General features: G+C 49.3%; 47 protein-coding genes (2 of these 47 running past the window's edge). 21 read left to right on the forward strand and 26 right to left on the reverse strand.

Annotated features, from left to right (window positions below; all coding sequences use genetic code 11):
* The 7 genes from DFR42_RS03265 to DFR42_RS03290 all read left to right on the forward strand — a co-directional run.
* Window positions 1–297, forward strand: partial view of a Tn3 family transposase gene (locus tag DFR42_RS03265; protein WP_110253491.1) — the 3' end only. It extends 2,790 nt beyond the left edge of the window; 297 of the gene's 3,087 nt are visible here — the last part of the coding sequence; its start codon lies beyond the left edge, outside the window; its stop codon occupies window positions 295–297.
* Between the two features lie 317 nt (window positions 298–614).
* A complete protein-coding gene (locus tag DFR42_RS03270) occupies window positions 615–2,585 on the forward strand; it encodes an RHS repeat domain-containing protein (RefSeq protein ID WP_110253492.1) in 1,971 nt (656 codons plus the stop codon).
* A 125-nt stretch (window positions 2,586–2,710) separates the two neighbouring features.
* The gene (locus DFR42_RS03275) at window positions 2,711–3,118 is read left to right on the forward strand and encodes a hypothetical protein (protein WP_110253493.1); all 408 of its coding nucleotides are present in this window, start codon (window positions 2,711–2,713) and stop codon (window positions 3,116–3,118) included.
* A gap of 1 nt (window position 3,119) precedes the next feature.
* Entirely contained in the window at window positions 3,120–3,497 is a 378-nt protein-coding gene (locus DFR42_RS29645) for a hypothetical protein (protein ID WP_245936814.1), read from the forward strand.
* Between the two features lie 25 nt (window positions 3,498–3,522).
* Entirely contained in the window at window positions 3,523–3,981 is a 459-nt protein-coding gene (locus tag DFR42_RS29650; RefSeq protein WP_245936815.1) for an ATP-binding protein, read from the forward strand.
* Between the two features lie 484 nt (window positions 3,982–4,465).
* Window positions 4,466–8,515: a Pls/PosA family non-ribosomal peptide synthetase gene (locus DFR42_RS03285; protein WP_110253494.1), complete on the forward strand. Its 4,050-nt coding sequence runs from the start codon at window positions 4,466–4,468 to the stop codon at window positions 8,513–8,515.
* Window positions 8,516–8,721: 206 nt separating this feature from the next.
* Complete coding sequence (locus DFR42_RS03290; protein WP_110253495.1) at window positions 8,722–9,978, forward strand: AI-2E family transporter; 1,257 nt, start codon at window positions 8,722–8,724, stop codon at window positions 9,976–9,978.
* A gap of 50 nt (window positions 9,979–10,028) precedes the next feature.
* Here DFR42_RS03290 and DFR42_RS03295 read toward each other — a convergent pair whose 3' ends face one another.
* A complete protein-coding gene (locus DFR42_RS03295; RefSeq protein ID WP_110253496.1) occupies window positions 10,029–10,529 on the reverse strand; it encodes a winged helix-turn-helix transcriptional regulator in 501 nt (166 codons plus the stop codon).
* Window positions 10,530–10,594: 65 nt separating this feature from the next.
* Between DFR42_RS03295 and DFR42_RS03300 the strand changes: the two genes are divergently transcribed.
* Window positions 10,595–11,083, forward strand: a complete 489-nt coding sequence (locus DFR42_RS03300) for a nuclear transport factor 2 family protein (RefSeq protein ID WP_110253497.1) — start codon at window positions 10,595–10,597, stop codon at window positions 11,081–11,083.
* Window positions 11,084–11,248: 165 nt separating this feature from the next.
* Here DFR42_RS03300 and DFR42_RS03305 read toward each other — a convergent pair whose 3' ends face one another.
* Window positions 11,249–11,476, reverse strand: a complete 228-nt coding sequence (locus DFR42_RS03305) for a hypothetical protein (protein ID WP_110254220.1) — start codon at window positions 11,474–11,476, stop codon at window positions 11,249–11,251.
* A 239-nt stretch (window positions 11,477–11,715) separates the two neighbouring features.
* Between DFR42_RS03305 and imuA the strand changes: the two genes are divergently transcribed.
* The 3 genes from imuA to DFR42_RS03320 are packed head-to-tail and all read left to right on the forward strand — an operon-like array spanning window position 11,716 to window position 17,083.
* On the forward strand, window positions 11,716–12,444 hold the full coding sequence (gene imuA, locus DFR42_RS03310; RefSeq protein ID WP_110253498.1) for a translesion DNA synthesis-associated protein ImuA: 729 nt from the start codon (window positions 11,716–11,718) through the stop codon (window positions 12,442–12,444).
* Window positions 12,389–13,900 carry a Y-family DNA polymerase gene (locus DFR42_RS03315; protein WP_110253499.1) on the forward strand — a complete coding sequence of 504 codons (1,512 nt, stop codon included), beginning with the start codon at window positions 12,389–12,391 and terminating at the stop codon, window positions 13,898–13,900. The genes imuA and DFR42_RS03315 overlap by 56 nt, the downstream gene beginning before the upstream one ends.
* 18 nt (window positions 13,901–13,918) lie before the next feature.
* Window positions 13,919–17,083, forward strand: coding sequence for an error-prone DNA polymerase (locus DFR42_RS03320; RefSeq protein ID WP_110253500.1), 3,165 nt, complete (start codon window positions 13,919–13,921; stop codon window positions 17,081–17,083).
* 37 nt (window positions 17,084–17,120) lie between these two features.
* On the opposite strand, the gene DFR42_RS03325 is transcribed toward DFR42_RS03320, so the two are convergent.
* The 18 genes from DFR42_RS03325 to rpsB form a co-directional block, all read right to left on the reverse strand.
* Window positions 17,121–18,422: an ABC transporter ATP-binding protein gene (locus tag DFR42_RS03325; RefSeq protein WP_110253501.1), complete on the reverse strand. Its 1,302-nt coding sequence runs from the start codon at window positions 18,420–18,422 to the stop codon at window positions 17,121–17,123.
* Window positions 18,423–18,464: 42 nt separating this feature from the next.
* Complete coding sequence (locus tag DFR42_RS03330; protein ID WP_110253502.1) at window positions 18,465–20,198, reverse strand: ABC transporter permease; 1,734 nt, start codon at window positions 20,196–20,198, stop codon at window positions 18,465–18,467.
* A gap of 350 nt (window positions 20,199–20,548) precedes the next feature.
* Window positions 20,549–21,166, reverse strand: coding sequence for an ankyrin repeat domain-containing protein (locus DFR42_RS03335; protein WP_170133401.1), 618 nt, complete (start codon window positions 21,164–21,166; stop codon window positions 20,549–20,551).
* Between the two features lie 74 nt (window positions 21,167–21,240).
* Window positions 21,241–22,020 carry a TatD family hydrolase gene (locus tag DFR42_RS03340; RefSeq protein WP_110253504.1) on the reverse strand — a complete coding sequence of 260 codons (780 nt, stop codon included), beginning with the start codon at window positions 22,018–22,020 and terminating at the stop codon, window positions 21,241–21,243.
* A 55-nt stretch (window positions 22,021–22,075) separates the two neighbouring features.
* Window positions 22,076–23,203: a lipid-A-disaccharide synthase gene (gene lpxB, locus DFR42_RS03345; protein ID WP_110253505.1), complete on the reverse strand. Its 1,128-nt coding sequence runs from the start codon at window positions 23,201–23,203 to the stop codon at window positions 22,076–22,078.
* Between the two features lie 39 nt (window positions 23,204–23,242).
* Window positions 23,243–24,031, reverse strand: a complete 789-nt coding sequence (gene lpxA, locus DFR42_RS03350; RefSeq protein ID WP_425450860.1) for an acyl-ACP--UDP-N-acetylglucosamine O-acyltransferase — start codon at window positions 24,029–24,031, stop codon at window positions 23,243–23,245.
* 3 nt (window positions 24,032–24,034) lie between these two features.
* Complete coding sequence (fabZ, locus tag DFR42_RS03355) at window positions 24,035–24,496, reverse strand: 3-hydroxyacyl-ACP dehydratase FabZ (protein ID WP_110253507.1); 462 nt, start codon at window positions 24,494–24,496, stop codon at window positions 24,035–24,037.
* The gene (gene lpxD, locus DFR42_RS03360; RefSeq protein WP_110253508.1) at window positions 24,489–25,550 is read right to left on the reverse strand and encodes a UDP-3-O-(3-hydroxymyristoyl)glucosamine N-acyltransferase; all 1,062 of its coding nucleotides are present in this window, start codon (window positions 25,548–25,550) and stop codon (window positions 24,489–24,491) included. Before lpxD ends, fabZ begins: the two co-directional genes overlap by 8 nt.
* 5 nt (window positions 25,551–25,555) lie before the next feature.
* A complete protein-coding gene (locus DFR42_RS03365) occupies window positions 25,556–26,074 on the reverse strand; it encodes an OmpH/Skp family outer membrane protein (RefSeq protein ID WP_425450861.1) in 519 nt (172 codons plus the stop codon).
* A gap of 50 nt (window positions 26,075–26,124) precedes the next feature.
* Window positions 26,125–28,473, reverse strand: a complete 2,349-nt coding sequence (gene bamA / locus DFR42_RS03370) for an outer membrane protein assembly factor BamA (protein WP_110253510.1) — start codon at window positions 28,471–28,473, stop codon at window positions 26,125–26,127.
* Between the two features lie 69 nt (window positions 28,474–28,542).
* The gene (gene rseP / locus DFR42_RS03375; protein ID WP_110253511.1) at window positions 28,543–29,937 is read right to left on the reverse strand and encodes an RIP metalloprotease RseP; all 1,395 of its coding nucleotides are present in this window, start codon (window positions 29,935–29,937) and stop codon (window positions 28,543–28,545) included.
* On the reverse strand, window positions 29,934–31,118 hold the full coding sequence (gene ispC, locus DFR42_RS03380; protein ID WP_110253512.1) for a 1-deoxy-D-xylulose-5-phosphate reductoisomerase: 1,185 nt from the start codon (window positions 31,116–31,118) through the stop codon (window positions 29,934–29,936). The genes rseP and ispC overlap by 4 nt, the downstream gene beginning before the upstream one ends.
* Before the next feature lie 5 nt (window positions 31,119–31,123).
* Window positions 31,124–31,945, reverse strand: coding sequence for a phosphatidate cytidylyltransferase (locus DFR42_RS03385; RefSeq protein WP_110253513.1), 822 nt, complete (start codon window positions 31,943–31,945; stop codon window positions 31,124–31,126).
* Window positions 31,945–32,724 carry an undecaprenyl pyrophosphate synthase gene (locus DFR42_RS03390; protein ID WP_110253514.1) on the reverse strand — a complete coding sequence of 260 codons (780 nt, stop codon included), beginning with the start codon at window positions 32,722–32,724 and terminating at the stop codon, window positions 31,945–31,947. Before DFR42_RS03390 ends, DFR42_RS03385 begins: the two co-directional genes overlap by 1 nt.
* Before the next feature lie 35 nt (window positions 32,725–32,759).
* The gene (gene frr / locus DFR42_RS03395; protein ID WP_110253515.1) at window positions 32,760–33,320 is read right to left on the reverse strand and encodes a ribosome recycling factor; all 561 of its coding nucleotides are present in this window, start codon (window positions 33,318–33,320) and stop codon (window positions 32,760–32,762) included.
* A gap of 85 nt (window positions 33,321–33,405) precedes the next feature.
* Window positions 33,406–34,122, reverse strand: coding sequence for a UMP kinase (gene pyrH / locus DFR42_RS03400; protein WP_110253516.1), 717 nt, complete (start codon window positions 34,120–34,122; stop codon window positions 33,406–33,408).
* Between the two features lie 257 nt (window positions 34,123–34,379).
* Window positions 34,380–35,261 (reverse strand): translation elongation factor Ts, encoded by an 882-nt coding sequence (gene tsf, locus DFR42_RS03405; RefSeq protein ID WP_110253517.1) that lies wholly within the window; start codon window positions 35,259–35,261, stop codon window positions 34,380–34,382.
* Between the two features lie 136 nt (window positions 35,262–35,397).
* Complete coding sequence (gene rpsB, locus DFR42_RS03410) at window positions 35,398–36,144, reverse strand: 30S ribosomal protein S2 (RefSeq protein ID WP_110253518.1); 747 nt, start codon at window positions 36,142–36,144, stop codon at window positions 35,398–35,400.
* A 378-nt stretch (window positions 36,145–36,522) separates the two neighbouring features.
* On the opposite strand from rpsB, the gene map reads away from it, so the two are divergent.
* The 3 genes from map to DFR42_RS03425 all read left to right on the forward strand — a co-directional run bounded on the left by map (window position 36,523) and on the right by DFR42_RS03425 (window position 40,772).
* Window positions 36,523–37,362, forward strand: coding sequence for a type I methionyl aminopeptidase (map, locus tag DFR42_RS03415; RefSeq protein ID WP_110253519.1), 840 nt, complete (start codon window positions 36,523–36,525; stop codon window positions 37,360–37,362).
* Window positions 37,363–37,384: 22 nt separating this feature from the next.
* Window positions 37,385–39,937: a [protein-PII] uridylyltransferase gene (locus DFR42_RS03420; RefSeq protein ID WP_110253520.1), complete on the forward strand. Its 2,553-nt coding sequence runs from the start codon at window positions 37,385–37,387 to the stop codon at window positions 39,935–39,937.
* A gap of 88 nt (window positions 39,938–40,025) precedes the next feature.
* Complete coding sequence (locus DFR42_RS03425; protein WP_110253521.1) at window positions 40,026–40,772, forward strand: pseudouridine synthase; 747 nt, start codon at window positions 40,026–40,028, stop codon at window positions 40,770–40,772.
* 67 nt (window positions 40,773–40,839) lie between these two features.
* Here DFR42_RS03425 and def read toward each other — a convergent pair whose 3' ends face one another.
* The 5 genes from def to smc form a co-directional block, all read right to left on the reverse strand.
* The gene (gene def / locus DFR42_RS03430; protein WP_425450862.1) at window positions 40,840–41,373 is read right to left on the reverse strand and encodes a peptide deformylase; all 534 of its coding nucleotides are present in this window, start codon (window positions 41,371–41,373) and stop codon (window positions 40,840–40,842) included.
* A gap of 74 nt (window positions 41,374–41,447) precedes the next feature.
* Window positions 41,448–42,323 carry a UTP--glucose-1-phosphate uridylyltransferase GalU gene (galU, locus tag DFR42_RS03435; RefSeq protein WP_110253523.1) on the reverse strand — a complete coding sequence of 292 codons (876 nt, stop codon included), beginning with the start codon at window positions 42,321–42,323 and terminating at the stop codon, window positions 41,448–41,450.
* 1 nt (window position 42,324) lies between these two features.
* Complete coding sequence (ligA, locus tag DFR42_RS03440) at window positions 42,325–44,382, reverse strand: NAD-dependent DNA ligase LigA (protein WP_110253524.1); 2,058 nt, start codon at window positions 44,380–44,382, stop codon at window positions 42,325–42,327.
* Window positions 44,383–44,394: 12 nt separating this feature from the next.
* On the reverse strand, window positions 44,395–45,477 hold the full coding sequence (locus DFR42_RS03445; RefSeq protein ID WP_110253525.1) for a cell division protein ZipA C-terminal FtsZ-binding domain-containing protein: 1,083 nt from the start codon (window positions 45,475–45,477) through the stop codon (window positions 44,395–44,397).
* Window positions 45,474–48,998 carry a chromosome segregation protein SMC gene (gene smc, locus DFR42_RS03450; protein WP_110253526.1) on the reverse strand — a complete coding sequence of 1,175 codons (3,525 nt, stop codon included), beginning with the start codon at window positions 48,996–48,998 and terminating at the stop codon, window positions 45,474–45,476. The genes DFR42_RS03445 and smc overlap by 4 nt, the downstream gene beginning before the upstream one ends.
* Window positions 48,999–49,302: 304 nt before the next feature.
* On the opposite strand from smc, the gene dapC reads away from it, so the two are divergent.
* The 7 genes from dapC (at window position 49,303) to DFR42_RS03485 (ending at window position 57,179) form a co-directional block, all read left to right on the forward strand.
* Window positions 49,303–50,535 carry a succinyldiaminopimelate transaminase gene (gene dapC, locus DFR42_RS03455; RefSeq protein WP_110253527.1) on the forward strand — a complete coding sequence of 411 codons (1,233 nt, stop codon included), beginning with the start codon at window positions 49,303–49,305 and terminating at the stop codon, window positions 50,533–50,535.
* Window positions 50,536–50,608: 73 nt separating this feature from the next.
* Window positions 50,609–51,436, forward strand: coding sequence for a 2,3,4,5-tetrahydropyridine-2,6-dicarboxylate N-succinyltransferase (dapD, locus tag DFR42_RS03460; protein ID WP_110253528.1), 828 nt, complete (start codon window positions 50,609–50,611; stop codon window positions 51,434–51,436).
* Between the two features lie 59 nt (window positions 51,437–51,495).
* Window positions 51,496–52,638 carry a PilT/PilU family type 4a pilus ATPase gene (locus DFR42_RS03465; protein ID WP_245936816.1) on the forward strand — a complete coding sequence of 381 codons (1,143 nt, stop codon included), beginning with the start codon at window positions 51,496–51,498 and terminating at the stop codon, window positions 52,636–52,638.
* A gap of 3 nt (window positions 52,639–52,641) precedes the next feature.
* The gene (locus tag DFR42_RS03470; RefSeq protein WP_110253530.1) at window positions 52,642–53,013 is read left to right on the forward strand and encodes an ArsC family reductase; all 372 of its coding nucleotides are present in this window, start codon (window positions 52,642–52,644) and stop codon (window positions 53,011–53,013) included.
* Window positions 53,014–53,015: 2 nt separating this feature from the next.
* The gene (dapE, locus tag DFR42_RS03475) at window positions 53,016–54,143 is read left to right on the forward strand and encodes a succinyl-diaminopimelate desuccinylase (protein WP_110253531.1); all 1,128 of its coding nucleotides are present in this window, start codon (window positions 53,016–53,018) and stop codon (window positions 54,141–54,143) included.
* A 38-nt stretch (window positions 54,144–54,181) separates the two neighbouring features.
* Window positions 54,182–55,084 carry a 50S ribosomal protein L3 N(5)-glutamine methyltransferase gene (prmB, locus tag DFR42_RS03480; protein WP_110253532.1) on the forward strand — a complete coding sequence of 301 codons (903 nt, stop codon included), beginning with the start codon at window positions 54,182–54,184 and terminating at the stop codon, window positions 55,082–55,084.
* 109 nt (window positions 55,085–55,193) lie between these two features.
* The gene (locus DFR42_RS03485; protein WP_110253533.1) at window positions 55,194–57,179 is read left to right on the forward strand and encodes an ATP-binding cassette domain-containing protein; all 1,986 of its coding nucleotides are present in this window, start codon (window positions 55,194–55,196) and stop codon (window positions 57,177–57,179) included.
* Between the two features lie 43 nt (window positions 57,180–57,222).
* On the opposite strand, the gene DFR42_RS03490 is transcribed toward DFR42_RS03485, so the two are convergent.
* On the reverse strand, window positions 57,223–57,671 hold the 3' portion of the coding sequence (locus DFR42_RS03490) for a M90 family metallopeptidase (protein ID WP_110253534.1). 358 nt of this gene lie beyond the right edge of the window; 449 of the gene's 807 nt are visible here — the last part of the coding sequence; the start codon falls outside the window, past its right edge; its stop codon occupies window positions 57,223–57,225.

A 57,671-nucleotide genomic window follows, 5' to 3' on the forward strand; every position in this document is an offset into this window, starting at 1 on the left:
GACGAGCAGCATATTTGGAATGAATGTTCGCGTTTGATTGCCAACGCTGTTATTTATTACAACACGCTAATCCTGTCCCAGGTATATGAGCAGAAATTAAGGGCAGGAGATGAGGCTGCAATCGAGCTGATGCGCAGGATCTCGCCAGTGGCCTGGCAGCACGTCAATCTGTTTGGAACCTTTGAATTTACGCCTAGTGGCTCGAAGCTAGACATTGAGGCACTGGCGGCGTTGTATTTGGATCCTACATACTGGCTTAACACTTTGAAAGATCGTGATGAAATCCCACCACGTTAGTGCAAACATTTCCCCCGAAAATGTAAAAAGAACGATTTTCCAGTCTTAAAAAACTTGCTAAAACGGCCTTCGGATATCTGAATAACGGAGGTCATCTAGGCTAATTTTACATTTTTGGGGGTTGGGCAAACACACCCAGATTGCCAAAGTATGCTCCTTTCTTTTTATTGCAATTTTCCCTAAACATTTTGCGAAATCCGTGGATACCTTGCACTGAGAAGAATTAGTGCAGTTAGTCCGTTGCATGTCTGCCAACAGGTTTTGGATCAGGCAAAGAAGACGGGTTGATATTTACGAATAGCAAAGGTAGGTAAAAAATGGTTGCAATGGTCAATGGTCAAGGTCTGGGAGCACAAACGAATCCCCTGAACGTGTTTGCACAAAGAAGTCAGCTGGGTCATGCACAGGCAGGGAAGAACGGCCAGCGCGTGTGTGTCAATGGCAAGACAGGCAATCTCGTCATCCAGAGCCAGGATGTACAACTATTCGACCATGGACTCGACCTTGGCGTGCTACGCACCTACAACAGCAGCGGCCAGTTCACCGACGACAATGGCGACAACTGGCTGCTTGGTTTTTATGCCAAACGCCTCGATGTTGTCGGGCCATTAGGTAAAGCTGGCAGCAGCCTCATCAAGACAGAAGCAGACGGCGCCCGAGTCAGTTTCCAGTGGGATGACGCACACCAAAAGTACACCGGCCAAAGAGAAGGCGAGCAGCCTGCCGACATCCTCCTTGACGGTGGCCAACTCCTGTGGCGCCAGCAAGGCACAGGCCTCTCAGAATCCTATGATATTGGCAGTGGCCGCCTGCTCGCCACCATCGACCCGCTCGCTTACCGCATCAGCTACGACTACGACGACCGGGGCCTGCTCGCCAAAGCCACCTCAGATCACGGCGCCTCCACCAGCTACCAGTACGATGGCAACCGTCTTCGCGACATCCAGACCCACTACCTCGATACCGCAGGACAATGGCAACAACAGAATAGCGTCCACTACAGCTACGATGGCCAGGACCGCCTCTCTGCAGTCACCCTCACCACCGTCGCCCCTGATGGCGCCAATACTGCTGCCGGTCATGTCTACAGCACCCGCTATACCTACGATGGCAACAGCAAACGCCTTGCTGGCATCAGCCAGGACGACGGCACCCAACTCAGCTTCACTTACCAAGAAATCGCCGGAGAATACCGCCTCAGCCAGATCGAAGATGGCCAGCAACAGACCACCCGTTTTGCCTATGACATTGGCAATGGCATCACCACCGTCGAAGACAGCCTGCACCAGCACACCGTATTAAGCTACCGCGCCGATGGCAAACTCATCGCCATCGACCAACCCCAGGGGCAAGGGAGCAGCCATACCGACCTCAATTACGATGACCAGGGCAATCTCCTTACCGTCATCGCCGACAATCAACTGCTCAGCGAACTGCAATACGACGCTGCCGGCCGACAAATCTCCGGCCGCGATGCCGATGGCAATACCCTCACACGCACTTACGACAGCCTCGGCCAATTGCGTAGCGAAACCATCCAGCTCAGCGCCGACGGTAGCAATCCCGCTCAGCCTGCCAGCGACGCCACCACCCGCTACTACTACCAGGCAGCCCCCTCAGGCCGCGGCGAACTACTCCGCTTCATCATCGACGCTACAGGCCAGGCGACCGAATACCGCTACAATGCCCAGGGCCAGCGCATCAGCGCCCTCAGCTACACCGCACAAAGTCTCGATGCCGCCAGCCTCACTGGTGACGAAACAGTCGCCACCATCGACAGCCTCGTGCAAAATGTGGTGCAACTGAGCGATGCACAAAGCCAGTCCGCATTCCGCACAGACATCCTGCGTACCGACCTCAACTATGACGCCCATGGCCAGCTCGCCAGCGTCATCCACTACACCCAGGTACACAACGATGCCAGCTTCAGTGGCGATGCACAAAGCCAGGCAGAAACACGCTACCTCTATGACACAGAAGGGCGTCTCCTCACTAAAATCGATCTTGCCAGTGCCCTGCAGACCACCTACACCCATGATGAACAAGGGCGCGTCCTCAGCGTCACCGAAGGCCCCCTGGCCAGTACCGTCAACCAGCATGAGCCAGGTGCAAGACGCCTCAGCATCACCAATGCGGCAGGCGTCCAGACCACCCAGATTTACGGCCGCACAGCTCCCTTGATGGCAAGACACCTATCGAGCGCTTCACCGAACTCTCAGACAAGACCCCGCTCGGAGAAGAAGTCATTGCCAAATTCGACCCATCAAAAGAGCATATTCAGGAACTGAATTACCGTGCCGAACTGGCGCTACGGAAATTGAAATGATGTCCGTGAATCGCACAGCTCAATGTCTCTCCATTTGAACGCTTCTTTCTCATCGAGATTGATCCGCCGTCCTACCTTCGAGAAGAAATGAAGGAATTGATATTCATCATTTCCAAGAAATGGTCAAAAATATCAAAGCGCGAAACGACCCCGTTCTGCCCATATCTATATATCCACGGGCTGAGTCCAATAGAGCTAGTGGCTTTGAAAAAAGACCTTCATCAGGAGGGGTTCAAGTTCGTCGACGGTTATGACTATCTTGGTGCGGAATTCAACGCAAGCTCTATAGCCCTGCAGTTGACCCACAGCGATGGAATAAAAATCAAAATACTTGATACATTGGCAAATTTACTCGCAACTGTCAATGTCATTACAAAAACTAGAAAAATCTATCAGTTTCACTTTGGCAAAGACTACCTAACTCTTACCAATTCTTCATTGGGTCACGCAAGTATCCAGATCAATAAACTGTCGGATATTAAAGGGATAATCTAAAATGAACATGAATACAGAAGCAGTCGTAGAAGGCATTAATGCTCAGGTGATTGCCGTCTTTCCCGACAAAGTGAGAATCGTTGTTGACGACCTGGAAAATTTCAAGATCGCGGAAGAATCTTTGAAGGTTGGCTCATATTTGAAAATCGCAGATAACGAAAATGCAGTATTGATTGCGATAATTGAAAATTTTCAAATCGTTGTTGGCAACGGAGGAAAACGGGACTACATGATCGAGGCATTTCCGCTGGGGATTATTAGGGATGGAAAATTCGAGCGAGGAGGGGACTCTCTCGCGATTCCTCCAAAACAAGTCGAACCTGCAGGCATTGACGATATCAGGAAGATCTACGGAGACTCTGTTAAGGTGCGCGAATAACCCTGATGAGAAAATTAACAACGACGTGCCTATTTTGCTGGTGTATGAGGAGGCCCATAAGTATGTCCCGAACTCTGATCTATTGAAATATAGATCCTCCAAGCAGTCCATTGAACGGATTGCAAAAGAAGGACGGAAATACGGAGTAACGCTTCTACTGGCCAGTCAGCGGCCCTCTGAGATTTCTGAAACCATTTTCTCTCAATGCAATAATTTCATTGCCATGCGCCTCACGAATCCTGTAGATCAAGGATACGTCAAGAAGTTGCTACCAGATTCCCTCGGTTCCTTGATTGACAAGATGACTTCACTCAAACAAGGCGAGGCACTGCTTGTGGGTGAATCAATTGTCCTTCCTTCGATCGTTCAAATAGACCCATGTACAACGGCACCGTCATCAAACGATATTCCTTTCTGGGAACTTTGGAAGGATGAATGGAAAACGATGGATATAGCTGCCATCAAAACTGAGTGGCATAAATAGGGAAGCTATAGCTTCCGCTTAATATTAAGCAGCTGCCGGGGTAAAATTTTTCGCGGATGGCAACAAATTATTGTCACTTTTTAAGCCAATTATTACCTGATCGAACGACCGTCGTGTATGGCAACGGATTATTGTCACGAATGGCAACAACTATTGTCACGAATGGCAACGGATTAGTGTAATAACGCGCTTGAATTGTTGGCATAATTTCCGCAACGCTTTGTTTTTCATACAATTCTTAATTTAACATAATATAAATTATGCGAAATAAAGGATATTTTAGATTTGATGTGGAGACTCGCTTGTGTGACATTCTACATAGCACAATTGAACCGAAATAATTCGTTACTCATATTTACCAAAGATGAATTTATCAAAATGGTAAACTGGTACTTTAGTTGTGATTTCTCAACATAAGAATGTTTTTGGCTTTTACTGCCAAGATTTAGCCTATATTAAGTGACCTTTCCTCTTTAGATTTTTTATGCAATCGTTTAGCAGCACAGACACAAAAACAAACCCAGAAATTTTGTATGGCGAGGAAAGGCTTGATTTTTTACGGGAAGAGATTCTTGCCGATTTGCTTGAAGCAAGTGCAGCGGCTTTTCCTGACAAGATTGCGTTGATCTCTGGTGAGCAGTCTCTCAGCTATCGGCAATTAAATACTGAAGCAGACCGTGTTGCTTCTGTCTTGATCGCTGCAGGTGCGCGGCCTGGGCATATTGTCGGTTTGTGGCTGCCGCGTGGCATTCACTTATTGATCATGCAGGCGGCTATCGCCAAGTCTGGCGCAGCCTGGTTGCCATTTGACGCTGACACGCCCGTGGACAGAATTGCCGTTTGCCTTAACGACGCCAATGCATTTGGTATCTTGAGCTGTCAGGCTTTTGCGACACAATTAACTGAGCTAAGTTGTCAAAAATGGCTGGCTGAGGAAGCGTTGGCCGATGTCGGGCAAACTGCCCTGAGGCGCGGTTCTGTCGAAGGCACAGATCCTGCCTATGTCATTTATACCTCAGGCTCTACAGGCAAGCCCAAGGGCATATTGGTGAATCAGGCCAGTATTTGCAATTTTTTGCGCAGTGAAAACCATGTATTGGGTATACGGCACGATGATCGTGTGTATCAGGGATTTTCATTGGCATTTGATATGTCGTTTGAAGAAATCTGGATCAGCTATCTGGTTGGCGCCACTCTGTGGCTGGCACCTAAGGAGATTACAGCCGATCCAGATGCCCTGCCGCTGGCTCTGAATGAAAACCGTATCAGTGTTTTACACGCTGTACCTACCCTGCTCGCTTTGTTCAGTCATGAGGTTGACAGTTTGCGCCTGATTAATCTGGGTGGCGAAATGTGCCCTGAAGTACTAGTCAAGCGCTGGTCGCGACTTGGTCGGCAGATGTTCAACACCTATGGGCCAACGGAAGCCAGTGTGTCTGCCAGCCTGGCGCAGCTACAAGCTGATCAGGCCGTCAACATAGGCCGGCCCTTGCCAAATTATTCTTTGCTAGTCATTGCTACGGATGTTGAAAATGGCTTGCGTTTGCTGCCTTTTGGTGAAACCGGCGAACTTTGTGTTTCTGGCCCTGGCGTGGCGATGGGTTATCTTGGCCGGCCTGATTTGACGGCTGAAAAGTTCCTGACCAATCCCTGGGGCAAAGATTCGCATGACACCAGGTTGTACCGCACTGGTGACCTGGCTTGTTTTAATACCGATGGTAGTGTGCAGTGTCTGGGACGCGCTGATGATCAGGTGAAAATCCGCGGTTTCAGGGTTGAACTGGGGGAAATCGAATCTGTTTTGGCCAAACAAGCTGGCGTGGGTGCCGTTGCTGTTGTCTTGCGCAAGGATGAGGACATTGATCAGATCGTGGCTTTCATGGTCAATGATCAGCTTCCCGCAGAGGCGGATGCCAGTGCTTTTGCGCAGCATGCTGTTATTTTGCGCACAGAATTAAGCAGGGTCTTGCCTATTTATATGGTGCCTGCCCGCTTTGAATACCTGACTGAAATGCCGAGGCTAACCTCAGGCAAAATTGACCGCAATACACTTAAAAAGCTGACTTTGGCAAAACAGGCTGTGAACAAAGCCTCAGATACGCCAGAAAACGAAACCGAGGCCGTGCTGTTTGAGGCATTAGCAAGTCTGTTCCCTGGGCAAGCTATACAACGTGGCTCTGATTTTTTTATTGACCTCGGCGGCCATTCACTGATGGCAGCAAAACTGGTGTCAATCTTGCGCAAACATCCACGTTTTGCGTATTTCAGAATCAGCGACATCTATACACACAGAGTTATCGCCAGGATGCTGCAAGTTTTGGAGTCCACAGGGCAAACTCAGGATGCTGCAGCAACAGCGAACAATACAAAATGGCTGACGGCTCCTGCCTGGAAACGCTGGCTTTGCGGCGTAGGTCAGGCGGCGGCCATACCCTGGCTGGTAGCCATGCGCATGGTGCAATGGCTGGCACCATTTTTTGCTTATCACTTTTTTACTGGCGACCCTGGCGACTCTATTGCCCGTGCAGTGTTATTGTCTGTCGGCGTTTTCCTGTTATTGACTCTTACAGAATTTGCTGTCGCGATTTTCGGGAAATGGTTGATTGCCGGACGCTTGAAGGCCGGGCGTTATCCATTATGGGGATGGACTTATTACCGCTGGTGGCTGGCAGACCGGCTGGTGGAGGCTGCGCCAACTTACATGCTGAGCGGTTCATCTTTGTACTCATGGTGGTTACGTGCCCTTGGCGCAAAAATAGGGTCTGATGTAGTAATTGGCTCAATGACCTTACGCGCACCGGACTTGTTAAACATAGGTGACCGTTGCAGCATAGGTAATGCCAGCAATTTTGAAAACGCCAGAGTGCAGCATGGCGAATTAATCCTGGGTGTGATCACGCTGGAAGATGATGCGTATGCAGGTTCGTATGCAGTGCTGGAAGGCAATGTACACATAGAAGCTGGTGGCCATCTGGAGGGGCAATCGGCCCTGAGTGAAGGTCAGCGCATACCAAAATCCAGAATCTGGAAAGGCTCACCAGCCAGAGATGTTGGTGCATTTGATGCATCGGTTTTCCCGCCCAGGCCGCAGGCGACGCGCTTGCGTCTGATTGGTGAGACTACATTTTTTGTGTTTGGCTCACTGCTGATTAGCGCCCTGTTTTTCATGCCGGTTTTCCCTAGTTTTGTCACGATAGACTGGTTTGATAACTCCGAGCTTTTCCCTGGCCTGCAAAGCAATTCCGTCGCTTTTCAACTGGTCAAGTATTTCTTGCTGGCTTTCCCGGCAACTGCAGTATTGATAGTGTGCACTGCCCTGCTGTCCGCCGGCATACGCTGGAGCATTTTGCCTCCCCTGAGACAGGGACAATACCCGGTGCATGGCAATACATATTGCGGGAAATGGCTGGTCAATCAGATACAAGAGTCCAGCCTGAATGTCTTGCACGGTGTCTACGCGACGGTGTACGCCCCCTTCTGGTATCGCTTGCTTGGCGCAAAAGTTGGACGTGGTGCCGAAATTTCCACCGCCTTGGGCGTGGTACCAGACATGCTGACTTTAGGTGATGAGACTTTTATTGCCGATGCAGTATTGCTGGGGGACGAGCAAATTGATTGTGGCTGGATGAGCATGCATCCTACCGTGATTTCACGTCGTAGCTTTGTTGGTAATGGTGCGTATATCCCTGATGGTACGATCTTGCCAGAAAATGTACTGATAGGTGTGCATTCCAGCGCACCAGATAACCAGCATATGAATGAAGGCGATACCTGGCTGGGTTCGCCCGCCATTCATTTGCCAGCCCGCGAAGAGACCAAGGGATTTCCTGAAAACCTGACTTTCCACCCTTCTATCATTCGCCGTTTGGGGCGTGGCCTGATCGAGGCTTTTCGTATCATTGCACCACACGCGATGGTCATTGCGGTTGGCTATACCATTGTCCTGGATTTGATGCCCCTGGCCGGTGATGACCGCTGGAATGAGGTCTTGTATTACCTGATTGTGGCGGGTCTGTTATATGGTGTAGGCAGTTTTGCCTTTGTATTGATCTTGAAATGGCTATTGATCTTTCGCTACAAGAAGAGCAGCGTTCCTATGTGGACTCCTTTTGTCTGGATTTCTGAAGGCATTACCAACCTGTATGAAGGGATCGCGGTACCCAATTTCATGCGTTATCTGCGCGGGACGCCATGGTTGCCTCTGGTATTCAATTTGTTGGGCTGCAAAATTGGACGAGGTGTGTATATGGATACGACGGATATCACCGAATTTGATTGTGTCAGTATTGGTGACTATAGCGAAATCAATGCTCTGGCTTGCCCGCAAACGCATCTGTTTGAAGACCGCGTCATGAAAATTGACCATGTCAGCATTGGTGAACGTGTCTATATGGGGCCACGCAGCTCTGTTTTGTATAGTGCCGTAGTGGCTGATGGTGCCAGCCTTGGCGCTTTGACGCTAGTGATGAAAGGCGAATATATTCCCGCCAATTCCAGCTGGCATGGCTGCCCTGCTGCCATGACGGGTGTTTAATTGCATCTCAAGCCTGGCTTGTACATTGCAGAATGGCAAACCAGGCTTGGGATAATGTGCGGATATAATTCAGTTGTTGATTTAATGCCACATGCGGGATAGCGCACAGATGCCGTCAAGAAAGTCTGCAATGATCTGTCTGACCTTGAGCCGCTAACAGTTTGATCCAAGCTGTGCGTAAATAGCCAAAAAATAAAAGTGCTGACATGACACAAACCCCAGAAAAGTTTACGCAAAAAATCACTACTCCTGTGCCCAGGAGAACTATTCGTATTGAGCTGGCACGATCGACCATCGTTGCCATTGTTGGAGTGGTGCTGGGCTTTGCACTTCTCTCTCAGTTGGTTCCTGTCATACTCGTATTGATCACTGCACTGATGCTGGTTGGCACGCTTAACCCTGCAGTTGACTGGCTTGAGCGTCGTAAAATCCGGCGCTTTGCCAGTATAGCGATCGTGTTCGCTGTACTGATGGTGGTGTTGATTTTGCTGGCTGTTTTTACTGTGCCGCCGTTTGTTGCCCAGGTTGTCAGTCTCATCAAGCAAGAACCTGAATTGCGTGGGCACTTGATTAAATTTCTGGCTGCTTATCCAGTCACTGAATCCCTGGCAGATGGCTTAAAGCATATCCAGTACACTGCTCTCTTCAAATCCTATAGTAGTGAGGCGATGGCTTTTTCAAGAGGCTTTTTTGAGATTGTCGCCTATGGTGCTGGTTCGTTCTTCCTCGCCCTGTATATCATGATAGACCGCGACAGGTTGCGCGGTGCCTTGTTTGCTGTGATACCTCGTGCGCACCACATCAAACTGGCGCGTATCATGCTCAATCTTGAAACCATCGTAGGTGGTTATGTGCGTGGCCAGGTTCTCACTTGCGCGATGATGGCAGTCTTTTTGTTTATTTTGCTGACTGCCTGCGGTGTGCCGAATGCGATCGCGATTGCGGCTTTCGGTGGAATTGTGGATGTGCTTCCCTTTGTTGGCATCTTCCTCACCATGATACCTGCTGTGCTGGCTGCATTGGCTGTCGGGGGTATTGCTGCCTCTGTGGTATTCGTTTTGCTGCTTTGCTATGAAGAGTTTGAAAGCCGGGTATTGATCCCCGTTGTTTATGGGCGTGCATTGCGTTTGCCATCGTCCATCGTGCTGTTCGCCCTGATTGCGGGTGGTTCTTTATATGGCATAGGAGGCGCACTGCTCGCCTTGCCTGTCGCTGCGACCTTGCTCATGCTGGTCGATGAATTGAAAGTTGAATTGCCAGGTGAAAGTCTGCAACCCAGGGATTTGGCTGTGCAAAGAGATGATATTGTCGGCGAGGCTGAATATCTGCGGCGGACAGATGGCATGCCCGCCGAGGCAGCCGCTGGAATTGCCCTTGAAATTTCTGGAGACAGAAAGCTTAACGAAAATGATATATTGACTAAAGATGCTTCCGCATGTGATAAAGCGCTGGAAAATATTTAAATTCACTTGAATGAGTCTATCTCACTTATCTATGTCAATTTGAAGCCGTACTATTTTTTCTGGCCCAGTATTTGTCCCATCAATGCGGTGCCTGGTGTTTCTCTGCCACCAGGGCCAGCCTCAAAGTGTATATTTTCCAGCCTTAATTCTTCTTTGCATATGGTGCATGCGGGTATAGCGCTGGTGATATGACCGCAATGTTGATGGCGTACAAGCAAAGGCTGCTGCCCTTCTACTGTGCGCCATTTATCTCCCCAGGCAGTCAGCGCCAATAACACTGGATACAAATCCCGTCCTTGCTGAGTCAGGCTATAGCGCCAGACACGCTTATCCTGAGCGTCTGTTTTGCGTTCAACGATGCCCTGTTCCATCATTTTTTTCAACCGGGCGGTCAGGATATTAGATGCCACGCCAAGATTGCGCTGGATATCATCAAAACGCTCGAACCCCAGAAACAGATCACGCAAGATCAATAATGTCCACCACTCGCCGATGACTTCCAGCGTGCGGGCTATAGAACAAGAAAAATCAGAAAAGGAACTGCGCTCCATAATTTAGCTTGCTTGATGCAAGTTAACTGTTTATATTACTTGCATTATGCCAGTGAAAGTTCGCCATGTATGCTTATATCGTTGAGAACAAATTACGCAAGACCTTTGCCGCTATCAACGCGGGCGATGTCAGTCTGATGCTGGATAATTTGACGGACGATTTTGTATATCGATTTGAAGGCGATTCACCGATTTCTGGCTTGCGCAATTCACGCGCCTCCATGGCTTTATGGTGGCAGCGCTTGTACCGCTTGTTCCCAGGCTTACAATTTGAGATAAAAGAAGTTGCCGTCATCGGGCCTCCATGGAATACCCGCATCCATGCCGTGCTTGACTTCATCGTGCCGCATCAACCAGATGGCCCCTACAAAAATGTAGTGATGCAGTTCATGCGCATGCGCTGGGGCAAAATAACCTATATCCATACTCTGGAAGATACCCAGCGTTGCGGCCGCTATCTGGCATGGAGTGCAGCACAGGGATGTGCCGAAGCACTGGCATCTCCTATTACTGATCAGCCCTGGCCTGGCCCCGGACCTTTCTTGCAGGCTTAGATTTGAATCTTCAGACTTTATTCAAATCTATTCAGCTAGAAATTTATCCTGATGGGAACAAACTTCTGCAAACAATCCCGCAATATCAGGGTTTTGTTTGCAGTAGAAATTTGTTCACTTTATTAAAGGATAAATTGATAGTTGATTAAACAGCAGAACCCAAACTTACCAGTTTGCTTTGGACAAAATTATCAGCCATTTGCGAAACACCAGCATTTCCAGATGTCCTGCTTGTATGCCTGTACTGCAATCAAGTACAGGATTGACATAGTAAGAACGCTGCCTGAAGTCGCGGCAGACAAATATCTCACGACGTCCGAGGCGCATCACAAAAGAGGTAGGTGCGAGTTGCAGGCTGAAGCGCGTATCAAAAGACTGTTCGAGGTTTGCCATAATTTCAATCTCCATATCGGTGGGTATGTGATAGAGGAACTTCATCAAAACAGCCATGCGTTCATCCATGGATCGAACTTTAACACAAAATACTGTATATACAATCAGTATATTGTAAACTGTGGTTTTCTCGTCGACCTGTGATTTCTTACTCCAGTCTCATAGTACTGACACATTAAATAAACTTTGAAGTCTGTCGCCATATTACATATACTGTATATTTAATCAGTATATGTAATATGGCCCACGTTTCCTCACTTCCACCTGAACGCATACACCCCGCATTGTGGCGTGCATCGCAACTGGCGCGTGGTCAGGGCGGCTATTTGCCCAGTGGTTATGCAGAACTCAATAATGAGCTACCTGGCAATGGCTGGCCACAGGGACAATTAACCGAAATTTTGCTGCCACAGGTTGGCACTGCCGAACTCAGCTTGCTGAAGCCCGCCTTAAGCCAACTTGAAGGGCGTCCCATTGTTTTGTTGACGCCACCTTATGTACCGCAGGCATTGGCTTTTGCATGTACAGGCTTGCAGGCATCGCAATTGATATGGATACGCTGCCAGAAGCATGTCGATGCCTTGTGGGCGGCTGAACAGGTGTTGCGCAATAGCAGTTGTGGTGCGCTGCTGTTCTGGACATCCAGCATCCGTAGTGAAGCTTTGCGTCGTTTGCATCTGGCAGCGCAAAGCTCGGAGACTTTATTCTTTTTGATGCGTGACATGCGGGCGGCACAGCAAGCCTCTCCTGCTCCCTTGCGATTAAGTTTGCAAACCAGCCAATATGGACTGGAACTGGGCATCCTCAAACGCCGTGGCAGCCAGCGCGATGCGCCGCTGGCATTGCATGTGCCCGATCATCCTTATTTGTATGCCTATGCTCATCCAGGCAAAGAAAAACTTGTTACAAACTATGGCAACTTGCCCACCACTGTGGATAGCCGTTCATCTGCCTTTACTCCAGCTTGAGGTGTTTGTCACCCCCTTGTTTGCTCAGCAAGAGACACAAGTCAGTGTGATACTCCATCAAGGCCGGGTGACGTCCATGTCTGAGTCTGCCGACCAGGCAGGCATACGTTTGAATATGCGTGCGGGTGGTGTGCAAATGCTATGTGCAGATGCTGATTACTATCAGCGTGACCACAATAAAGAAAAACTGGCACTGCAGGCAGTGGCAACTGCGCTATTGCAATACTCGCCACAAGTCTGCCTGGCAGAAAACGATTGCATACTGGTTGATATCAGTGCCAGCCTGAGTTTATTTGGTGGCATACGCGCTTTGCGTAAACGCGTGCAGGAAAGCATGCGCATTCTTGGTTATACAGCAACGACAGGCATTGCTCCCGTTGCCAGGGCTGCGTGGTTATTGGCCAAGCAGGCATCGCGCAAATTACCCAGAGGGCAGCATGTCTTTAAACTGCAAAGATTGAGCCAGCGTCTGGACAGGCTACCAGTCAAATTACTCACCGCAGCTGAACCTTTGACTGAATTCTTGCAGGGCATAGCCTGCTATAGCCTGCGGGATTTGCGGCAATTACCCCGCCCTGGCCTGCAGAGGCGTTGCGGCAAAGCTTTACTCATAGAGCTGGATCAAGCTTATGGTGAACAGGCAGAAGTACACGAATGGTATCTGGCCGCGCCAGAATTCAAAGTCAAAATGGAATTGCCAGACCGTATAGAGCAGGCAGAGTCTCTGCTCATTTTTGCCCGCAGCCTGTTGGCTCAACTGCTGGGATGGCTGGCTGCGCAGCAACTGGCGGTTACGCATATACACATGGAGTTATTGCATGAACGTGGTCGCCAGGCCATTCCACCAACCATGTTTGATCTGCAACTGGCACAAGCATGCTGGCAAGAATCGCATCTGCTGAGTTTGTTTAAAGAAAAACTCAGCCAGCTCAAGCTGCATAGTGCCGTCATCGGTATGCTGCTGGAAGTAAAACAGACTATCTTGCGCGAAGCACAAAGCTATACCTTGTTCCCTGAACCAGGAGGTCAGGCAAATGAGCATAAACGTTTGCTTGAGCTATTAGTCGCCCGCTTGGGCGAAGATAATGTCTTGCAGCCAGCACCACAGGCAGACCATAGGGCTGATATTGCCAATCACTGGATTTCTGTCATCAAGAAAACTCCACCTCCCTGTCCTGCATCCACTTTGGCAGACTATGCCCTGCGCCCCAGCTGGTTATTGCCGCAGCCGCTGGCGTTGGATATCCACGAACATCGTCCTTTTTACGGATCAGAACTCAAACTTGTTTCTCCAGCCGAGCGCATAGAAGCAGGCTGGTGGCATGAGCAGATACAAACCCGGGATTACTACATTGCTGTTGATAAGCGCCATGTGCGTTACTGGATTTATCGCGAGCGCGCCAATGACCCCGACAGTGAAGAACCTGTCTGGTTCCTACATGGCATTTTTGGATAGTATTTTGGATATATCAACATGAGTGCCTTCCTGCCCGAATATGCCGAATTATTTTGCATGAGCAATTTCAGCTTCCTGCATGGGGCATCACATTCAGAAGAACTGGTGGCACGTGCTATTAAACTGGATTATCGTGCTCTGGCCATTACCGATGAATGCTCCTTTGCTGGCTTGGCAAGAGCATATACAGCAGCAAAAAATACCGACTTGCATCTCATCATCGGTGCTCACTTTAAACTGGAAGATGTAGAAGCACCTGAAAATAATGTGCATCTGATTGCCCTTGCCCAAAACCGTGAAGGCTATGGCAATTTATCTGAAATGATCACTCTTGGCAGATGCCGGGCAACCAAGGGTAGTTACTTATTGACGCCCAAAGATTTCATCACGCCACCGCCAGGTTTAGAGCATTTGTCTGGCTTGCCAGATTGCCTGCTGATACTGGTGCCAGCCTACCCTGCAGAAAGTAGTGTACTACTGAAACAGGCGAAGTGGATGAAGCAAAACTTCCATGGTCGCGCCTGGATAGGTTTGAATTTGCTCATGCAAATCGCAGATGAATATCAAAAACAACAAGTTGATATGATAGCTGAAGCCGTGCAATTGCCCGTCGTCGCCATTGGCCAGGTCACCATGCATGTCAGGTCCCGCAAGCCCTTGCAAGACACGATGACTGCCATACGCTTATGTCAACCCATCACTGAATGTGGCTACACCCTGGCGATGAATGCAGAGCAGCATCTGCGCTCGCGTTTAAGGTTAGCGACAATCTATCCGCTGCATACCCTGGCCGAAACTGTGAAAATCGCAGACCTGTGCAGCTTTTCACTGAATGAATTACGCTACGAATACCCACATGAACTAGTACCTAAAGGATATACGCCTGCCAGTTATTTAAAGTTTCAGGTCTACAAAGGGGCTGATCTGCGCTATCCACAAGGTTTGCCCTCATCGGTAAAAAATAAAATAGAACATGAATTGCACCTGATTAATGATCTGGCTTATGAACCTTATTTTCTGACGGTATTTGATATCGTTAATTTCGCCAGACAAAAAGAAATACTCTGCCAGGGGCGAGGCTCTGCTGCCAATTCTGTCGTCTGTTATTGCCTGCACATCACAGAAGTCAATCCAGAGAAACATACCCTGCTGTTTGAACGTTTCCTGTCCAAGGAAAGAGGTGAGCCGCCTGATATCGATGTCGACTTTGAGCATCAGCGCCGCGAACAAGTCATGCAGTATATCTATGATAAGTACGGACGTGACCGCGCTGCAATAGCTGCTGCTGTACACACTTATCATCCGCGCGGTGCCCTGCGTGATGTGGGCAAAGCACTGGGCGTAGATCTGGCGATCGTCGATGCTGTGGCAAAATCGCATCGCTGGTTTGATAGCAAGCAAGAGTTATTCAAGCGTTTCACTGAATGTGGCCTGGACACCAACTCTCCTATCGCCCAGCAATGGGCCTTGTTGGCAGGGAAATTGCTGCGCTTCCCACGTCACCTATCCCAGCATAGCGGTGGCTTCGTCATCGCACGCGGCAAGTTATCCAGGCTGGTGCCCATAGAAAATGCAGCGATGGAAAAGCGTAATGTGATTCAATGGGATAAGGATGATCTTGAATCTTTGGGCTTGCTCAAGGTCGATGTGCTGGCCCTTGGCATGCTGTCGGCATTACGGCGGGCTTTTGACTTGATGGCTACCTTGCCAGGCAAACCTAAGTGCATGCAGGATGTGCCACGCGAAGATACTCTGACCTATGACATGATCTGCAAGGCAGATACCGTCGGTGTGTTCCAGATAGAGTCGCGGGCCCAGATGAGCATGTTACCGCGCCTGAGGCCCAGAGAATTCTATGATCTGGTGATACAAATTGCCATTGTGCGGCCCGGCCCTATACAAGGCGGAATGGTGCACCCTTATTTGCAAAGGCGTCAGGGCAAGCAGCCTGTAGAAATCCATAAAAATCCGGGTATGCGGGCAGCGTTGGAGCGCACTCTGGGGATACCCATTTTTCAGGAGCAGGTCATGCAAATCGCCATGCATGCAGCAGACTTTACAGCAGGAGAGGCGGATGGTTTACGTCGTGCAATGGCTGCCTGGAAACGGAAAGGCGGCCTGGAGGGCTATGAAACCAGGATAGTAGAAACCATGGTCAAGAATGGCTATGAGCGCGATTTTGCTCAAGGTATCTACGAACAAATGAAGGGGTTTGGTGATTATGGCTTCCCTGAAAGCCATTCAGCCAGCTTTGCCATTCTTGCGTATTTCAGTAGCTGGATCAAGCGCCATGAGCCTGCGGTGTTTTTATGCTCGCTATTGAATTCTCAGCCCTTAGGTTTTTATTCGCCTTCGCAATTGATACAGGATGCCCGTCGCCATGATGTGCAAGTCAGTGCCATCGATGTGACCTGTAGCGACTGGGATTCTTCACTTGAAACAGAGACAAAACTCAATAGATTTACTGAAACCATGCAACCCACCGTGCGCATGGGTTTCTCTTTGTTATATGGCATGTCCAAGGATGCCGCCTCGCGTATCATGCAGGCGCGCCAGCAGCAGGCCTTTGTTGATGTGCATGATCTGGCAAAGCGCGCACAGTTGAGTCAGCATGATTTGCATGTACTGGCTGCTGGCAATGCCTTGTCATCGCTGGCCGGACATAGAAGGCAGGCTTTGTGGCAGGCAGTAGGCGCCATGCCTGATAAAGATTTGTTGCGTGTTACCAGCATACAGGAGCAGGTGCCTCAACTGAAAGCCCCTTCAGAAGCACAGGAAATTTATAGCGACTACCATGCGACCGGATTCAGTCTGCAGCGCCATCCTCTTGCTTTGCTGCGACCACAATTGCTGGCCAAGCGCTTCTTGCCAGCAGAAATGCTGAATACTTTTCAACAAGGGCAATTTGCGCGTGGCTGTGGTCTGGTCACGGTAAGGCAAAGGCCACAAACGGCCAAGGGAGTCATCTTCATCACCATAGAAGATGAAACCGGCCCGGTAAATGTGATTATCTGGCCAAATGTGCTGGAAAAGCAGCGCAGTGAAGTCTTGAGTGCGCCGCTGCTGGGCGTATATGGCATCTGGCAATGCGAAGCCGAAGTCAGGCATCTGGTTGCCAAGCGCCTGGTGGATATGTCACATCTTCTGGGGCAACTGGAAGTGGGCAGCAGGAATTTTTGCTAAGTTCCCCTGCCCTACTCTATACAGGAATATGCAGCAATTACTCCTGATTTCCTTCAGGCAAAGTCAGACGGCCCGTATGATAATCATATTCATACACCTCGCCGTAACGTCCCCACTCAATGGCAACTTCAAGTACGCGTTTTGCTTCGTCAGATTTCAAAAACTCTTCCAGCAAATCTATTAGCGGCTCTTCAGAGAGACTACCGCTGGTTTCCGCTTCCAGATTACGACGTATATGTGCCGCCAGTGGAACATGGGTCAGCAATTGCTGACCAAACAATTCCTGCTTTTGCGCCTGCTCTACTTCTACATATTTTTTACCAAGAGGCGTCAGCATGATGTCGCCTTTTTCCAGCACGGCGAAACCCAACAGGCTCAGGGCTTCATAGGTCGGGAATAATTCTTCATCCGACAATTCTGCTTCTTCTGCCAATTGCGGCAAGTCAGCACGACCATTGAATGGGGTGTCTGCCAGCAAATCGAGAATACCTTCGATGCGGCTGACATCTGTTTCCGGCAAACGATAACCCAAATGACGCGTATTGGGTGTATCTGCCGCAGCCTCATGCGTCGCGCGCATGGTCATCAAACCATATACTTCATCAATCAAGGCACGAACTTCGATCGAATCCACGTCACGCGGCCTGGGCAGGTCTATCTTGATTTCACACCTGACCGAGCCCGGGTCGCTGGACAAAATAATGATACGGTCTGCCATCATGACAGCTTCTTCAATATTATGAGAAACGATGAGGATACCTTTGGTGGATATACGGTCCTCTTCCCACAGTTCCAGCATATCATTACGCAGAGTTTCACCTGTCAGCACGTCCAGGGCAGAAAAAGCCTCATCCATCAGCAGCACATCAGGATTGGTGACCAATGCCCTGGCTATACCAACACGCTGTTTCATGCCACCAGAAAGCTCGCGTGGCAAGGCACCGCCAAAGCCAGCCAGACCTATCAATTCGAGGACTGCATCGGCTCGCTGCTCGCGTTCTGCTGCTGGCACACCCTGAGCTTCGAGACCTAGCTCCACATTCTGTTGCACAGTCAGCCATGGGAATAAGGCAAAGGACTGGAACACCATGGCGATGCCTGCCACTGGCCCACCAATTGCCTTGTCGCGATAAGCGACTTTGCCCGCATCAGCCGGTATCAAACCAGCCATGATGCGCAGTAAAGTGGATTTGCCAGAACCGGATTTGCCCAGCAAGGCGACGATTTCGCCATCTTTGAGTTGGAAATCAACTTTATCCAGTATCAGGCGCGATTTACCATCTGCTGCTTTAAAGGATTTGGCGACCTGATTCAGATCGAGTAATAAATTTTGAGTCATCTTGAATTCCTTGATGAATAATCCAGCTGTAAGCGCTATGGCTCAACGCAGATGGTCTTCGGCCAGCAAATACAATTTGCGCCAGAAAAAACGGTTCAGCAGCATGACGAATATGCACATCACGCCTATGCCTAAAGCGATACGGTGAAAGTCCCCAGTTTCCGTCATTTGCTTGATATAACTACCCAGGCCATCGGCCACCAGCGTGGTTTTACCCCAGGTGACATATTCAGCCACGATACTGGCATTCCATGAGCCGCCACTGGCTGTGATTGCACCTGTGATGTAGCTGGGGAAAACAGCAGGCAAATATACGCGCTTCCACTTCAGCCAGCCTTTCAAACCCAGGTTGTCTGCAGCCAGCCGCAGTTCATTGGGAATAGTGGCAGCACCAGCCACGACATTGAACAGGATGTACCACTGCGTACCAAACACCATCAAGGGGCTGAGCCAGATATTTGGTGTCAGTTTGAAAGTCACCATGGCAAATACCACCAGGGGGAACATCAGGTTCACAGGAAACGCTGCCAAAAACTGCGCCATTGCCTGCACTTTTTGTGAATATTGGGGGCGCAAACCTATCCAGACAGCCACCGGCACCCAGAACAATGAAGCGAGGGCAATCAGCAACATGACACGCACCAGGGTAATCAAACCCAGGCCCAGTACATGCGCCACTTCAGCCCAGCCCACCACACTGTGTATGAAAATGAACAGGCTGTACATGGCAAAAACAGAGGCCAGCAACAAAGCTGCGTCCAGGACTTTAGGCCAGGCCGGATGGGTGAAGCGCTGATTTACCTGCACAGTAGTACCATCACCCTGCATACTAAACCATGACAAGCCACGCCCAAGGAAAAGCCAGAATCTGGCTATCCAGGCACGGAACAAACGGCTGCTGCGCATCCAGTCCAGCAGCCATGATTGTTGTGCTGTCTCACCTTGTGATTCTTCAAAACGGAACTTGTCAGCCCATGCCAGCAAGGGACGGAAAAATAATTGGTCATACAACAAAATACCGATGAGCATGGCCGCAATTGCCCAGGTGATGGCCATGCCGTCCCTGGCTCCAATCGCTACCGCAATATAGGAGCCTATGCCCGGTAGTTTAATGTCTTGTCCTGCGACAGAAATCGCCTCTGCCGCCACCAGGAAAAACCAGCCACCGGACATGGACATCATCATATTCCACAGCAAACCTGGCATAGCGAATGGTAATTCGAGTCGCCAGAAGCGCTGCCAGCCAGAGAGCCTGAAAATCTGTGCTGCCTCTTTCAATTCAGGCGGCACATTGCGTATAGATTGATACAGGCTGAATGCCATATTCCATGCCTGGGACGTGAAAATCGCAAAAATGGCTGCGCATTCCACGCCCAGCAAATTACCAGGGAACAAGGCAATAAAAGGTGCAATTGCAATCGCCTGAAAGCCAAGAATAGGCACGGATTGCAAGATGTCCAGAGCCGGTATCATGACTTTTTCAGCTGCCACATATTTGGCCGCAATGGCTGCAAATATAAGGCTGAAAATTAGGGAAAAAGCCAGTGCCGTAAACATGCGCAAAATCGTGCGCAATAAATAATAAGGCAGATAGGCAGGATCAAGGCTGATCTGCAAAGCCTCGCCCACGGCGAAAGGACGGCTCATTTGCATGGCGGCAAATGCAAAAATGCCCAATATAGCCAGCACCAACGGAAGTAAAGCCCAATCCCAGCGATTTGGACCTTTACTTTCAGTGACGGCATCGCGCGCTTGAAAACGGAACAGTTCAAACATGAATGCTCCTTGACTCACTCAGGGTGAGAAAGAAAAAACGAGACATACCAACCCTCCTGCCACAGACTGAAGTCTGGACAAAGATAAACTACGCGGCAAAACAATAGCCAGCTGACAGGCAATCAGCGCCACGCAAAATTTAAAACAGGGGTAAAAGTAGAGGGCAGCACGACTGCTGCGAAAGACTACTACCCGCCAAATGGCAAGGTAGCAAGAGAAAATCTGTGCTTACATTGCCAAGTTGAGTGATGATCGACAACTATAACTGTCCACAGATGTGCTCCGAAAATGAGATGCGCGAACTTTAACATAGACTTTGTTTTGCAGGCAAGATGTTGCGATGCAAAATTTTATTTCTTGACCGCCTGCATGCGTTCTTTCAGCACAGCAGCAATTTCTCTTTGTTCGACTTCGATGGCAAAGTCGAGAGCCGTCAAACCCAAGTCGTTTTTCAAAGAGGGGTCAGCCCCCTCCTCCAGCAATAAATTGACAATAAGATGCTTGCCTGAACGGGCAGCCATCATCAGGGGAGTGGTTTTGTTGGGTGATTCAGCATCAATATAGGCAGAATTCTCCAGCAATAAGGCAACGATATTCTTATTGCCGCCGGCAGCCGCATAGTGCAAGGCACACCAGCCTACTTGATTAATCTCGGCACCATGCTCAATGACTGCCTTAACAAACGGCAAATTATCCAGATAACTTGCCAACATCAGAATGGTATCGCCATTCGCCGCCCTGGCTTCGAGTTTGATGTCTTTGTGGTCAAGCAAGTAATGGAAAACTTTTTTTGATTTTTCGCGCAGGGCAATCATCAGTAAAGTTTCGCCACGGGTAGATTCTGTGGCATTGACACTGAGGCCGCGTTTAACTAAATCATTGACCTTGTTTACCTGGTCAAAACGTACTGCAAAAATCAGGTCATCATGATCATCAGCAAAAGCGCAGGCAGAAGATAAGCACAGCAATAAGCAAACCAGGCATCGCAAATAAAATCTTCCAGGGATTAATGCAGATGACAAGCTTGTTTGCATATCAGGCCTCAATGAGCAAATTGAAATAATTGGAAGAAATTTCTGGTCGTGGTTTCTTGTACTTCCTTGACTGAGATGCCTTTCAAGTCTGCCAAAAATTCACCTACATGCCGTACAAAACCAGGTTCATTCATTTTGCCGCGGTGCGGTGCGGGTGCCAGATAGGGAGAATCAGTTTCTATCAAAATGCGTTCCAGCGGCAAAGCTTTTGCTACTGCCTGTAAATCTTTGGCACTCTTGAAGGTCAGAATACCTGAAAATGAAATATAAAACCCCAGATCTACTGCGGCTTGTGCCACTTCCAGCGATTCGGTAAAACAATGCATGACGCCAGCCACACCACCCTGCTCTGTGCCTGCACCCTCTTCTTTCATGATGCGTATGGTATCTTCAGCCGCTGCTCGTGTATGAATGATCAGGGGCTTGCGGCAAATGCGGGAGGCGCGGATATGCTGTCTGAAACGTTCACGCTGCCATTCAAGGTCACCCTTCAAGCGAAAGTAGTCAAGCCCGGTTTCACCAATGGCGATAATTTTATCGTGATCCGCCAGCCTGACTAATTGCTCTGCTGTTGGTTCTTCAGTTTCCTCATAATCAGGATGTACGCCTACGGAGGCGTAGATATGAGGATATTGCTCAGCCAGTGCCAGCACTTGTGGAAAATCGGGCAAATCCACCGAGACGCATAAGGCATGAGTCACACCATTTTCCTGCATCTTGCCCAATATCTCAGGCAAACGCTCAGCCAGTTCAGGAAAATTGATATGACAATGGGAATCTACGTACATGCTTGCTACTCTTCAAGGAAATCTGGCGTGTTGTCTACAGTCAGGGGCGAAAGCCTCATTTTGCCGAAATTAATTGTAATACAGCTTGCGCCGAGACATTGGCGGTATCGCGCAAGAGTGAATGATGCATATCGACGAAACGCTGTTTCAGGCGCTGCTGCAAAGCTTCGTCACTTAATTGCTGCCACAATGCATCTGCCATTGCATCTGGCCTGGCAGCCGACTGCAAAAACTCTGGCACGAGGAATTCACGAGCAAGAATATTTGGCAAACCTATCCAGGGCTGGTAACCCATGTGCCGCAAAATCTGCCATGAAGCTTCCATCATCTTGTAGGCAATCACCATGGGCTTTTTGAACAAGGCCACTTCCAGTGAGGCTGTGCCAGAGGCAACCAGCACCGCATCCGCTGCGGCAATAGCCGTATGTGAACGGCCATCTATCAGCAGCACCGGTACATCATCGAGCTTGGCATCAACCACCAGTTTGATGTAATAACTGCGCTGTTTGTCGCCTGCCATGGGTACGACGATCTGCAATTGTGGGTCACGCTGGCAGAGGATTTTTGCTGTTTGAATGAATGCTTCAGTATTGTATTTAAGCTCGGACATGCGGCTGCCCGGCAAGATCGTGACTACTCTGGCATTCTTGTCGAGGCCCAGCTCATCCCTGGCCGCAGCCATATCGGTTTCCATGGGGATAACTTGCGCCAGCGGATGACCAACATAGGTCACAGGTATGCCTGCCTTGCGGTATATCTCTTCTTCAAAGGGAAATACCACCAGCATGTGGGAAACGGCTTCGGCGATCTTTTTGATGCGACCACCACGCCAGGCCCAGATGGATGGGCTGATGTAATGCATGGTGGGAATGCCCGCACGCTTTAACTGAATTTCCAGATCCAGGTTAAAGTCTGGCGCATCGACACCGATGAAAACATCTGGTCTTTCCAGTAACAACTGTTCACGCAATTGCTTGCGTATGCCGCTGATTTCACGGTAATGCGCCAGCACTTCAAACAGGCCGCGCACAGACAATTTCTCCATGGGCCAGTCATTGATGAAGCCATGCTCAGCCATGCGTGGGCCGCCTATGCCATGCATATGGGCATCAGGCAAAGCCGGGCGCAAGCCGGACAATAGACGGTTGGCCAACATGTCGCCGGAGGTTTCTCCGGCAACCATGGCAATGATGGGGCGATTAGCTTGAGTTGTCACAGCAGCTTAACGAACGATGCCGCGTGTTGCAGCATCCAGGAAGTGGCGCATGGATTGCACATGAAGGGCCACATCTGCTTCCAGTTCAGCAATTTGCGCATCTATCGCTGCTTTGGCTTCTTCCAGGGTCAAGCCAGATTTATAAATCAGCTTATAAGTCTGGCGTATGGCGGAAATTTGTTCGCGGCTAAAGCCGCGACGCTTCAAACCTTCGACATTAATGCCGTGGGCAGCCGCCGGGTTACCATTCAACATGACAAAGGGAGGTACATCCTGCAGCAAGGAAGTACCCATGCCGCACATGGCATGCGCACCTATCTTGCAGAATTGATGGACATTGGTAAAACCACCCAAAATCACCCAGTCACCGACGTGCACATGACCAGCCAATGCGGCATTGTTGGCGAATATGACGTTATTGCCGACCTGGCAGTCATGCGCCAGATGCACATAAGCCATGATCCAGTTATCGTTACCCAGACGGGTTACGCCATCATCCTGCACTGTACCCAGGTTGAAGGTGCAAAATTCACGGATGACGTTATTGTCGCCAATTTCCAGACGTGTAGGCTCACCCGCATACTTTTTGTCTTGCGGTGCTGCACCTATGGACGAGAACTGGTAAAAAGTATTATTGCTGCCTATCGTCGTATGCCCTTCAATGACGACATGCGGACCTATTTTAGTGCCTGCCGCTATCTTCACATTGGGGCCAATAATCGAATAGGCACCTACTTCAACTGAGCTATCCAGTTGGGCCTTGGGGTCGATCAGTGCGCTTGGGTGGATGTGCATTATTTAGCTCTCCTTGGCTTCTTCTTTCGTACGCATGGTGCACATCAATTCGCCCTCTACCGCCAATTGACCATCGACTGTCGCTTTGGCCTTGTATTTCCAGATACCGCGTGCAACCTTGATGATTTCCACTTCCATCTTCAACTGGTCACCAGGTTCAACTGGACGCTTGAAACGTGCGCCATCAATGCCGAGGAAATACACGATGGTATTTTCATCCGGCTTTTGGCCCATAGTCAGGAATGAGAGTATGGCAGCAGTCTGTGCCATCGCTTCTATCATCAATACGCCAGGCATGACGGGCTTGTTCGGGAAGTGTCCATTAAAGAACTCTTCATTTGCCGTGACATTTTTGATGGCGGTAATGCTTTTGCCATTTTCCCAGTTCAGTACGCGATCGACCAGCAACATTGGATAACGATGCGGGAGGTATTCTTTGATTTGATTGATGTCCAGGCTATTCATGATCTTTTTCAGTCAGTGTTTTCATTGTTTTTTCGAGATAGCGCATTTTTTCACGCATACCCGATAAATTGCGTACGATGGCAGCAGTTTTTTCCCAGTCGGCATTCTTTGCCAAGGGGTAGAAGCCGGTATATTGGCCTGGTTCCAGGATGGAACGCGATACCATGCTGGCAGATGAAATATGCACATTATCGACGATGGTCAGGTGACCCAGCACCATGGCCGCGCCACCGAATGTGCAATATTTACCTATCTTGGCACTACCCGCCACACCCACGCAGCCAGCCATGGCAGTATGAGCGCCTATGTGGCAGTTATGACCAATTTGTATCTGGTTATCCAGCTTTACACCTTCTTCTATGATGGTGTCAGCTAAAGCGCCACGGTCTATGCTGGTGTTTGCGCCGATTTCTACATCGTCACCAACCAGCACCCTGCCCGTTTGCGGGATTTTAATCCATTGGCCTTTTTCATTGGCAAAGCCAAAACCGTCTGCACCTATCACCGCACCAGAATGGACGATGCAACGCTGTCCCAATACGCAATAGTCATAAATGCTGACATTGGCGTGGATCAGGCTATTGTCACCTATCACTACTCCGCGGCCTATTACTGCGCCTGGCTTGATAACGACATGCTCACCAATCACGGCTTCAGCATCGATACTGACATTGGCGCCTATGCTGGCAGTTGCTGCCACGATTGCCTGCGGACTGACCCAGGCAGCAGGATGCACGCCTGTCGTTGCAGGTATCGCATTAAGCGAGGCGAAATATTGCGCCGCACGCGCGAAATACACATAGGGCTGCGGGACTATCAGGCAAATACCAGCATAATCTTTGCCAATTTGCTCAAAGTCTGCCTGCGTCAGTATCAATGCAGCAGCCTGAGTGGCCGCAGCTTGATGACGTAATTTGGGATTGGATAAAAAGGTAATATGCTGCTCACCAGCTTCACTCAAAGGAGCAATGCCAGTGACAGTAATTTCAGGTGAACCAGTCAATTGACCACCGAAGCGATCGACCAATTCACCCAGCCGAATGCTTGTGGTCATAGGAATTATTTGGAGAGTGCTTTGAGAACTTTGTCAGTGATGTCGATACGGGCGCTGTGGTAAACAGAATCTTGCAAGACCAGATCAATTTTTTCCACTTCGGCAATTTGCTTGATCACTTTTTGCGCACGCTCTACCAAAGACGCGATCTCTTCGTTCTGACGCTGATTCACATCTTCATTGTAAGAGCGTTGCTTGCGCTTGAAAGTCTGGTCCAGTTCGGTAATTTCACGCTGGCGAACCACACGGTCAGCTTCCGATAATAAAGGCGCATCTTTTTCATACTTTTCAGCAGTCGCCTTTAATTTCTTTGCCAGATTTTCCAGCTCTTCACCACGCTTTTGGAATTCAACTTTCAGCTTGGCTTCTGCCGCTTTTGCCGGCACGGATTCACGCATCACCCTTTGAGAATCAAAGATGGCTATTTTTGTGTCCTGGGCCTGAGCTTGAGCAACGCTGAGGACGCAAGCCGCACAAACCATCAAACGTTGCAACAATTTGGTCGGGGTAGTATGTTGACTCAAAATAATCTCCGTAACACGTACTAAAACAAAATATAGCCAGGTATAAACAATTAGAAACCTGTTCCCATCTGGAACTGGAATGTCTGCTTCTTATCATCCGGTTTAGCGTTCAAGGCTTTACCAAAACTCAATTTCAACGGACCAACCGGCGATATCCAGCTTATACCTATACCTGCAGAAAAGCGTAAGTCTTTTGGCCTGATTTTCTGACCTTCATCAAATACATTACCACCATCCACGAAGGTAAACCAGCGCAAGGACTTGTCCGCACCAGGGAAAGGAATTTGCAATTCTACGTTGGCCAGTACCCTGGTTGAACCACCAAGCGCGTCACCGTTAGGATCTCTGGTACCCAATGAGGATGGCTCATAGCCACGCACAGAGCCTATACCACCAGCATAGAAGTTTTTAAACAATGGGAATGGCTTGCCACCCAAACCATGGCCATAGTCAAATTCGCCATTCAGTGCCAGAACAACAGAGCGATAAATAGGCTGGAACAATTGCGCATTATAAATGGCGCGGTAGTATTTAAAGCTACCGAAAGCAGCCAGCTCCAGATTGGCACGCTGGTAGCGACCTATCGTTGGCGTCAATACACTGTCCCGGCTATCCCTTTGCCATGCCGCTGTCAGAGGGTAGGAATTGGTCACTGCCTCACCGATACCATAATTGATGCTATTGATATCCTTGCTGCCATTGCCATAATCCGCGACATACTGCAAATAGCGTGGTGGGCTCAAATAATAAGTCTCAACCTTGGTACGTTCAAAACCGAGACCAAAGAATACCGTATCAACTTCAGAGAATGGTACACCAAAGCGCAAAGCACCACCGGTAGTCTGAATCTTGTAGTCACCAGTACTACCTATGATAGGACGCGTCGTGCGCAGATACAATTCTATGTTACGGCTAACACCATCATCGGTAAAGTAAGGATCAGTATGCGCCACCGCGATAGTACGGTTCTGGCGGCTGGTATTCACATCCAGGCCTATCGTGTCACCGCTACCGAAGGCATTGGCTTGCTGGATGGAACCTGTCAATGTCAGTTTTTCTGCACTGGAGTAACCGGCACCAAACATCAGGTTACCAGTAGGTTTTTCAGTTACGGTCAAATTGACGTCGACCTGATCAACGCTGGTCGGCACTTCAGGCGTTTCTATTGTGACATCCTTGAAATAGCCAAGGCGCTCTACGCGGTCACGCGAAGTCTTGATTTTCTCACCGTCATACCATGAGCTTTCAAACTGACGGAATTCGCGGCGGATAACTTCATCACGCGTACGCGTATTGCCTGCCAGATTGATACGACGAACATACACACGCTTGCCCGGATCAACAAAGATGGTGAAAGCAACTTCTTTCTTTTCTTTATTCAGTACAGGATTGGCATTGACGTTGGCAAAGGCATAACCAAAATTACCCATGCGTTCAGAAATACGCTTGGTACTCTCAGTCAGACGGGCAGCATTGTAAATATTGCCACTCTTCAACAACAACAGAGAAGCCAATTCTTCTTCACGCCCCAGGGTATCGCCTTCGAGCTTGATATCAGAAACAGTGTATTTATCACCTTCGTCCAGATTGATGGTGATGTAGATATCTTTTTTATCTGGTGTGATGGAAATCTGCGTAGACAGGATTTGCATTTCCAGATAGCCACGGTTTTGGTAAAAAGAACGCAAAGTTTCTATATCACCAGACAGTTTTTGCTTGGAATATTGATCAGCTTTGGTGTACCAGGTAAACCAGCCTGGCGTGGTCAAAGTCAGCAAGTCACGAATTTCACCATCAGAAAAAGCCTTGTTTCCGATAATATTGATTTGTGCGATTTTGGCAACTTCACCTTCGTCGACAGCAAAAGTAACATTCACACGATTACGCTCTATCGGCGTGATGGTGGTAGTGATTTGCATGCCATACAAGCCCTTGGACAAGTATTGGCGTTTCAATTCCTGCTCGGCGCGGTCCACTGTCGCCTTGTCGAAAATGCGCGATTCACCAACACCGATATCTTTCAGTGCCTTGACCAGCGCATCCTTCTCAAATTCTTTAGTGCCAGTAAATTCCACGCCAGCAATGGTTGGGCGTTCTTCCAGCAAAACGATCAGGACACCATCCTGCGCCTCTATCTGAACATCCTTGAAAAAACCCGTTGCGTACAGGGATTTGATCGCAGTTGTACTTTTTGCGTCATCAAATTGCTCACCAACTTTGACAGGCAAATAGCTAAATACAGTACCGGCCTCCGTCCGTTGCAAGCCTTCTACACGTATATCCTTGACGGTGAAGGGCTCAATCGCGAGTGCATTTCCGGTGCAAAGTGCAAATGCAGCCAAAGATAATGCATGACGACGAAAATGGGCTAAAGTGAACTGCTCGATATGTAATTTCATTGGGTATAAATTTCTTTCAATACTCTCAATATTGCTATCTGAAATGAGTTGCTGTCATCAAGCCGACTATTATGACATTAGTCTGCCAAAGTATGGTATCAGTCGGACAATGTCATTAAAAAAAGCTATTGCCATCATCATCAATAGCAAAAACACTCCGATACGCTGACCCATTTCGACATAACGGTCTTGCAAAGGTTTCCCGATTAAAACTTCCAGCGAATAATACAACAAATGCCCTCCATCCAAAACCGGTATGGGTAGCAAATTCATCACTCCCAGACTGATACTGATGACGGCGATAAAACCAAGATAGGTAATCAGGCCACTACGAGAGGTCTGTCCTGCATAGTCTGCTATGGTTAAAGGTCCGGTTATATGCTTCAGAGAAGCATTTCCAGTGAGCATTTTGCCTATCATTTTCAGGCTAAAGATACTTGTATCCCAGGTTTTTTCAACTGACTTCACAAAGGCTTGCAGGGGATTCGCCTGAACCATCACCATTTCGGGTAATGCGGCTTGCAACTCTACCCCAAGTACGCCTACTGTCTTGCCATTGGCATCCTGGCTGGCAGGAGTTACTTCTATTTCAAACTTCTCTTGTTTTCTTTGGACCAGTAGCTTCAACGGCTTAGCCGGGTTGGCGTTGACGACCTGAATAAAATCAATGACATCCAGCAAAGGTTTCTGACCCACTTCGAGAATGCGGTCACCTTCCTGCAAGCCAGCACGCAAAGCTGGGCTTTCTGGCAGAAATCTTTTCAGAACAACTTCCCTGCTACGGGCAAGATTCAGGCCCAAGTAGTTAAGAATGTCGCTATCAACATCTTTAGCGTTAAATTGCTTTAAAGGTACGCTGATGGAAATATGTTTTGTACCGCCTTGTATTGCATCATCAAAACGCTGCACCTCAAGCACTGAGTTAGCCCCTGCCACGCCAGCCTGCATCATTTTCCAGCGAAATTCAGTCCAGCCTTGCACCTGCTCACCATTGACAGTGGTAATCAAATCACCATAGCGCAAACCGGCCTGGTAAGCGATAGAAGTATCAGGAATAACCCTCAGCTTCGCTACAGGCTCGGGCACACCATGAACAAACAAAATCGTGTACAGGAAAATAGCCAATAAGAAATTAGCAATGGGCCCTGCAGAAACGATGGCTATACGTTTCCACACGGACTGTTGACAAAACTCACGCGGCAGTTCACTGGCGGCAATATTTTCTGCGCCCATTTCCCTGGCATCCAGCATTTTGACGTAGCCACCCAAAGGCAATATGGAAATTGCCCATTCTGTCTGATCTTTGCCAAATCGCCTGGAATAGACAACTTTTCCCATGCCCAAGGAAAATCGTAATACTTTAACGCCGCACCAGCGTGCGACGATATAGTGCCCAAATTCATGAATAGTGACCAGGATACCCAGAGTCACAAGGAAGGCCAGAATATCGTGTAATACAATCATGAGGACAGCATTGCCTCAGCCACGCGGCGCGCTTCTGCATCACAGGCCAATATGCTTTCCAGATCAAGAGCCTCCGTTGCTGCCACCTTGCTCAGCGTCTGCTCTATGACTTGATTAATCATGCGAAAACCAATTCTTTTATCCAAAAACGCTTGGACAGCAACTTCATTACTTGCGTTCAATATGGTTGCAGCAGATTTCCCTTCTTTCAAGGCGTCATAGGCCAATTGCAGGCAGGGGAAGCGTTGGAAATCCGGTTTAATGAAATTTAAACTGGCCACCTTCAGCAAATCCAGGGGGGCAACGCCAGAATCCATGCGTTCAGGGTAAGCCATGCCATAAGCGATCGGAATGCGCATATCCGGATTACCCATCTGAGCCAGGACCGAGCCGTCAGTGTAGGACACCATGGAATGAATAACGCTTTGTGGATGAATGACGACCTCTATCTGCTCAGCTGGCGTGGCAAACAACCAGTGTGCTTCTATGACTTCAAGGCCCTTGTTCATCATCGTGGCTGAATCAACGGATATTTTTCGCCCCATGACCCAGTTGGGATGAGCTACTGCCTGCTCAGGCGTGACATCATCAAGCGTATTTACATCCCTATGTAAAAATGGGCCGCCCGAGGCTGTCAGCAAGATCTTGTGGATGCCATGCTGGCCAGGTTGGCGGTTATAGTTACCAGGCAAGCACTGAAAAATGGCATTGTGCTCGCTGTCGATCGGCAATAAGGCAGCGCCACTATCTTTGATGGCATCAATAAACAACTGGCCAGACATGACCAGTGCTTCCTTATTTGCCAGCAAGACCTTCTTGCCTGCTTTTGCAGCAGCTAACGAAGCAGGCAATCCAGCTGCACCGACTATGGCAGCCATTACGCTATCGCACTCATTTGCGCTGGCGACAGCACATAAGGCCTCAGGACCAAACAAAATCTGGATCTGATGTAAATGCTTTTCCTTAAGGAGAATGGATAATTCATCAGCAGCCTGCGCCGTGCCGACTACGGCAATCTGAGGCAAGAACTGCTCACATTGCTCCGCAAGGTTTTTTACTTGTGTATGCGCAGTAAGAGCGAAAACGCCATAACGATCAGGGTGACGGGCTACCACGTCCAAAGTAGAAACACCTATGGACCCTGTTGCTCCCAATATGCAAAGTTGCTGTTTTTTTTGCATATAATTTATCGCCACAAGTCTACTAATGCAGCAAGAGGAAGAACAGGAATCAAGGCATCTATTCTATCCAGTACACCACCATGGCCAGGCAACAGATTACTACTATCTTTCATGCCAACACGACGCTTGAGGGATGATTCAAACAAATCCCCTACTACACTGGCTGCTGTGATTAAAGTCATGGCAGCAATGAAGATGAGCCAGCCTTTTCTGGAGAGCAATTGTGCGGTAAAAGTATTTTGCAAGGCAGGAATAAAACTGGTCGCCGTAGCCAGTATCAATACAAAAATCCAGCCTCCAATAGCCCCCTCCCAGGATTTGCCCGGAGATATGCTTGGTGCAAGCTTGTGTTTGCCAAAGGCTTTGCCAGAGAAATAAGCAGCAATGTCGGCAACCCAGACAATCGCCATGACAGAAAACAGATACATGGGTGACTGCTGCTGGAAGAAAACAGCAATCGCCACAAAGCAGGCAAAGATACTGATGCCATACAGGGTGCTCAAAATACCGCTGGAAAAATTATGTGCCTGTGGCAAGCCCCTGGCTAAAGTCGGAACCAGTCTGAGTGCCCAGAAAGCGGTGCTCAGAGCAAATAACAGGAGATAGGAAAAATCTTTTAGATGGAACAGGCAATATGCCAGCAAACCTGTCCAAAGTACAGTCATGACGATAGTGCCAGGCTTTTTGAATAAACGCTGACACTCCCACATGGCGGCTGCAAAAAATGCCAGTGCCAACGCTGTAAAAGCATAAAAATTCGCTGAATACAGCACTGGCAGCAAGATCGCCAACAGAACCAGGGCAGTCAATACACGGGTTTTTAGCATTACTTGCTTTCTTGTGTGGAAGTTTGTTCGGTCACTTGCGCACTGGTCCTGCCAAAACGACGTTCGCGGTTTTGGTAAGATTGTATAGAGGTATCCAGCGCTGCCGCATCAAAATCTGGCCAAAAGGTATCCGTAAAATAGAATTCACTATACGCAAGTTGCCACAGCAGGAAATTGGAAATACGCGTTTCCCCGCCGGTACGGATAAACAAATCAGGCTCAGGTGCATATGCCATGGAAAGATAGGCAGAAAGCTGATCCTCCGTCACGTCCTGCCCTGATTGTCCAGCAGCAATGCGATCTTTTTGTAGCCGGTTCATGGCTTGGATAATGTCCCAACGGCCACCGTAATTTGCACAAATGGTCACTGTAAGCCCTTGATTATTTGCTGTTTTTTCTTCGGCAGCAGTAATCATTTTCTGCAAATGCGCATCAAAACGAGTGAGGTCGCCAACCACTTTCAAACGTATATTATTCGCATGCATCTTGGCCACCTCTTTTTCAAGAGCTGTGACAAACAAACGCATCAATAATGATACTTCTTCAGCAGGCCGGCGCCAGTTTTCTGAACTGAAGGCAAACAGGGTCAGATAAGAAACGCCGCGCTTGGCGCAGGCCTCAACCATCCCCCTGACCGCCTCCACGCCCTTGACATGACCAGCGACACGCGGCAAAAAGCGCTTGGTTGCCCAGCGCCCGTTGCCGTCCATGATAATTGCTATGTGTTTAGGAATTGCGCCAACTGCCGGAATTTCCTTGGTGGAACTTGTATGGGTCATGTAAATCCAGAATGTGTTGATACGCGGGAGACGACTTATACTGTCAACACTTCTTTTTCTTTGTCTGCCAGCAGCTTGTCCACTTCAGCAACAAACTTGTCTGTCAATTTCTGGATATCATCTTGCGCACGACGCTCATCATCTTCAGAGCATTCTTTTTCTTTAAGCAACTTCTTCAGGGATTCATTGGAATCACGACGAATATTACGAATAGCGATCTTGGCGCTCTCACCTTCTGTCTTGACCAGCTTGACCATTTCCTTGCGGCGCTCTTCAGTCAACGGCGGTGTTGGCACGCGAATCAGCTCACCCTGAGATGATGGATTCAGACCCAGATCAGCATCACGAATTGCTTTTTCAATCGCATTCAGCATCTTCTTTTCCCAAGGCTGCACACCAATGGTGCGGGCATCGATCAAAGTGACATTGGCAACTTGTGTGATGTGGGTAGGTGTGCCGTAGTAATCAACCTGGACGTGATCCAGAATGCCGGTGTGGGCACGGCCTGTGCGAACTTTGGATAAATCAGCCTTCAAAGTCTCGATAGACTTTTGCATACGCTGGTCAGAACTTTTTTTAATATCTGCTACGCTCATGGCGCTCTCCTGTACATCTTGGCATGAGCAACGGGTCTTGCCGTGCTCCTTGCCGAATTAATATGAAACAATCCAAAGTGCAGGATTATACGTGCACTAAGGTGCCTTCGTCTGCCCCCAGAATGACATTCTTCAATGCGCCTGGTTTAATAATGGAAAATACCTTGATAGGCAGTTTCTGATCGCGGCAAAGAGCGAAGGCTGTTGCATCCATTACCTGCAGGTGACGGGCGATGGCCTCATCAAATGAAATCGTCGTATAACGCGTTGCAGCAGGATCTTTTTTAGGATCAGCTGTGTAAACGCCATCAACCTTGGTTGCCTTCAAGACGATTTCGGCACCGATTTCCGAGCCGCGCAAAGCTGCTGCAGTGTCGGTAGTAAAGAAGGGATTGCCAGTGCCGGCGGCAAATACGATAACCTTGCCTTCTTCCAGATATTGCAATGCTTTTGGACGCACATAAGGCTCGACGACCTGGTCAATAGCGATAGCTGACATGACGCGTGAGGTCAGGCCAACCTGGCGCATGGCATCAGATAAAGCCAGGGCATTCATGACGGTAGCGAGCATACCCATGTAGTCTGCAGTTGCCCTGTCCATGCCTTGCGCACCAGGTGCCACGCCACGGAAGATATTGCCGCCACCAATAACGATGGCCAGTTCTACGCCCATCCTTGATACTTCGGCCACATCGGCCACCATGCGCTCTATCGTCGCACGATTAATGCCAAACGGATCATCGCCCATCAGGGCTTCGCCAGAGAGCTTCAAGAGCACACGCTTGTAAGCAGGTTTTGTCATGATAGGACTCCTTCTGGTAGTTTAAATAGTTTAAAAGAAATGCGTACTGGATGAAACAGCCTGGATAAGGCTCTTCAATAACCATTTGATTTGTAAACTAGCCCGGTCAGGCAATATACAAAGCAAATGGAGCACTACCCACTTATCACCCACTCATATTTACACCTGAATACATAAATTTGATGCTCAGACACAAATACTTACAATCGCTGGATTTAAAAAAACGGGCCTTTCGGCCCGTTTTTTTATTTCGCCAATTACGCTTGTTTTGCTGCGGCCACTTGCGCGGCCACTTCTGCGGCGAAGTCATCTTGCTTCTTCTCAATGCCCTCACCAACTACGAACATGGTGAATGCCTTTACAGTTGTATTCACAGATTTCAACATCTGTTCAACTGTTTGCTTGTCATTCTTAACGAATGTTTGATTCAGTAAAGAAACTTCCTTCAGGAATTTCTGTACGGAACCTTCAACCATTTTTTCAGCGATATCTGCTGGCTTACCGGATTCTGCTGCTTTCAGAGCTGCTACAGAGCGCTCTTTTTCGATCAATTCAGCAGGTACTTGGTCAGAAGACAGGGATACTGGCTTCATTGCAGCGATGTGCATCGCTACGTCTTTACCAACTTGTTCATCCGCGCCGTCAAATTCAACAACCACGCCGATACGTGTGCCATGCAGGTAAGAAACCAGTTTAGCTGTAGTATCAAAACGAACAAAGCGACGGAAAGACATGTTTTCGCCGATTTTACCAACCAGTGCTGCGCGCACTTCTTCAACTGTTTTGCCATCCAGTGGCAATGCACCCAAAGCTGCGATATCAGCAGGATTGTGTTCGGCGATCAGTTTTGCACAAGTATTTGCCAGTGCCAGGAAGTCATCATTCTTGGTGACGAAGTCTGTTTCGCAGTTAACTTCGATCAGGGAGCCGACGTTGCCAGAGATGAAAGATGCGACTACGCCTTCTGCAGTAATACGGGAAGATGCTTTGGAAGCTTTGCTGCCCAGTTTTACACGCAGAATCTCTTCCGCACGGTCCATATCGCCTTCTGCTTCTGTCAGCGCTTTTTTGCATTCCATCATTGGCGCATCTGTTTTTGCGCGCAGTGCACCTACCAAAGCTGCTGTAATCGCTGCCATGTCATTCTCCTAGTTCAAGGGTGTTTAAAAAACACCGATATCAAATTTTGTTTAAAAAAAAGGGCGAACGACTGTTGCCCCATTTTTTGTTTCAAGCCACCATCGGCAGCTTGAAACCATGTGCCAGAACAGGCAATTAAGCTTGTTCTACTTCTACAAACTCATCAGAACCTGGCTTAACAGCTTCCAAAACTTCGTTTACTGCGTTTGCACGGCCTTCCAGGATGGAATCGGCAACACCGCGAGCATACAAAGCGATTGCTTTGGAGGAGTCATCATTACCTGGGATGATGTATGCAACACCTTCTGGGGAGTGGTTAGTATCAACCACGCCGATAACCGGGATACCCAGTTTCGCTGCTTCAGTGATCGCACCTTTGTGGTAGCCAACGTCAACCACGAAAATTGCATCAGGAACGCCGCCCATATCCTTGATACCACCGATGGATTTTTGCAGCTTGATCATTTCGCGCTGGAACATCAGGGCTTCTTTTTTGGACAGTTTCTCAACAGAACCGTCTTCGATGGAAGCTTCCATGTCTTTCAGGCGTTTGATGGATGTTTTGACTGTTTTGAAGTTAGTCAACATACCACCCAACCAGCGCTGATCAACGAAAGGCATGCCAGCACGTTGTGCTTCTGCTGCGATGATGTCACGGGATTGACGCTTGGTGCCAACCATCAGCACTGTGCCGCGATTGGAAGACAATTGACGGATGTACTTCATCGCGTCCTGGTACATTGCCAGTGTTTTTTCCAGGTTAACGATATGAATCTTGTTGCGATGGCCGAAGATGTACGGTGCCATTTTTGGGTTCCAAAAACGGGTTTGGTGACCAAAGTGCACACCAGCTTCCAGCATTTCACGCATTGTTACAGACATAATAACTCCAGGGTTAGGTCTTGAATCCAGCCAGTGATCTGAGCGAATTAATATTTACTATTAATTTAAACGCTGCAAGACACCCTTTTCGACCGGATTCGATTGATAAAAAATTAATTAGCAAGTACCGTATTTCTATACATCTACAAGCTAACCATCTATTCTACTATGAAAACTGCATTTCCCTCAAGTGCTGCGTTTAAGAGGTAGTCGCTGAGGTGGCGCCAGGGCAATGCGACAGGCCCTTTCATAGACTATAATTGTGGTTTTGCAACACGATTCTGCAACACTTCGCAATTTTACTCAGATCAGGGCTTAGCCACTCAATGAATCTGACTCCGCCAGGCAGAAATGCCGGGGCAATGTCAGCAATTCACTATGCAAGCCCTGGCAAACGACAAGAAACGTATGGAAGCTATCACTATAAAGACGCCGGAAGATATCGCCGGCATGCGCATCGCCGGCAAACTGGCTTCGGAAGTCCTTGATTACATTACCCCATTTGTCAAAGTAGGCATCAGCACGGGTGAACTTGATCGCTTATGCCACGAATTCATGGTCAATGTGCAAGGCGCCATCCCTGCCCCGCTGAACTACTGCCCACCAGGCTACACACCTTATCCAAAAGCGATTTGCACATCAGTCAATGATGTCATTTGCCATGGTATACCAGGCGATAAAGTCCTCAAAGATGGCGACTCAGTCAATCTGGATATTACTGTCATCAAAAACGGGTACCATGGCGACACCAGCCGCATGTTCTTGCTGGGTGAACCGTCCATTTTGTCCAAGCGCCTGAGTGCCATCACTTATGAATGCATGTGGCTGGGCATAGATAAAATCAAACCAGGCGCCCATCTGGGTGATATCGGCCACGTCATACAACAACATGCTGAAAGAGCTGGCTATAGCATCGTGCGCGAATTTTGCGGTCACGGCATAGGCAAGATTTTCCATGAAGCGCCACAAGTCATGCATTACGGCAAGCCAGGCACTATGGAAAAATTATTGCCAGGCATGATTTTCACGGTAGAGCCCATGGTTAACGCTGGTCGCCGCGATATCAAGGAAATGCCGGATGGCTGGACCATCAAAACCAAGGATCGCAGCCTCTCGGCCCAGTGGGAGCATACCGTTCTGGTCACTGAAACCGGTTATGAAGTGTTGACTTTGTCGGCAGGCTATCCGCCTATTCCAGATTTCATCAAACTCGCTTAAATTCGATTAAGGCTCTGGCCACATGCAGACACCGGCACTCTCTTTCAAGGAAGAGCTGAAATCAGCGCAACTGATCGTTATCAATGCGTTCAAGGAAAATCATAAGGCAGAGCAACTGCTGCATGATTTGTGCCGGAATGTCGATCAGCAGCTTAGCAAAATCTGGCGTTATTTTGATTTTCCGAAAGAGGCAGCACTGGTAGCTGTCGGTGGCTATGGTCGTGGTGAGTTGTTCCCCTACTCCGACGTCGACGTCCTGATTTTACTGCAGCAAAGGCCAGACGCAGCCTTTCGCGACAAGCTGGAAAAACTGGTACAACTTTTCTGGGATATAGGCCTGGATATAGGCCACAGCATACGCACCATTGATGAATGCATGCAGGAATCTGCAGCAGATATTACTGTGCAAACCAGCCTGCTGGAAGCACGCCTGGTTACTGGTAGCCGTAAACTATTCAAGGAAATGCAGCAGCAGTATGCGGAAGCCATGCAGCCGCAAAAGTTTTTCCAGGAAAAACTCCTGGAACTGCAACAGCGCCACGTCAAATATGAAGATACACCCTATAGCCTGGAGCCAAACTGTAAGGAAAGCCCGGGCGGACTGAGGGACTTGCAAGTCATACTGTGGGTCGCCAAGGCAGCAAATCTAGGCAATTCCTGGCGTGAACTGGCAGAACGTGGCCTGATCACTGATGCTGAAGCACGTCAGTTGAAACGCAATGAACGTGCCTTCAAAGACATACGCATACGACTGCATATCCATGCAGGCCGTCGTGAAGATCGCCTGATTTTTGATATACAGACGCCGATAGCAGAAACCTTTGGCTTCAAGACCACAGAATCCAGACGCGCCAGCGAATACCTGATGCAGCGCTATTACTGGGCTGCCAAGGCGGTTACCCAACTCAATACGGTATTGCTGCAAAATATCGAAGCAGTATTGTTTCCTCAGCCCTCAGTACCACGCCCCATCAATGAACACTTCAATGAGGTGAATGGCTTCATAGATATCGCGAGAGATGATACCTTTGAAGCAAATCCATCGACCATACTGGAAGTATTTTTGGCCATGGCCAGACATGGTGAACTCAAGGGCATGACAGCCAGGACCTTACGCGCACTATGGCATGCGCGCTTGCTGATTGATGCTGAATTCCGGCATGACATTTTCAATAGATCATTGTTCCTGCAAATTCTGCAATCGCCACAAGGCATCACGCATGCTTTGAGGCGTATGAATCAGATGAGCATACTCGGGCGCTATCTGCCGAATTTCCGTCGCATCATAGGCCAGATGCAACACGATCTGTTTCATGCATACACGGTAGATCAGCATATCCTCATGGTAGTACGCAATTTGCGCCGTTTTACCATGCCTGAGCATGCGCATGAATATCCCTTCTGCAGCCAGTTGATGGCCAACTTCAATCAACCCTGGGTTTTGTATATTGCGGCTTTATTCCACGATATCGCCAAGGGACGTGGTGGCGATCATTCGCTGCTAGGCATGGCAGACGCCAAAAAATTCTGTTACGACCATGGACTGAGCAAGGCCAACACCGAACTGATCATCTTTCTGGTTGAAAAACACCTTACCATGTCGCATGTGGCACAAAAGCAGGATTTGTCAGATCCTGACGTCGTGCAAAATTTTGCCAATGTGGTCAAGGATGAGCGCCATCTCACCGCCTTGTATTTGCTGACGGTATCAGATATCCGTGGCACCAGCCCTAAGGTCTGGAATGCCTGGAAAGGCAAGTTGCTGGAAGACTTGTACCGTATGACCCTGCGTGTACTGGGCGGCGAAACGCCCAGCAAGGACAGGGAACTGAAGAATCGGCAGGAAGATGCATTAAAAGCTCTGCGCTTGTATGGCCTGGCACCTGATGCGCATGAAAAATTCTGGCAGCAGCTTGATGTTGCCTACTTCCTGCGTCATGACGCCTCCGACATCGCCTGGCAAACGCGCGCCTTGCATGACCGCATAGACAGCCAGATACCCGTAGTGAAATGTCGGCTGTCACCCATAGGTGAAGGCCTGCAGATTACCGTGTATGTCAAAGATCAGCCTGACTTGTTTGCACGCATCTGCAATTATTTTGACAGCAAGAATTTCGGCATTCTTGATGCAAAAATTCATACCAGCAAGAATGGTTATGCCCTCGATACCTTCCTTGTAATAGAACCGGCTTTTGCCAAAAATTATCGCGACATTATCAATTTGATTGAACACGAATTGATTGAAATTCTGACGCGTCAAACCCCATTGTCTCCGCCAAACCCCGGGCGCTTGTCACGTATGTCACGCACCTTCCCTATCGTGCCAACGGTAGATTTACGGCCTGATGACCGGGGCCAGTATTATTTATTATCCATCTCTGCGAATGACAGAAATGGTTTGCTGTATGCGGTTGCAAATATTCTGACCAAGTATAAAATCAATTTACATACCGCAAAGATCATGACCCTTGGCGAAAGGGTCGAAGACGTTTTCATCGTTGATGGCCAGGCCCTGCAAGGTGCCCGCAGCCAGATACAATTTGAAACCGATTTGCTGGATGCGCTCAGGATCTAAGCGCTGGCAAATATAATACCGCAACCGAATAATCACCATCCTTGCCTGAGCTATAACCAGACCCAGGCAAGACTACTCTAAAAGAATCATGACTGAACTTGTAAGACTCTCCAAACGCATGTCCGAACTTGGCCTTTGCTCCCGCCGCGAGGCCGATGAATGGATAGCCCGTGGCTGGGTCCGGGTCGACGGCACCGTCATCTCTGAGCTGGGTAGCAAGGTATTGCCCCACCAAAAAGTGACGGTGGAAAGACAAGCTGCAGCCGAACAATCCAAACGCGTGACTGTACTCATTAACAAGCCCGTTGGTTTCGTCAGTGGCCAGGCCGAAGATGGCTACACCCCGGCAATCGCCTTGATAAAGCCAGAAAACCGCTGGGCTGAAGACGAGGTTGATACTCAGTTCCACCCTACCCAATTGCGTAGCCTGGTACCTGCTGGCCGTCTGGATATCGATTCAGTCGGTTTGCTGGTATTGACCCAGGATGGCCGCATAGCCAAGCATTTGATTGGTGAAACCACGGTCGTGGAAAAGGAATATCTGGTGCGCGTGCAATACAGCAAACCAGGGCGCTTGCCAGATGCAGACCTGCGCCGCCTGAATCATGGCTTATCTCTCGATGGCAAAAAACTCCTGCCTGCCAAAGTCACCTGGCAAAATGAAGACCAGTTAAATTTCATCCTGCGTGAAGGCAAGAAACGCCAGATCAGACGTATGTGCGACATGGTAGGTCTGAAAGTCATAGGCCTGAAACGTGTGCGCATAGGCAAGATCAAACTGGGTAAATTGCCAGAAGGACAGTGGCGCTATCTGCGGGAAGATGAGCAGTTTTAATCTGTATCATATAAAACAAAAGGGCAAGAATCGACATTCTTGCCCTTTTTGCCTGGAAAACAATAACTCAATCGTCGTCGTTAGGATCAAGCTCAGGAAATAAAACTTCAGTAAAACCAAATTGCGTCAGATCGCGTATGCGCATGGGGTACAAGATGCCATTTAAATGATCGCATTCATGTTGCACCACGCGGGCGTGGAAGCCATCTACATCGCGTGAGATGCGCGTACCGAACTGATCATAGCCTTCATAACGTAGAGCACTCCAGCGTGGCACCAGGCCGCGCATGCCAGGCACGGATAAACAGCCCTCCCACGCGTCATCAGTCTCTTCCGACAAAGGCGTCAATACCGGATTGATGAGCACTGTCTCCGGGACAACAGGCGCATCAGGATAGCGCGGGTTGTTCTTGAAACCGAAAATAACCAGTTGCAGGTTCACGCCTATCTGCGGTGCTGCCAGACCTGCGCCATTAGCAGCAATCATGGTCTCAAACATATCCTTGATAAGCTCATGCAATTCTGGCGTGTTAAACGCAGTCACTTGATCTGCAACTCTTAATAGCCGGGCGTCGCCCATTTTGAGGATAGGATGGATCATGATGCACCAGATGTTTAATAAATGATTTGCATATAAATACGGCCAGATACTGCCTGGCCGTATTTTATTATTACTTATTTCAAGGACTGCAGATATTCAGAGAATTCCGCACTTGTTTCCTTGTGCTTCAAGCCCAAGGCAACGCTGGCCTTCAGATAGCCCAGTTTTGAGCCACAGTCATAACGCGTCGCATTGGGGCGGAAAGCATAGACAGGAAAATCTTTGAGCATGGCAGCAATACCATCAGTCAGTTGGATTTCACCACCAGAACCTTTACCCAGAGTTTCCAAGTAAGAGAAAATACGGCCAGACAAAATATAACGACCAACCACGGCCAGCGTGGACGGTGCTACATCAGGCATAGGTTTTTCAACGATGCCCTGCACTCTTTCCAGACTATCAGTGTAAGGTGTGCCGCTGACGATACCGTACTGGCGGGTAAATTCACGCGGTACATTTTGTACTGCAACAATGCTGCCACCCTCTGCTTCATACTGACGAGCCATCTGTGCCATGACGGAAGGTTGACCAGCATCAGCATCCATCAAGTCATCTGCCAGCAAAACTGCAAACGGATCATCACCAATGACAGGACGAGCACACAAAACTGCATGACCCAAACCGAGCGCTGCTGTCTGGCGTATATAGATGCAGTTGATGTTCTTTGGAATAACGTTTCTGACTAGGTCCAGCAAGGCTTCTTTGCCAGCTGCCTCCAGCTCACTTTCCAGCTCATAGGCTTTATCAAAATGGTCTTCAATCGCCCGTTTATTTCTACCGGTGATGAATACCATTTCAGTAATACCTGCCTCGACTGCTTCTTCAACCGCATACTGTATGAGTGGCTTATCAACGATAGGCAACATCTCTTTTGGCTGCGCTTTGGTGGCCGGCAAAAAACGGCTACCCAAACCTGCCACTGGAAATACGGCTTTTTTAATTTTTCTCATTTCAGCTCCCGGAACAAAGTTGAAGCAATTCTGCTTCTGTCAAAATATTGATACCCAATTCTTGCGCCTTCACCAGCTTGCTACCCGCATCATCACCAGCAACCAGATAACTGGTTTTCTTGGAGACTGATCCTGAGACTTTTCCACCGGCTTTTTCTATAATCTCTGTCGCCTGATCACGGCTCAGCGTAGGCAAAGTACCCGTCAGCACCAACGTCTTGCCTGCCAGGACCTGCTCACCTTTTTCTTGCACTTCGATCGCTGGCCAGTGTATCCCGGATGCCAGCAGTTGCTCTACCAGCTCCACATTGAGCGAATCTGAAAAGAAGCGCAAGATGGATTTTGCTACGACTGGTCCAACATCTGAGACTTCCAATAACTGCTCTTCCGTCGCCTTCATCAATGCGTCTGTATTGCCAAAATGCGCAGCAAGATCTTTTGCTGTCGATTCGCCCACATGGCGTATGCCCAGCGCATAGATAAAGCGCGGAAAACTCGTCAGCTTGGATGTTTCCAGCGCACTCAATACATTTTGAGCAGATTTCTCTGCCATGCGGTCTAGTTCAACCAGCGCGCGCAGACCAAGCTTATACAAATCTGCGGCAGTTGTAACGACATTCTTGTCGACCAACTGATCAATGAGCTGCTCTCCTACACCATCAATATTCATGGCCTTACGTGAAGCAAAGTGCGACAGGCCGCCTTTGCGTTGCGCAGTACATTTTATCCAGCCGCCGCTGCAACGGGCAATTGCTTCATCTTCAGGTTTTTGTATGGGCGAGCCACAAATCGGGCATTCTACTGGCATGACAAACTGGCGTGAGTCTTCCGGACGTTTTTCCAGTATGCTCGCTACAACCTCCGGTATCACATCACCTGCGCGCCGTACAGAAACCGTATCGCCTATGCGAATATCCTTGCGCTGTATCTCTTCCTCATTGTGCAGAGTCGCATTGGTTACAGTGACGCCACCAACAAATACAGGAGCCAGCCTGGCCACGGGTGTGATCGCACCGGTTCTACCAACCTGCACTTCTATATCCAGTACAGTCGTCAGCGCTTCTTGCGCCGGGAATTTGTGAGCGATTGCAAAACGTGGCGCACGTGATACAAAACCAAGTGACTGCTGGCTGGCGAAATCATTGACTTTATAGACCACGCCATCAATCTCATAATCCAGGTTGTCGCGCCTGGTTTGAATAGCCTTGTAAAATTCAAGCAAACCAGAAGCACCACTGACCAGAGCATTTTCTTCACAGACCGGGATGCCTGCCTGTTTATACCAGTCCAGCAAGGCGCGATGAGAAGGCGGCACGCTGATGCCTTCCAGCAAGCCTATGCCATAGGCAAAAAAACGCAAAGTACGTTTAGCAGTAATCTTTGAATCAAGCTGGCGAAGGCTGCCGGCAGCAGCATTGCGCGGATTAGCGAATTCCTTGGCACCAGCATCCCGCTGACGTTGATTGAGTTTTTCAAAGTCGCGTTTGAACATCAATACTTCGCCACGCACATCCAGTATCTTTGGCGGATTATCCATCCGCAAACGCAAGGGAATGCTGCGTATGGTACGAATATTCTCAGTAACATCTTCACCTGTAAAACCATCACCACGCGTCGCTGCCTGCGTAAAGACACCATCGACGTAGCGCAGATTGATGGCCAGTCCATCAAACTTCAAATCTATTGCATAGACAATTTCATTTTGAATATCCAGGCCCTCACGGGCGCGACGGTCAAAATTAATGACATCATCGTCTTCAAAGCCGTTATTCAATGACAGCATGGGCACAGCATGTTGCACCTGACCAAATTCTGGCAAAGGTGCTCCGCCCACCCTGTTAGTAGGTGAATCGACGGTTTTTAATTCGGGATGCGTTTCTTCCAGCCGCTGAAGTTCTGAAAACAATCTGTCATATTCAGCATCGGGCACACTGGGATTATCCAGCACATAATAGGCATGTGCATACCGGTTCAACTCTGCGCGCAGGTTTTCTGCCTGTGCCACTACTGTTGAAGTGTCTGCCGCCTTGGCGGCAGCAGCCAAAAGATCATTCTGCATGTCTGGAATAAATTAACTAAATAATCGCTGGGCACGCAAAGAACCAGCAGGAATCTGCGCCTCTGCCATTGCTGCATAAAATTCATGAACCTGGCCGGATATCTCATCCAGCGCCAATTTGGAGATAGGTTGATTGCCATCATCCACGACCGTGCCGCCCAGACGAGTTGCCAGCGAGCGTGCGCAAGCTGCCATGGCACCAAAACCATCACGTGCAGGGGCAACACAAGGCACATCCAGCAACAAGGTCAGGCGCGAAGTCATGGTTTCACTGACACTGACATTGGTGGACAAGGTGAACAGACTGCCGCCGTCACCATCAGGCATCATCAGGCGACCGTCTGGACGCTGATCAAAGCCCATTTTTTCCAATGCTGCGAGCAAAGTATTCAAGGCCCAAGGTGCACCGTTGGCTGCAATATTCACACTCAGTTGCGCATCATGCTCGGCGACGAATTGATGCAATTCGCGGGCATTGACCATGACCTTGTTCATGTCTGGAATATCCGGATGCGCGCTAAGATTGTCTGCAATCGCCCGCAGTTTCATGATGAATTCAGAATATTCCAATTCATTCAAAGGGCCATTGCGGCTAACCATTTGCACTCCAGCAAACAGGCAAGTATAAGCACCGCCAACGGCAATTACATCGCGCTCGCCGCTATGGCTCTGACCTATGAAATGCACAGGTTTTTTGCCGACATATTTAAGGTCTGCAATTTCTGCCAGGATTTTTTCGCCACGTACCGGTGTTTCAAACTCCAATGGAATCACGCAATCGATTAATTCATCGACTGGCAATTCCTTATCCTGTATCGCTACCGGGGCGTCCATTTCAGTCGCAGCATCTGTATGCATGGGCTCATGATGTTGCGGCACATCTTCAACAGGCTGCACTTCACCATCCAGACTAGGCTCATGCCTGACGATGGAATCCACAGGTGCATCAGGATTCATGAGTACATCATCATGTCCATCGCCAAAAGCATTTTCAACGGTTTTCTTGGCTTTGTATTCTTGCCATTTATTAAAAATCAGGACGCCAACTACCAGCGTTCCACCTATCGCTAACAAACTTATTTGTAGATCTGTCATGCCGCTTGAACCTCAGTAGCAAAATTGACGGCAGATTCCATATCTACCGCCACGATTCGTGAAACCCCCTGTTCTTGCATGGTGACACCAATCAATTGTTGTGCCATTTCCATCGCAATCTTGTTATGGGAGATAAATAAAAATTGTGTGTTTGACGACATGCGTTTCACCATATTACAGAAACGCTCAGTATTTGAGTCATCCAGCGGCGCATCAACCTCATCCAGCAAGCAGAAAGGTGCAGGATTCAACTGGAACATCGAGAAAACCAGTGCCGTTGCCGTCAGGGCTTTTTCACCACCAGACAGCAAATGAATGGTTGCATTCTTCTTGCCAGGTGGCTGCGCCATGACCTGAACGCCAGAGTCCAAAATTTCATCACCCGTCATGATCAGTTTCGCCTGACCGCCACCAAATAAAATCGGGAAAAGCTCAGCGAAATGATGATTTACCTTATCAAAGGTATCCTGCAACAAATCGCGTGTTTCTATATCAATCTTGTGAATGGCATCCTGCAAAGTAGTGATTGCCTCGGTCAGATCAGCATGCTGGGCATCAAGGAAAGTCTTGCGTTCAGTTGCCTGAGCCAACTCGTCAAGAGCAGCCATATTCACTGCACCCAGTGCTGCAATCGCATTGGTCAGGCGGGTAACTTCGCCCTGCAAATAAGAAGGTTTGAGATCATCATGCAGTTTTTGCGCCAGGACTTCTTCATCGACTTCAAAATTGCGTAATTGCTCTGCATATTGTTCCTGGCTCAGACGTGCAGCCTGCTCTTTCAATTGCAATTCAACGATGCGGTCACGTTGTGGTTGCAGGCTACGTTCCACCTGCATTTTGGATTCTTCGTGATGGCGCAGTTGCTGCGTCAGTTGATCCAGTTCATGACGGGCATTCGCCAGCGCCACTTCCTGAGAACTACGCCTGTCCAGCAAATCTTGCAAACCGGCTTGTGCAGTCTGGTCATCCATGGACTCCAGCTCAAGCTGCCCCTGCTGCATGCTGGCAAATAACTGTGCAGATTGTTCCAGCGCCGTTGCAATGCTGCGGCGCAATTCTTCCATTTTGCTGCGGTGGGATTTTTCTGCAAAAGCGGCCTCTTGCGCTGCCAGTTCCAGATCGCGCAGACGCTGTCTGGCTTCATTCAGTTGCTGTTCTTTTTCCAGGTAAGCGGTCTGGCCTTCTTCATGGGTTTCTTGCAGCTCTGCCAGGTCCATGTCCAGTTGCTCAAATTTTTGCTCGGATTCGGCACGGATTTGCTGCTGTTCACCCTCTTGCGCAGCGATTTCTGCCAGATCACTGCCTATCTGGGTGCTGCGCTGATTAAAGCGTTCCTGCACTTCAGACAACTTCATGAATTCGATTTGCAGACTATGGGTAGTCTGTGTAAGGCTACCCACACGCTGGCGCAAGTCTTGCAATTGCTGCGTAGCCTGAGTGTAAGCAGATTCAGAACGTACGGCACGGGTTTTGGATTCGTCTGCCAGCATGTGCTTGGCACGGCATTGCTTGGTGATATTTTCTATTTCTTGCTGACGTCCCAGCACACCATCCTGCTCGGAATCGGATGCATAAAAACGTACACTGGAGCGGGCAATGACATGACCCTGCTTGGTGATAAAACAGGCACCGGCTGGCAATTTAACCCTGTCCATGAAGGCAGAAGTAATGTCCTCGGCGATATACACTTGGTGCAACCAGTCCTGCATCAAACCACGCAAACCTGCATCATTCAATTGCAGCAAGTCGATGAAGGGCTTGAAGCCAGCCAGAGGAATAACTGTTTCTGCCACGATAGTAGGTGCACAAACAGCCAGCTTGGCAGGAGGGGCATCGCCAAAAAAGGCTTTGGCCCAGTCCAGGTTCGACATTTCCAGCGCTGCGGTACGTTCACGCAAGATGGATTCCAGTGCAGTTTCCCAACCAGCTTCGATATGCAGTTTTTGCCAGATTTTTGGCAAGCCACTCAATTCATGTTTTTCCAGCCATGGCTGGACCTTGCCCTGACTCTGTACTTTTTCCTGTAATTGCTTCAGGGCCAGCAGGCGCGCTTCCAGTTGCGCATATTCAGCACTGTCCTGATTCACTTGCTGCTGCGCCTGTTTGCGCTCATCTTCCAGCAAAGGCAAGCGCTCTTGCGCTTCTTCCAGCTGCATGGTGAGCTCTTCCAGCACCTGCTTTTTTTCTTCCAATTGCATCGACAGATTATCCAGATGCGTCGTATCCGGCAATACCAGGCCCTGTTTTTCCTGCATCAGGCGCTCGCGCCGGGTGGCCAGGGTGTTCAGGATATTTGACGCATTGCGCTGATGGGCCGATTCCAGCTCTATCTGCTGCTGCATCTGCATGATTTTGGCGCGTGATTCTGTTGTCTTTAATTGTGACTCACGCCATATTTGCTCCATCGCGGGCAGCTTGTCTTGTTGTTGCTGGCTGACTTCCAGCGCCTGCTCGGCGCGCATGGCCAATTCTTCGACATGAATTTCGCCTTCAGACAAATCATCCTGGAATTGGCGGCTCTGGTTTTGCCATTGATCACGCTGTGCGGTCAGTGACTGCAATTGTGACTGCAAACGGCTGCGCGATTCGATGACGAACTTGATTTGCGCTTCCAGACTGCCAATCTCGGCATTGGTCTGGTACAAATGACCTTGCGCCTGGTGCATGCGGTCGCCGACTGCATAGTGGGCCTGACGCATTTGTTCCAGTTCCAGCTCGACATGGCGCAGCTTGGCTGTTTGTTCTTCGAGGTCGGTCTGGGTCTTTTCTATCTCGGAAAAATGCTTTTTCTGCTCGTTTTCTGCTTCTTTTTTACGCAGCAACCACAGCAATTTTTGCTTTTCTTCCTGATCAGTCTGCAATTCGCGGAATTTATTGGCAACAACGGCTTGTGCACCCAGTTTGTCCAGGTTGTTATTCAATTCGCGCAGAATGTCCTCAACACGTACCAGGTTTTCATGGGTGTCATGGATGCGGTTCTCAGTCTCGCGACGGCGCTCCTTATAACGGGAAACACCAGCAGCTTCTTCGAGGAAAATCCTTAACTCTTCCGGGCGAGCTTCGATAATGCGAGAAATCATGCCCTGGCCGATAATCGCATAGGCGCGCGGCCCCAGCCCGGTACCGAGGAAGATGTCCTGAATATCACGGCGGCGTACTGGCTGGCCGTTGATGTAGTAAGTAGACGTGCCGTCACGCGTCAAGGTGCGCTTGACGGCAATTTCACCGTATTGGCTCCATTGACCGGCAGCTTTGCCCATACTGTTATCAAAAACCAGCTCGACGGATGAGCGGCCAGCGGGTTTGCGGTGGGTAGAACCGTTAAAGATAACGTCCTGCATGGATTCACCGCGCAACTCGGAAGCTTTGGATTCACCCAAAACCCAGCGAACAGCATCAATAATATTGGATTTGCCGCAACCATTAGGGCCAACAACACCAACCAGTTGGCCAGGAACCTGAAAATGGGTGGGATCTACAAAAGATTTAAATCCCGCTAATTTAATAGAAGTTAATCGCACTTTATATAATTTTATTATCTTTTGCAGTCAAATCTACCGCGTATCGTATATATGCCAAGGCCATCAATGCCAGCCGCGTTCCTGTATCGCTGCATCATACCATCGTAAGAGCAAAATTTTCAGTTTTCAAACTTATGACACAATTTACATATTAATCAGTATTTCACGCAAGTACAGTTGAAAGCCTTTCTCTATAGAATCCTCAGGACGCTATAATACGGATTGCAAATAAAAAGCAGCAAAATTCAAGCAGACCAGAGAAATAAGCTAAAAAGCCTGTTTAGCGTCGACAACAATTCGAAAAATGACATTTAATCCCTATCTCAGTAAGTTGCAGCCGTATCCGTTCGAGAAACTGAAGCGCCTGTTTGCCGATGTTGTGCCAAATTCCAAATTTCCAGCCATCAGTCTGGGCATAGGCGAACCCAAGCACCCTACTCCCGCTTTGATCAAGGATGCCATTGTCGACAATATGGCAGGTTTGGCCAGTTACCCATCGACTGCTGGCTCGGATGACCTGCGCAACTCCATTTCTGCCTGGCTGGGACGTCGCTACAATATACCGCCGCTGGATGCAGCAACTCAGATTTTGCCTGTCATCGGTTCACGCGAGGCGTTGTTCGCCCTGGCGCAAACCGTCATAGACCCCAGCGCCTGCAAAAATGGCTTGCCATTAGTGGTATGCCCCAATCCGTTTTATCAGATTTACGAAGGTGCAGCCTATCTGGCCGGGGCTGAGCCCTATTTTGCCAATGCTGACCCGGACCGCAATTTCGCACCTGACTACAAGAGCATCCCTGAATCAGTCTGGCAGCGCGTACAACTGCTGTATATCTGTTCACCGGGCAATCCCACTGGCGCAGTATTGAATCTGGATGACTGGAAAGAGTTATTTGCCCTGTCAGACCGTTATGGTTTTGTTATTGCTGCAGATGAATGCTATTCCGAGATTTATTTCAAGGCCGAAGCACCGTTGGGCAGCTTGCAAGCCGCACGGGTATTGGGCAGAAATGATTATCAACGCCTGATTACCCTGTCCAGCCTGTCCAAACGCTCGAATGTACCTGGCATGCGCTCTGGTTTCGTCGCGGGAGATGCGGAAATCATCAAGAAATTCCTGCTGTACCGGACTTATCATGGTAGTGCCATGAGCCCGAATATACAGGCTGCCTCAGTCGTGGCATGGAATGACGAAGTGCATGTGCAAGAAAACCGCGATAAGTACATACGCAAATTTGCCCAGATCACGCCGATTTTGCAAGAAGTGCTGGACGTAAAACTGCCTGACGCCGCCTTTTACCTGTGGGCAAAAATTCCTGACGCCATGGGTTTATCAGATACAGAATTCGCCCGTCGCCTTTACGAGGAATATAATGTAACAGTTCTGCCTGGCAGCTATCTGGCGCGCGAGGCCCATGGCATTAACCCAGGGCAAAACCGCATACGCATGGCTTTGGTGGCTGAGCCTGAAGAATGCCTGGAAGCAGCTGAGAGGATAGTCAGCTTTTGCAAGAATTTTACTCCGGCAGCAGTCTGATACTGCAGCCAGACAGCAGACACAAGATTATTTCGGTTTTTATTTTTTACATTTTCATTTGAAGACACTCAACATGACTCAACAATTACAGCAAATCATTGATCAAGCCTGGGAAGACCGCACAAATTTCTCACCAAAATCTGCGCCTGCAGAAATCCGCGAAGCAGTTGCCCATGTATTGAGCGAACTTGATGCCGGCACCCTGCGCGTTGCGCAAAAGATTGAAGGTAGCTGGCAAGTCAATCAATGGATCAAAAAAGCTGTATTGCTGTCTTTCCGCCTGGAAGACAATATCACTATGCCTTCTGGCGAACATATGCAGTTCTTTGACAAAGTGCCGACCAAGTTCGCCAATTACACGGCTGAAGATTTCGTCAAAGGCGGCTTCCGCGTGGTGCCGCCTGCAGTTGCACGTCGCGGCAGCTTTATCGCAAAAAATGTGGTGTTGATGCCTTCTTATGTCAATATCGGCGCTTATGTCGATGAAGGCGCGATGGTTGATACCTGGGCGACAGTCGGTTCTTGCGCGCAAATTGGTAAAAACGTGCACTTGTCTGGTGGCGTTGGTATCGGTGGCGTATTGGAACCTATGCAAGCCAACCCAACCATCATCGAAGACAATTGCTTCATCGGTGCACGTTCAGAAATCGTAGAAGGCGTGATCGTTGAAGAAAATTCTGTGATTTCCATGGGCGTGTATATCGGCCAATCGACCAAGATTTATGACCGCGCGACAGGTGAAGTCAGCTATGGCCGTGTACCGTCCGGCTCTGTCGTTGTTTCCGGCAATTTGCCGTCTGCTGATGGTAAATACAGTCTGTATTGTGCAGTGATCGTGAAACGTGTCGATGCACAGACACGCTCCAAAACCAGTATCAATGAATTGTTGCGCGGCGCTTAAGCACTTTTGCGTCTTTTTGTATTTTTATTTTAATAATTAGCTCAGCTTAGGGACACATCATGGCAGCGATGGAGAGGTTATTTCAATTGATGAAGGAAAAACATGCATCTGACATGTTTTTCGCGATGAATTCGCCCATACATTTGAAAATCAATGGCAATCTGCTCCCTATCAATCAGCAGAAGATGGATCAGGCAAATATCCTCTCGCTACTCAGCGAGGTAGTAGAACCTGAACACATGGAGCAACTGGAAGCCGAAAACGAACTCAATGTCGGTATCGGTGCTGCTGGCATAGGCCGCTTCCGTCTTTCGGCGTTCCGTCAGCGCGGCTCTATCTCTGCAGTGTTCCGTTATGTGCCCGGTGATATTCCCAAGCTCGACACCTTGCATCTGCCACCAGTACTGGCTGAGTTGATTATGGAAAAACGTGGTTTGATCTTGTTGGTCGGCTCGACTGGCTCAGGCAAGTCAACCACGATTGCATCCATGCTGGATCACAGGAATGAAGTCAAGACCGGCCATATCCTGACGCTGGAAGACCCGATAGAATTTCTGTTCCGCAGTAAAAAATCCATCGTCAACCAGCGTGAAATTGGCAGCGATTCTGAAAGCCTGAAAACCGCGCTGAAAAACTCTTTGCGTCAGGCGCCAGATTGCATCCTGATTGGCGAGATTCGCGATCTGGAAACCATGATGGCAGCGATTGCTTATGCGCAGTCCGGCCATCTGGTATTGGCGACACTGCATGCGAATAATAGTTACCAGGCTTTGAACCGTATCATCAGTTTCTTCCCTATGGAAACGCGTAGTGCCTTGCTGCTGGATTTGTCTTCTTCCATACGCGCGATTATCTCGCAGCGTCTGATACGCGCCAAAGACGGTGGTCGTGCACCGGCGGTCGAAATCATGCTCAATACCCGTTACGTGGCGGAGTTGATAGAACAAGGCGATATCTTCCAGATCAAGGAAGCAATCGAGAAAAGTTTGTCACCTGGTTCGCAAACATTTGAGCGCGCCCTCATGCATTTGATACGTGAAGGCTTGATCACGCAGGAAGAAGGCCTGGCGAACTCTGACTCTGCCAATAACCTGTTATGGCTGCTGAACAATGAAGCATCCACCGCCGTAGCAGCAAAGCCAGAACCCGAACCAGAAACCAAAGAAGAAGCTTCTTTCACAGAATTTACCCTGAACGTATAAAGTATGACGCGAAGCATTACCCTGTTTGGCATTCCAAACTGTGACACCGTTAAAAAAGCCCGTACCTGGTTGCAAGAGCAGGAACTGGCTTTTGAATTCCATGATTTCAAAAAACATGGCCTGGACCGCGCCGCCATAGAAACATGGCTGGAGCATCAAGGTCTGGATATACTGATCAACCGCAAAGGCACAACCTGGCGTGCGCTCAGCGATGCAGAAAAAGCGTCTGCCGAAGATACGGAACAGGCCATCGCACTCATGCTGGACAAACCATCTGTCATCAAACGCCCGGTATTGCTGATCAATAACGACGGCAAATCGCAAGTGAATGTCGGTTTCTCTGTGCCACAGTACCAGTCCATTTTTCATAAGTAAACATGAGTAAAACACTAGCCCTGACTGAACAGCTGATAGCGCTGGATTCGGTCACACCTGAAGACAAGGGGTGCCAAAACACCCTGATCGCCCTGCTTGAACCTTTGGGCTTCCAGTGCGAAACAATACAATCTGGTGACGTAACCAATCTATGGGCCAGGCGTGGCCAGACACAGCCTTTGCTGGTGTTTGCCGGTCATACTGACGTTGTACCTACTGGCCCTGTCACGCAATGGCAATCTGCGCCTTTTACTCCTACCCATAGGGATGGCAAGCTGTATGGTCGCGGCGCGGCTGACATGAAAACCTCGATTGCCGCTTTTGTGGTGGCAACAGAAGAATTCGTCGCTGCTCACCCAGATCATAAAGGCTCCATCGGCTTCCTCATTACCAGTGATGAAGAAGGCCCGGCTACGGACGGTACAGTGGTCGTTTGCGAAAAGCTCAAAGCTCGTGGCGAACAGCTTGATTATTGCATCGTTGGTGAACCAACGTCGGTCGATAAACTGGGTGACACTATCAAGAATGGCCGTCGCGGCACCATGTCGGGCAAACTGACCGTCAAAGGTGTGCAAGGGCATATCGCCTATCCGCAACTGGCAAAGAACCCCATCCATCTGGCGGCACCTGCGATGGCAGAACTGGTGGCTGAAGTCTGGGATGAAGGCAATGACTACTACCTGCCTACTTCCTGGCAGATATCGAATATCCATGCCGGCACTGGTGCGTCGAACGTGATACCTGGTGAAGCCGTCATCGATTTCAATTTCCGCTTCTCAACCGCCAGCACAGCCGAGGACCTGCAGCAACGCGTGCACGCCATACTCGACAAACATGGTCTGGAATATGATCTGAAATGGACGATTGGTGGTCATCCTTTCCTGACCCCCAAAGGCAGCCTCAGTGATGCACTGGGCGATGCCATACATGCCGAAACCGGCATCACCACTGAACTTTCTACCACCGGTGGCACCTCTGATGGCCGCTTCATCGCCAAGATCTGCCCGCAAGTGGTGGAATTTGGTCCGCCAAATGCCAGCATCCATAAAATTGACGAACACATAGAGCTGCAATACATAGACCCGCTCAAGAACATTTATCGCCGCACTCTGGAAAACCTGCTGACCTGAACTTACGTTAGTTCACCACTGGCCGATACGGAAACAATATGACTACACCCGCCACCACCTTTCTGACCCTGCGCGATCTGCTGCGCTATGCGGTCACACGCTTCAACAAAGAAAAACTGTTCTTTGGCCATGGCAGTGCCAATGCCCTCGATGAAGCCGCTTATCTGCTGCTGCATACCCTGCACCTGCCGCTGGACAAGATAGAACCTTTTCTGGATGCACATTTGCTGCCATCAGAAATAGATGCCGTATTGCGCGTGATAGACAGACGCGCAGTAGACCGCGTGCCTGCTTCCTACATTACGAATGAAGCCTGGCTCGGCACTTACAATTTCTATGTGGATGAACGTGTCATCGTGCCACGTTCTTTCATCGCGGAACTGATACCTGAACATTTTTCCCCATGGGTAAGCGATCCTGAAGCAATCAGCAACATCCTTGAATTGTGCACCGGCTCTGGCTGCCTGCCCATCATGCTGGCCGACATGTTCTCTGAAGCACACGTGGACGCAGTCGACATTTCCAAAGATGCGCTGGAAGTGGCCAGGCGCAATGTAGCAACCTATGAATTGCAGGACCGCATTACCCTGATCGAGTCAGACCTGTACAGTAATGTGCCGGACAAAAAATATGACCTGATCATCACCAATCCGCCGTACGTCAATTCGGGTTCCATGGCCAAGCTGCCCAGGGAATACATGCATGAACCCCAAATTGCCCTGGCTGGCGGTGATGATGGCATGGACCTGGTGCGCAAGATCGTAGCCGGTGCCGCACAGCACCTGACCGAGGACGGTTTGCTGATGGTGGAAATTGGCAATGAACGTGCCTTCGCCGAAGCCGCCTTCCCTGAACTGAACCTGACCTGGTTAAGTACCAGTGCCGGTGACGATATGGTATTTTTGGTGGAAGCCAGCCAACTGACCAGTTTCACTGCATAAATCAGTGTAGCGCAGTGCAATAAATACAATGTAGACGGGCAAAACCAGTTTTGCCCGTTTTTCCATTTTTTACATCAACAAAACAGCATTACCCATTAATTAAGTTTATATGATACGTCTTCAACAAGTCGTCCTGGCGCGCGGCATCAAACCTTTATTTGACAGCGTCGATGTGACGCTCAATCCCGGCGACAAGATAGGCTTGATCGGCTCAAACGGCGCAGGCAAATCCAGCCTGTTTGCCATGTTGCGCGGTGAATTGCATCCTGACCAGGGCAGCATCGATTTCCCGGCCAAATGGCAGCTCGCCCACGTTGCGCAAGAAACACCACCACTGGAACGTAGCGCCATCGATTACGCCATAGACGGCGATGTCGCCTTGCGCAAACTGGAAGCCCAACTGGCCGAACTGGAAGCCCAGCCAGAAAGCTACGACAACGGTATTGCCATCGGCAATATGTATGGTGCACTGGCAGATGCCGATGCCTACACCGTACGCCCACGTGCAGAACAATTGCTGCTGGGCCTGGGCTTCAAGATCAATGAACTGGAACAGCCAGTTGCCAGTTTTTCTGGTGGCTGGCGCATGCGCCTGAACCTGGCACAGGCTCTGATGTGCAAATCCGATTTGCTGCTGCTCGATGAACCAACCAACCATCTGGATCTGGATGCCATCATCTGGCTGGAAGACTGGCTGAAACGTTATGAAGGCACACTGATCATCATTTCGCATGACCGCGATTTCCTCGACGGTGTGGTGAATGTCATCGTCCATATTGATGAACGCAAACTCAAGCGTTATGGCGGCAACTATTCCGGTTTTGAACGCCAGCGCGCAGCCCAGCTGGAACTGGCACAGGGCATGCTGGAGAAACAAAACCGCAAGCGTGCCCATCTGCAATCCTTTATTGATCGCTTCAAGGCCAAGGCGTCCAAAGCCAAGCAGGCGCAGAGCCGTATCAAGGCCTTGGCACGCATGGAAGAAATGGCGCCATTGCGCGCTGCTGCCGAATTCTCTTTTGAATTCCGCGAGCCACTCAGCGCACCGAACCCCATGCTGGTCATGGAAGATGTGGATTGCGGTTATCGCACAGAATCAGAAACCGACCATAGTTTCAGCGAGAAAAAAATCGTCGGCGACGTCAAGTTCACGCTGCAAATCGGCCAGCGTATCGGCTTGCTGGGAGTGAATGGCGCGGGTAAATCCACACTGATCAAAACCATCGTCGGTGATATTGCCCCCTTGAACGGTGTCATGCAAACCGGCAAGGGCCTGTCCATCGGTTACTTTGCCCAGCACCAGGTCGAAATGCTGCGCCATGATGAATCGCCACTCTGGCATCTGGCCCATATCGCGCCCGATGTACGTGAGCAGGAATTGCGTAATTTCCTCGGTGGCTTCAACTTCCCTGGCACCATGGTAAGCAGCCCGATCAAACCATTCTCCGGCGGTGAAAAAGCCCGTCTGGCACTGGCGATGATCGTCTGGCAGCGCCCCAACCTCTTGTTGCTGGATGAACCAACCAACCATCTGGATCTGGAAACCCGCGAAGCCCTGACCGATGCCCTGGCGCAGTTTGAAGGCACACTGGTCGTTGTCTCCCATGACAGGCATTTGCTGCGTGCCACGACGGACCAGTTCATCATCGTTGCCGATGGCAAGCTGCAACCATTTGATGGCGATCTGGACGATTACAAAGACTGGCTGTTCAAAAACAAACTGGAAAAAGCCAACCCTGCCCTGCCAGAAAAAACCAAGGCCCAGGAAGCTGCTTTGCCGCAAGCCAAGCCCATCCCAGTTGCCAAGGTCGATGACAAGGAACAACGCAAACGCGATGCCGACGAACGCACGCGCCTCGCCAATCTGCGCAAACCAATAGAAACACGCATCAAACGTCTTGAAGAACAGATGGCCAAGTTGAACGTCAAAAAGAAAGACATCGATGCGCAATTGGAAGATGGCGATATCTACAACGATGCCAACAAGGAAAAGCTGAAGACACTGTTACTTGACCAGGCTTACGTCGTCAAGGAACTGGGGCAGATAGAAGCTGACTGGCTGGAGCAACAGGAATTTCTGGAAGCAGTAGAATAAAGCAAAGGGGCGCATGTAGCGCCCCTTGTTTTTGATTCAAGGATTAAACCCAGTCACATGGATCAACCTGATAATACGCCCGCAACTGCTCATACAAGGCAGGGTGGTAATGAGCAAGATCACGGCTTTTCTTAAAGAAGGCCTCTGTCACGACAGCAAAAAATTCTGCCGGATTGGTCGCGCCATAAGGATCAATGACGGTAGCAATATCATTGGCTATCGCATGATGCAGTTGAGCATACTCTCTTTCCATCAACGCCGACCATGCCTTGTAAGCTGCGGCAGACTTTAAAGCTGGAGCGCCATTGGTCGTTCCCGTTTCGCTATCAAGCTGGTGAGCAAATTCATGGATAACCACATCCTGCCCCCGCGCTTCATTGTCGAGATTATGCGCTGCTTGGTCCCAGGCCAGAATAACACGACCATCACTCCATGACTCGCCACTGAGTCCCTGATTGGTATGCGTGACGATGCCATCGCTATTCATTTGAG

This window comes from Undibacterium pigrum (assembly GCF_003201815.1).
GTDB lineage: Bacteria > Pseudomonadota > Gammaproteobacteria > Burkholderiales > Burkholderiaceae_D > Undibacterium > Undibacterium pigrum.

Excerpts from the sequence above, each read along its gene's own strand:
- DFR42_RS03325 (WP_110253501.1), bottom strand. The coding sequence starts at position 18,422 with ATGACTCAAAATTTATTACTCGATCTGAATCAGGTCGCCAAATCCTTT.
- DFR42_RS03305 (WP_110254220.1), bottom strand. The coding sequence starts at position 11,476 with ATGGCAAACCTCGAACAGTCTTTTGATACGCGCTTCAGCCTGCAACTC.
- ligA (WP_110253524.1), bottom strand. The coding sequence starts at position 44,382 with ATGCAGAATGATCTTTTGGCTGCTGCCGCCAAGGCGGCAGACACTTCA.
- prmB (WP_110253532.1), top strand. The coding sequence starts at position 54,182 with ATGACTACACCCGCCACCACCTTTCTGACCCTGCGCGATCTGCTGCGC.
- map (WP_110253519.1), top strand. The coding sequence starts at position 36,523 with ATGCAAGCCCTGGCAAACGACAAGAAACGTATGGAAGCTATCACTATA.
- DFR42_RS03315 (WP_110253499.1), top strand. The coding sequence starts at position 12,389 with ATGGCAACTTGCCCACCACTGTGGATAGCCGTTCATCTGCCTTTACTC.
- DFR42_RS03285 (WP_110253494.1), top strand. The coding sequence starts at position 4,466 with ATGCAATCGTTTAGCAGCACAGACACAAAAACAAACCCAGAAATTTTG.
- DFR42_RS03295 (WP_110253496.1), bottom strand. The coding sequence starts at position 10,529 with ATGGAGCGCAGTTCCTTTTCTGATTTTTCTTGTTCTATAGCCCGCACG.
- dapE (WP_110253531.1), top strand. The coding sequence starts at position 53,016 with ATGAGTAAAACACTAGCCCTGACTGAACAGCTGATAGCGCTGGATTCG.
- DFR42_RS03485 (WP_110253533.1), top strand. The coding sequence starts at position 55,194 with ATGATACGTCTTCAACAAGTCGTCCTGGCGCGCGGCATCAAACCTTTA.
- lpxD (WP_110253508.1), bottom strand. The coding sequence starts at position 25,550 with ATGACCACAAGCATTCGGCTGGGTGAATTGGTCGATCGCTTCGGTGGT.
- DFR42_RS03390 (WP_110253514.1), bottom strand. The coding sequence starts at position 32,724 with ATGACCCATACAAGTTCCACCAAGGAAATTCCGGCAGTTGGCGCAATT.
- frr (WP_110253515.1), bottom strand. The coding sequence starts at position 33,320 with ATGAGCGTAGCAGATATTAAAAAAAGTTCTGACCAGCGTATGCAAAAG.
- DFR42_RS03275 (WP_110253493.1), top strand. The coding sequence starts at position 2,711 with ATGAAGGAATTGATATTCATCATTTCCAAGAAATGGTCAAAAATATCA.
- DFR42_RS03330 (WP_110253502.1), bottom strand. The coding sequence starts at position 20,198 with ATGTTTGAACTGTTCCGTTTTCAAGCGCGCGATGCCGTCACTGAAAGT.
- DFR42_RS03425 (WP_110253521.1), top strand. The coding sequence starts at position 40,026 with ATGACTGAACTTGTAAGACTCTCCAAACGCATGTCCGAACTTGGCCTT.
- bamA (WP_110253510.1), bottom strand. The coding sequence starts at position 28,473 with ATGAAATTACATATCGAGCAGTTCACTTTAGCCCATTTTCGTCGTCAT.
- ispC (WP_110253512.1), bottom strand. The coding sequence starts at position 31,118 with ATGCAAAAAAAACAGCAACTTTGCATATTGGGAGCAACAGGGTCCATA.
- fabZ (WP_110253507.1), bottom strand. The coding sequence starts at position 24,496 with ATGAATAGCCTGGACATCAATCAAATCAAAGAATACCTCCCGCATCGT.
- lpxB (WP_110253505.1), bottom strand. The coding sequence starts at position 23,203 with ATGGTTGCCGGAGAAACCTCCGGCGACATGTTGGCCAACCGTCTATTG.
- dapC (WP_110253527.1), top strand. The coding sequence starts at position 49,303 with ATGACATTTAATCCCTATCTCAGTAAGTTGCAGCCGTATCCGTTCGAG.
- rseP (WP_110253511.1), bottom strand. The coding sequence starts at position 29,937 with ATGATTGTATTACACGATATTCTGGCCTTCCTTGTGACTCTGGGTATC.
- def (WP_425450862.1), bottom strand. The coding sequence starts at position 41,373 with ATGATCCATCCTATCCTCAAAATGGGCGACGCCCGGCTATTAAGAGTT.
- tsf (WP_110253517.1), bottom strand. The coding sequence starts at position 35,261 with ATGGCAGCGATTACAGCAGCTTTGGTAGGTGCACTGCGCGCAAAAACA.
- lpxA (WP_425450860.1), bottom strand. The coding sequence starts at position 24,031 with ATGCACATCCACCCAAGCGCACTGATCGACCCCAAGGCCCAACTGGAT.
- galU (WP_110253523.1), bottom strand. The coding sequence starts at position 42,323 with ATGAGAAAAATTAAAAAAGCCGTATTTCCAGTGGCAGGTTTGGGTAGC.
- DFR42_RS29645 (WP_245936814.1), top strand. The coding sequence starts at position 3,120 with ATGAACATGAATACAGAAGCAGTCGTAGAAGGCATTAATGCTCAGGTG.
- DFR42_RS03320 (WP_110253500.1), top strand. The coding sequence starts at position 13,919 with ATGAGTGCCTTCCTGCCCGAATATGCCGAATTATTTTGCATGAGCAAT.
- DFR42_RS03470 (WP_110253530.1), top strand. The coding sequence starts at position 52,642 with ATGACGCGAAGCATTACCCTGTTTGGCATTCCAAACTGTGACACCGTT.
- DFR42_RS03270 (WP_110253492.1), top strand. The coding sequence starts at position 615 with ATGGTTGCAATGGTCAATGGTCAAGGTCTGGGAGCACAAACGAATCCC.
- imuA (WP_110253498.1), top strand. The coding sequence starts at position 11,716 with ATGGCCCACGTTTCCTCACTTCCACCTGAACGCATACACCCCGCATTG.
- dapD (WP_110253528.1), top strand. The coding sequence starts at position 50,609 with ATGACTCAACAATTACAGCAAATCATTGATCAAGCCTGGGAAGACCGC.
- DFR42_RS03300 (WP_110253497.1), top strand. The coding sequence starts at position 10,595 with ATGTATGCTTATATCGTTGAGAACAAATTACGCAAGACCTTTGCCGCT.
- pyrH (WP_110253516.1), bottom strand. The coding sequence starts at position 34,122 with ATGACAAAACCTGCTTACAAGCGTGTGCTCTTGAAGCTCTCTGGCGAA.
- DFR42_RS03445 (WP_110253525.1), bottom strand. The coding sequence starts at position 45,477 with ATGACAGATCTACAAATAAGTTTGTTAGCGATAGGTGGAACGCTGGTA.
- DFR42_RS03420 (WP_110253520.1), top strand. The coding sequence starts at position 37,385 with ATGCAGACACCGGCACTCTCTTTCAAGGAAGAGCTGAAATCAGCGCAA.
- DFR42_RS03340 (WP_110253504.1), bottom strand. The coding sequence starts at position 22,020 with ATGTACGTAGATTCCCATTGTCATATCAATTTTCCTGAACTGGCTGAG.
- DFR42_RS03465 (WP_245936816.1), top strand. The coding sequence starts at position 51,496 with ATGGCAGCGATGGAGAGGTTATTTCAATTGATGAAGGAAAAACATGCA.
- rpsB (WP_110253518.1), bottom strand. The coding sequence starts at position 36,144 with ATGTCTGTAACAATGCGTGAAATGCTGGAAGCTGGTGTGCACTTTGGT.
- DFR42_RS03385 (WP_110253513.1), bottom strand. The coding sequence starts at position 31,945 with ATGCTAAAAACCCGTGTATTGACTGCCCTGGTTCTGTTGGCGATCTTG.
- DFR42_RS03290 (WP_110253495.1), top strand. The coding sequence starts at position 8,722 with ATGACACAAACCCCAGAAAAGTTTACGCAAAAAATCACTACTCCTGTG.